Source organism: Haloferax marinisediminis (genome assembly GCF_009674585.1).
In the GTDB taxonomy this organism is placed as follows: Archaea; Halobacteriota; Halobacteria; order Halobacteriales; family Haloferacaceae; genus Haloferax; species Haloferax marinisediminis.
In genome coordinates, this window is record NZ_WKJP01000005.1 from 56,855 (window position 1) to 113,264 (window position 56,410).

The 56,410-nt window shown below is 59.6% G+C and carries 57 protein-coding genes (1 of these 57 only partly in view); 23 read left to right on the top strand and 34 right to left on the bottom strand.

Annotated elements, in window-relative coordinates; genetic code table 11:
- The first annotated feature begins 192 nt into the window (after positions 1-192).
- Positions 193-615, top strand: a complete 423-nt coding sequence (locus tag GJR98_RS16070) for a hypothetical protein (RefSeq protein WP_151139757.1) — start codon at positions 193-195, stop codon at positions 613-615.
- 115 nt (positions 616-730) lie between these two features.
- Here the strand turns inward: GJR98_RS16070 and GJR98_RS16075 are convergent, their stop codons facing one another.
- The 4 genes from GJR98_RS16075 to GJR98_RS16090 all read right to left on the bottom strand — a co-directional run bounded on the left by GJR98_RS16075 (position 731) and on the right by GJR98_RS16090 (position 4,096).
- On the bottom strand, positions 731-1,336 hold the full coding sequence (locus GJR98_RS16075) for a nitrous oxide reductase accessory protein NosL (RefSeq protein WP_151139758.1): 606 nt from the start codon (positions 1,334-1,336) through the stop codon (positions 731-733).
- A 184-nt stretch (positions 1,337-1,520) separates the two neighbouring features.
- On the bottom strand, positions 1,521-2,855 hold the full coding sequence (gene glmM / locus GJR98_RS16080) for a phosphoglucosamine mutase (protein WP_151139759.1): 1,335 nt from the start codon (positions 2,853-2,855) through the stop codon (positions 1,521-1,523).
- 128 nt (positions 2,856-2,983) lie between these two features.
- Positions 2,984-3,298 (bottom strand): HalOD1 output domain-containing protein, encoded by a 315-nt coding sequence (locus GJR98_RS16085; protein ID WP_151139760.1) that lies wholly within the window; start codon positions 3,296-3,298, stop codon positions 2,984-2,986.
- A 159-nt stretch (positions 3,299-3,457) separates the two neighbouring features.
- Positions 3,458-4,096: an NADPH-dependent F420 reductase gene (locus GJR98_RS16090; protein ID WP_151139761.1), complete on the bottom strand. Its 639-nt coding sequence runs from the start codon at positions 4,094-4,096 to the stop codon at positions 3,458-3,460.
- A gap of 280 nt (positions 4,097-4,376) precedes the next feature.
- Here GJR98_RS16090 and GJR98_RS16095 point away from each other — a divergent pair, with 280 nt between their 5' ends.
- Positions 4,377-4,973 carry a hypothetical protein gene (locus GJR98_RS16095; protein WP_151139762.1) on the top strand — a complete coding sequence of 199 codons (597 nt, stop codon included), beginning with the start codon at positions 4,377-4,379 and terminating at the stop codon, positions 4,971-4,973.
- 6 nt (positions 4,974-4,979) lie between these two features.
- Here the strand turns inward: GJR98_RS16095 and GJR98_RS16100 are convergent, their stop codons facing one another.
- The 9 genes from GJR98_RS16100 to GJR98_RS16140 form a co-directional block, all read right to left on the bottom strand.
- Positions 4,980-6,290 (bottom strand): MFS transporter, encoded by a 1,311-nt coding sequence (locus tag GJR98_RS16100; protein WP_151139763.1) that lies wholly within the window; start codon positions 6,288-6,290, stop codon positions 4,980-4,982.
- A 45-nt stretch (positions 6,291-6,335) separates the two neighbouring features.
- Positions 6,336-6,773, bottom strand: coding sequence for a chemotaxis protein CheW (locus tag GJR98_RS16105; protein ID WP_151139764.1), 438 nt, complete (start codon positions 6,771-6,773; stop codon positions 6,336-6,338).
- Positions 6,774-7,820 carry a methyl-accepting chemotaxis protein gene (locus GJR98_RS16110; protein ID WP_151139765.1) on the bottom strand — a complete coding sequence of 349 codons (1,047 nt, stop codon included), beginning with the start codon at positions 7,818-7,820 and terminating at the stop codon, positions 6,774-6,776.
- A 271-nt stretch (positions 7,821-8,091) separates the two neighbouring features.
- Positions 8,092-8,976, bottom strand: coding sequence for a metal ABC transporter permease (locus tag GJR98_RS16115; protein ID WP_151139917.1), 885 nt, complete (start codon positions 8,974-8,976; stop codon positions 8,092-8,094).
- Positions 8,977-9,053: 77 nt separating this feature from the next.
- On the bottom strand, positions 9,054-9,878 hold the full coding sequence (locus tag GJR98_RS16120) for a metal ABC transporter ATP-binding protein (RefSeq protein ID WP_151139766.1): 825 nt from the start codon (positions 9,876-9,878) through the stop codon (positions 9,054-9,056).
- Positions 9,875-10,858 carry a metal ABC transporter substrate-binding protein gene (locus tag GJR98_RS16125; protein WP_151139767.1) on the bottom strand — a complete coding sequence of 328 codons (984 nt, stop codon included), beginning with the start codon at positions 10,856-10,858 and terminating at the stop codon, positions 9,875-9,877. Before GJR98_RS16125 ends, GJR98_RS16120 begins: the two co-directional genes overlap by 4 nt.
- A 149-nt stretch (positions 10,859-11,007) precedes the next feature.
- On the bottom strand, positions 11,008-11,925 hold the full coding sequence (locus tag GJR98_RS16130) for a DMT family transporter (protein ID WP_151139768.1): 918 nt from the start codon (positions 11,923-11,925) through the stop codon (positions 11,008-11,010).
- Between the two features lie 176 nt (positions 11,926-12,101).
- Positions 12,102-13,448, bottom strand: coding sequence for a hypothetical protein (locus GJR98_RS16135; protein WP_151139769.1), 1,347 nt, complete (start codon positions 13,446-13,448; stop codon positions 12,102-12,104).
- 2 nt (positions 13,449-13,450) lie between these two features.
- The gene (locus GJR98_RS16140) at positions 13,451-14,074 is read right to left on the bottom strand and encodes a hypothetical protein (RefSeq protein WP_151139770.1); all 624 of its coding nucleotides are present in this window, start codon (positions 14,072-14,074) and stop codon (positions 13,451-13,453) included.
- Between the two features lie 110 nt (positions 14,075-14,184).
- Here GJR98_RS16140 and GJR98_RS16145 point away from each other — a divergent pair, with 110 nt between their 5' ends.
- Entirely contained in the window at positions 14,185-14,760 is a 576-nt protein-coding gene (locus GJR98_RS16145) for a hypothetical protein (protein ID WP_151139771.1), read from the top strand.
- Between the two features lie 38 nt (positions 14,761-14,798).
- A complete protein-coding gene (locus tag GJR98_RS16150; protein ID WP_151139772.1) occupies positions 14,799-15,257 on the top strand; it encodes a hypothetical protein in 459 nt (152 codons plus the stop codon).
- Between the two features lie 33 nt (positions 15,258-15,290).
- On the opposite strand, the gene GJR98_RS16155 is transcribed toward GJR98_RS16150, so the two are convergent.
- The 5 genes from GJR98_RS16155 to GJR98_RS16175 all read right to left on the bottom strand — a co-directional run bounded on the left by GJR98_RS16155 (position 15,291) and on the right by GJR98_RS16175 (position 21,287).
- Positions 15,291-15,683 (bottom strand): high-potential iron-sulfur protein, encoded by a 393-nt coding sequence (locus GJR98_RS16155; RefSeq protein WP_151139773.1) that lies wholly within the window; start codon positions 15,681-15,683, stop codon positions 15,291-15,293.
- An 81-nt stretch (positions 15,684-15,764) separates the two neighbouring features.
- Positions 15,765-18,386 carry a heavy metal translocating P-type ATPase gene (locus tag GJR98_RS16160; protein WP_151139774.1) on the bottom strand — a complete coding sequence of 874 codons (2,622 nt, stop codon included), beginning with the start codon at positions 18,384-18,386 and terminating at the stop codon, positions 15,765-15,767.
- 98 nt (positions 18,387-18,484) lie between these two features.
- The gene (locus GJR98_RS16165) at positions 18,485-19,882 is read right to left on the bottom strand and encodes a hypothetical protein (protein ID WP_151139775.1); all 1,398 of its coding nucleotides are present in this window, start codon (positions 19,880-19,882) and stop codon (positions 18,485-18,487) included.
- The gene (locus tag GJR98_RS16170) at positions 19,879-20,136 is read right to left on the bottom strand and encodes a DNA-binding protein (protein WP_151139776.1); all 258 of its coding nucleotides are present in this window, start codon (positions 20,134-20,136) and stop codon (positions 19,879-19,881) included. The genes GJR98_RS16165 and GJR98_RS16170 overlap by 4 nt, the downstream gene beginning before the upstream one ends.
- Positions 20,137-20,222: 86 nt before the next feature.
- Complete coding sequence (locus GJR98_RS16175) at positions 20,223-21,287, bottom strand: DUF7350 domain-containing protein (protein WP_151139777.1); 1,065 nt, start codon at positions 21,285-21,287, stop codon at positions 20,223-20,225.
- A gap of 169 nt (positions 21,288-21,456) precedes the next feature.
- Here GJR98_RS16175 and GJR98_RS16180 point away from each other — a divergent pair, with 169 nt between their 5' ends.
- The 4 genes from GJR98_RS16180 (at position 21,457) to GJR98_RS16195 (ending at position 26,011) form a co-directional block, all read left to right on the top strand.
- On the top strand, positions 21,457-23,139 hold the full coding sequence (locus tag GJR98_RS16180) for a PAS domain S-box protein (protein ID WP_151139778.1): 1,683 nt from the start codon (positions 21,457-21,459) through the stop codon (positions 23,137-23,139).
- Positions 23,136-23,999, top strand: coding sequence for an ArsR/SmtB family transcription factor (locus GJR98_RS16185; protein ID WP_151139779.1), 864 nt, complete (start codon positions 23,136-23,138; stop codon positions 23,997-23,999). Before GJR98_RS16180 ends, GJR98_RS16185 begins: the two co-directional genes overlap by 4 nt.
- A gap of 87 nt (positions 24,000-24,086) precedes the next feature.
- Positions 24,087-24,965, top strand: a complete 879-nt coding sequence (locus tag GJR98_RS16190) for a CPBP family intramembrane glutamic endopeptidase (RefSeq protein ID WP_151139780.1) — start codon at positions 24,087-24,089, stop codon at positions 24,963-24,965.
- A gap of 5 nt (positions 24,966-24,970) precedes the next feature.
- Complete coding sequence (locus GJR98_RS16195) at positions 24,971-26,011, top strand: hypothetical protein (RefSeq protein WP_151139781.1); 1,041 nt, start codon at positions 24,971-24,973, stop codon at positions 26,009-26,011.
- Here the strand turns inward: GJR98_RS16195 and GJR98_RS16200 are convergent.
- Both GJR98_RS16200 and GJR98_RS16205 read right to left on the bottom strand, forming a co-directional pair.
- Positions 26,008-26,613 (bottom strand): hypothetical protein, encoded by a 606-nt coding sequence (locus GJR98_RS16200; RefSeq protein WP_151139782.1) that lies wholly within the window; start codon positions 26,611-26,613, stop codon positions 26,008-26,010. The two genes, GJR98_RS16195 and GJR98_RS16200, sit on opposite strands and share 4 nt — an antisense overlap.
- Positions 26,614-26,749: 136 nt before the next feature.
- Positions 26,750-27,169, bottom strand: a complete 420-nt coding sequence (locus GJR98_RS16205; RefSeq protein WP_151139783.1) for a VOC family protein — start codon at positions 27,167-27,169, stop codon at positions 26,750-26,752.
- A 136-nt stretch (positions 27,170-27,305) separates the two neighbouring features.
- Here GJR98_RS16205 and GJR98_RS16210 point away from each other — a divergent pair, with 136 nt between their 5' ends.
- The 8 genes from GJR98_RS16210 to GJR98_RS16245 all read left to right on the top strand — a co-directional run bounded on the left by GJR98_RS16210 (position 27,306) and on the right by GJR98_RS16245 (position 33,894).
- Positions 27,306-27,674, top strand: a complete 369-nt coding sequence (locus GJR98_RS16210) for a hypothetical protein (protein ID WP_151139784.1) — start codon at positions 27,306-27,308, stop codon at positions 27,672-27,674.
- 73 nt (positions 27,675-27,747) lie between these two features.
- Positions 27,748-28,245 carry an SRPBCC domain-containing protein gene (locus GJR98_RS16215; protein WP_151139785.1) on the top strand — a complete coding sequence of 166 codons (498 nt, stop codon included), beginning with the start codon at positions 27,748-27,750 and terminating at the stop codon, positions 28,243-28,245.
- A 312-nt stretch (positions 28,246-28,557) separates the two neighbouring features.
- On the top strand, positions 28,558-29,013 hold the full coding sequence (locus tag GJR98_RS16220; protein WP_151139786.1) for a type IV pilin: 456 nt from the start codon (positions 28,558-28,560) through the stop codon (positions 29,011-29,013).
- Positions 29,014-29,250: 237 nt separating this feature from the next.
- Positions 29,251-29,871 carry a type IV pilin gene (locus tag GJR98_RS18075; protein WP_151139787.1) on the top strand — a complete coding sequence of 207 codons (621 nt, stop codon included), beginning with the start codon at positions 29,251-29,253 and terminating at the stop codon, positions 29,869-29,871.
- Positions 29,872-30,126: 255 nt separating this feature from the next.
- Positions 30,127-30,627 (top strand): type IV pilin, encoded by a 501-nt coding sequence (locus tag GJR98_RS16230; RefSeq protein ID WP_151139788.1) that lies wholly within the window; start codon positions 30,127-30,129, stop codon positions 30,625-30,627.
- A 150-nt stretch (positions 30,628-30,777) separates the two neighbouring features.
- The gene (locus GJR98_RS16235; RefSeq protein WP_151139789.1) at positions 30,778-32,166 is read left to right on the top strand and encodes a M20 family metallopeptidase; all 1,389 of its coding nucleotides are present in this window, start codon (positions 30,778-30,780) and stop codon (positions 32,164-32,166) included.
- Entirely contained in the window at positions 32,163-33,272 is a 1,110-nt protein-coding gene (locus tag GJR98_RS16240) for an aminotransferase class V-fold PLP-dependent enzyme (RefSeq protein ID WP_151139790.1), read from the top strand. Before GJR98_RS16235 ends, GJR98_RS16240 begins: the two co-directional genes overlap by 4 nt.
- Positions 33,273-33,417: 145 nt before the next feature.
- Positions 33,418-33,894, top strand: a complete 477-nt coding sequence (locus tag GJR98_RS16245) for a YbaK/EbsC family protein (protein WP_151139791.1) — start codon at positions 33,418-33,420, stop codon at positions 33,892-33,894.
- Between the two features lie 140 nt (positions 33,895-34,034).
- Here GJR98_RS16245 and GJR98_RS16250 read toward each other — a convergent pair whose 3' ends face one another.
- The 6 genes from GJR98_RS16250 to msrA form a co-directional block, all read right to left on the bottom strand.
- The gene (locus GJR98_RS16250; RefSeq protein ID WP_151139792.1) at positions 34,035-35,246 is read right to left on the bottom strand and encodes a threonine synthase; all 1,212 of its coding nucleotides are present in this window, start codon (positions 35,244-35,246) and stop codon (positions 34,035-34,037) included.
- A gap of 272 nt (positions 35,247-35,518) precedes the next feature.
- Positions 35,519-35,803, bottom strand: a complete 285-nt coding sequence (gene eif1A, locus GJR98_RS16255; protein WP_013035036.1) for a translation initiation factor eIF-1A — start codon at positions 35,801-35,803, stop codon at positions 35,519-35,521.
- Positions 35,804-36,357: 554 nt separating this feature from the next.
- On the bottom strand, positions 36,358-37,608 hold the full coding sequence (locus tag GJR98_RS16260; RefSeq protein ID WP_151139793.1) for an orc1/cdc6 family replication initiation protein: 1,251 nt from the start codon (positions 37,606-37,608) through the stop codon (positions 36,358-36,360).
- 1,136 nt (positions 37,609-38,744) lie between these two features.
- Positions 38,745-39,437, bottom strand: coding sequence for a hypothetical protein (locus GJR98_RS16265; protein WP_151139794.1), 693 nt, complete (start codon positions 39,435-39,437; stop codon positions 38,745-38,747).
- The gene (locus tag GJR98_RS16270) at positions 39,430-40,254 is read right to left on the bottom strand and encodes a ParA family protein (RefSeq protein WP_151139795.1); all 825 of its coding nucleotides are present in this window, start codon (positions 40,252-40,254) and stop codon (positions 39,430-39,432) included. Before GJR98_RS16270 ends, GJR98_RS16265 begins: the two co-directional genes overlap by 8 nt.
- A gap of 888 nt (positions 40,255-41,142) precedes the next feature.
- The gene (msrA, locus tag GJR98_RS16275; protein ID WP_151139796.1) at positions 41,143-41,676 is read right to left on the bottom strand and encodes a peptide-methionine (S)-S-oxide reductase MsrA; all 534 of its coding nucleotides are present in this window, start codon (positions 41,674-41,676) and stop codon (positions 41,143-41,145) included.
- Positions 41,677-41,974: 298 nt separating this feature from the next.
- Here msrA and GJR98_RS16280 point away from each other — a divergent pair, with 298 nt between their 5' ends.
- Positions 41,975-42,379, top strand: coding sequence for a CBS domain-containing protein (locus tag GJR98_RS16280; protein ID WP_151139797.1), 405 nt, complete (start codon positions 41,975-41,977; stop codon positions 42,377-42,379).
- Between the two features lie 80 nt (positions 42,380-42,459).
- Here the strand turns inward: GJR98_RS16280 and GJR98_RS16285 are convergent, their stop codons facing one another.
- Both GJR98_RS16285 and GJR98_RS16290 read right to left on the bottom strand, forming a co-directional pair.
- On the bottom strand, positions 42,460-43,635 hold the full coding sequence (locus tag GJR98_RS16285) for an ABC transporter permease (protein WP_151139798.1): 1,176 nt from the start codon (positions 43,633-43,635) through the stop codon (positions 42,460-42,462).
- Positions 43,632-45,299, bottom strand: coding sequence for a hypothetical protein (locus GJR98_RS16290; RefSeq protein ID WP_151139799.1), 1,668 nt, complete (start codon positions 45,297-45,299; stop codon positions 43,632-43,634). Before GJR98_RS16290 ends, GJR98_RS16285 begins: the two co-directional genes overlap by 4 nt.
- Before the next feature lie 235 nt (positions 45,300-45,534).
- Between GJR98_RS16290 and GJR98_RS16295 the strand changes: the two genes are divergently transcribed.
- The 5 genes from GJR98_RS16295 to GJR98_RS16315 all read left to right on the top strand — a co-directional run bounded on the left by GJR98_RS16295 (position 45,535) and on the right by GJR98_RS16315 (position 49,568).
- Positions 45,535-46,836, top strand: coding sequence for a PQQ-binding-like beta-propeller repeat protein (locus tag GJR98_RS16295; protein ID WP_151139800.1), 1,302 nt, complete (start codon positions 45,535-45,537; stop codon positions 46,834-46,836).
- Positions 46,833-48,074, top strand: a complete 1,242-nt coding sequence (locus GJR98_RS16300; protein ID WP_151139801.1) for an outer membrane protein assembly factor BamB family protein — start codon at positions 46,833-46,835, stop codon at positions 48,072-48,074. The genes GJR98_RS16295 and GJR98_RS16300 overlap by 4 nt, the downstream gene beginning before the upstream one ends.
- A gap of 244 nt (positions 48,075-48,318) precedes the next feature.
- On the top strand, positions 48,319-48,690 hold the full coding sequence (locus tag GJR98_RS16305) for a MarR family transcriptional regulator (protein ID WP_151139802.1): 372 nt from the start codon (positions 48,319-48,321) through the stop codon (positions 48,688-48,690).
- The gene (locus GJR98_RS16310; RefSeq protein ID WP_151139803.1) at positions 48,687-49,040 is read left to right on the top strand and encodes a type II toxin-antitoxin system PemK/MazF family toxin; all 354 of its coding nucleotides are present in this window, start codon (positions 48,687-48,689) and stop codon (positions 49,038-49,040) included. Before GJR98_RS16305 ends, GJR98_RS16310 begins: the two co-directional genes overlap by 4 nt.
- Positions 49,041-49,157: 117 nt before the next feature.
- Complete coding sequence (locus tag GJR98_RS16315) at positions 49,158-49,568, top strand: hypothetical protein (protein ID WP_151139804.1); 411 nt, start codon at positions 49,158-49,160, stop codon at positions 49,566-49,568.
- 132 nt (positions 49,569-49,700) lie between these two features.
- On the opposite strand, the gene surE is transcribed toward GJR98_RS16315, so the two are convergent.
- Both surE and GJR98_RS16325 read right to left on the bottom strand, forming a co-directional pair.
- Positions 49,701-50,576, bottom strand: coding sequence for a 5'/3'-nucleotidase SurE (gene surE / locus GJR98_RS16320; RefSeq protein ID WP_151139805.1), 876 nt, complete (start codon positions 50,574-50,576; stop codon positions 49,701-49,703).
- Between the two features lie 75 nt (positions 50,577-50,651).
- Positions 50,652-51,419 carry a DUF6920 family protein gene (locus tag GJR98_RS16325; protein WP_225316449.1) on the bottom strand — a complete coding sequence of 256 codons (768 nt, stop codon included), beginning with the start codon at positions 51,417-51,419 and terminating at the stop codon, positions 50,652-50,654.
- A gap of 632 nt (positions 51,420-52,051) precedes the next feature.
- On the opposite strand from GJR98_RS16325, the gene GJR98_RS16330 reads away from it, so the two are divergent.
- Positions 52,052-52,351, top strand: a complete 300-nt coding sequence (locus GJR98_RS16330; RefSeq protein ID WP_151139807.1) for a winged helix-turn-helix domain-containing protein — start codon at positions 52,052-52,054, stop codon at positions 52,349-52,351.
- 15 nt (positions 52,352-52,366) lie between these two features.
- On the opposite strand, the gene GJR98_RS16335 is transcribed toward GJR98_RS16330, so the two are convergent.
- The 4 genes from GJR98_RS16335 to GJR98_RS16350 all read right to left on the bottom strand — a co-directional run.
- On the bottom strand, positions 52,367-53,404 hold the full coding sequence (locus GJR98_RS16335) for a GNAT family N-acetyltransferase (protein WP_151139808.1): 1,038 nt from the start codon (positions 53,402-53,404) through the stop codon (positions 52,367-52,369).
- Positions 53,405-53,422: 18 nt separating this feature from the next.
- Positions 53,423-54,568 (bottom strand): lipid II:glycine glycyltransferase FemX, encoded by a 1,146-nt coding sequence (locus tag GJR98_RS16340; protein ID WP_151139809.1) that lies wholly within the window; start codon positions 54,566-54,568, stop codon positions 53,423-53,425.
- A gap of 243 nt (positions 54,569-54,811) precedes the next feature.
- Positions 54,812-56,113: an antibiotic ABC transporter permease gene (locus tag GJR98_RS16345; RefSeq protein WP_151139810.1), complete on the bottom strand. Its 1,302-nt coding sequence runs from the start codon at positions 56,111-56,113 to the stop codon at positions 54,812-54,814.
- A gap of 135 nt (positions 56,114-56,248) precedes the next feature.
- A protein-coding gene (locus GJR98_RS16350) for a polysaccharide deacetylase family protein (RefSeq protein ID WP_225316451.1) crosses the window boundary here: on the bottom strand, positions 56,249-56,410 show its end. It continues 849 nt past the right edge of the window; the window shows 162 of its 1,011 coding nt (coding positions 850-1,011); its start codon lies beyond the right edge, outside the window; the stop codon is at positions 56,249-56,251.

Consider the following 56,410-nt stretch of genomic DNA (forward strand, 5'->3'; position numbering starts at 1 on the left):
TGCAGTCATAAGAAACTGATTAATACTCTACTAATACGCCACTGTACAGCGTTTTAAGCAATTTACGTGGTGTCGCGTTCTATAAGAATTCACGACTGTTGAAAGTCGTATAGTATTAGAATTAGATATTCATACATTCCTACTAATGTAATCATCACAACATTTATGGTCCTCATCCTCAACTCCAGAAATATGGTAAGCGAACGGTCCAACGGGCAGGACCCCGAGAACAACACTGAAAATACGGTCGGCAGGCGTAGATACCTCGCGCTGTTCGGTTCAGTAACTGCTGCGGGTACGCTCGCAGGTGTCTCTGGGGTCGGCTCGGCGACAGAACAGTCCGACGAATCAGCTTCGAACGACGGCGAACACACGCTCGTCGTCGCAGGTACCGGCTCCCTGTCTTCGTTCGAAGTGACCGTCAGCGGCACGATTAGCCCGCTGAACGAGAACGGTGCCCTCAGCACGACGGGAGCAGTCGGACCGGCGGCCGAAGGAACGGTCGGCGACGATTCGCGGAGTTACCGGTTTGCCGGTGACATCACGAACTTCCAGTCGACCGACTCCGTGTCGGTCTACGTCGACGGCGTCCGCATCCCGACCAACTCCTTCTGAGGCAGGCGTTCAGACCGCTGTTTTCTCCCGCCAATTTCAGTGGTGAGACGTACGTCTCCGTCACTGAACCGGCGGTCGTCCCGACGAACAGTCAGTCGGACGGGCAGTCAGTGGTCTACGACCGCATGTATCCGCTGAGCCACTCGCTCGTCACGTCGGCGAATTCGACGGTCGACCCGCCGTGCTCGTCGACGAACGCGTTGGCATCGTCCGTCACCGAGAACGGAATCAGATCCTTTCCCATCCCCCCGTTGACCTCACTGTCGACGACGTAGGTCATCTCGGTGGCGTCACCGAAGGTATCCGCATCCGTGTGTGTCGATATGAACGTCTCTCCGCCATCGGTGGTGAGGGTGTAGTCGACGATGGAGTAGTCGGTGACGTAGATGGCCGTCGCTTCCCACCCCATCTGTTGGTGCTCGAAATAGTAGGGGAACAGCCCCATACTCAGCGTGTGGAACCACGCAGGGTTCGGATGTCCGTCGGGTTCGTGGTCCCGATAGAATATCTGTCCGTTTGGGCCGGCGTGAAGACCGATGACCATGCCTCCCTGGTCGTCTTCTTTTCCGCCGGAGAGGTCGACTGGCGCTGGCTTCGACGCGGTGTCGTCCCCGAGACAGCCAGCGAGTCCCACAGTTGCACCGCAAAAGAGTGCTTTCAGTGCTGTTCTGCGGGTGTATGCGCTGGAAGACCGGCCAGCATCGAGAGGTGCGCCGTGCATCGGTTCGTCTACTCGAACTCAGCCGTCATCGTATTTAAAAAGTGAGAAAGGGAGGGCGCATTAGACTGGCGCTCCAGACGAAGAGACGAAACGAAGCAGAACGGAACAGAACGAGACGGGACAGAACGGAACGAGACGAAGCGAGTGTGACGAAGATGTGAGGAACGCTCGAACGGAGGGGGCGTTAGGCCACGACGCGGGCACCCTCGACGAGGGAACGAGCCTCTTCGAAGAGACGGTCTGATTGCGTCCGGTCTCGCGCCTCTGCCGTGATACGGATGAGCGGTTCGGTCCCACTGGCACGAACGAGGAACCACCCATCGTCGGTATCGACACGGATGCCGTCGATGGTGTCGACGTTGTCGTACTGGGCGTGGATATCGCGGGCGATGCGGTCCATCGCCTGGGTTTTGTTCTCGAACGAGAGGTTGACTCTGCGGGTCGTGTACGCGTCGCCACCCAGTGACGCAACCTGTTCAGAGAGGGGACCGTTACGCTTGAGGAGTTCGGTGAGTTTGAGGGCCGCGTAGTGACCATCGGGAGCGAGCGTTTCGTCGGGCCAAATCCACGCACCCGAGGGTTCACCACCGAAGACGTACCCTGCGTTTTCGACGGTCTCTGCGATGTGAACGTCGCCGACTGGCGTGTAGGTGACACACCCACCAGCCTTCTCGACGACGTCCTGAACGAGGAGACTCGTATCGATTGGGACGGCAACGGACTGACCCGACGAGACTGCATCGCGGGCGAAGAGTGCGAGAAGGTAGTCACCGGGGACGTACTCACCGGTCTCGTCGACGGCGACCAGTCGGTCTGCGTCCCCGTCGTGGGCGAGTCCAACGTCTGCGTCGAGTACCGGGACGGTCTTCCGGAGGGCAGAAAGTGTCGATTCGTTCGGTTCACTCTTTCGAGCGGGGAAGCGGCCATCTTTCTGTCCATCGATCGTATTGACTGTCGCGCCGAGTTCGTAGAGTGCGTCGACAGAGACACGTCCCGTCCCGTTGCCGAGGTCGAACACTACAGACACGTCGTCGAACGAGCCGAACGAGTCGAACGACGAGACGAGGTGGTCGACGTGCTGGGCAGACCCGTCGAGCCACGTTCGTTCCTCTCCAAGTTCGTCCCACGCGGCGAGCGAAACTTCGTTGCGGTTGAGTCGATGGACGATGTCACGGGTCTGTTCTCGGTCGAACGCGCGACCGCTGGGCGTCCAGAGTTTCAGGCCGTTGTCGGACGCCGGATTGTGCGAAGCGGTTATTCCGATGCCTGCGTCAGCACCGAGCCAGCCAACGGCACGGGCAACTGTCGGTGTCGAGACGACTCCGAGACGAACGACGTCTGCACCTGATTCACGAACACCCGCACTCACGGCATCCGCCAAGACGTCGCCACTGAGGCGTGCGTCCTGTCCGACGACGACAGTCCGGGCGTCACACCCGACTGCGCGGCCGATTCGAAGGGCAAGGTCTGCGGTCACGGTTCGGCCGACCGGACCACGGATTCCACTCGTTCCGAACATAGAGAAACTGATGCTGACAGGACGTTTTGGTATACGTCACCTACTGTGAACCACAGACTTTCAGGCAAAACCTACTCGGTGGAGGACTGAGACAGCAGTAGAATATGCCCGGCCAGCAGTGGGACTACTTATTGGAGGGGCTGGGCGTCGTCGAGGGACACAATTTCGAGCGAGCCGAGTGCGTCCAGCGTTACTCGATAACCGGCGTACGAAAATGAGAGGACCGCGTCGTCTGAACATTTGAACACTGTATCTAGGGCATCTGGGTCGATAGTTTGCGCAAGTGGAGGAAGTTGCGTTGGACGGATGTCCTCTATCGCTGCAATACTAAGTACCACATTCGTACTCAGAGGCTCGGAGGTATCCCGGTCGATTCGGTAGACTCCGGTCTCCTCTTCGTACGTTACCCGTGATTCTTTCCATTGCATCGTCTGTGCCATCATGGTGCGTGACATTCCTGTGTCTAATTTCATGGGTCTTAAATCCGTGCTATTTGTGAACAGTAGTGATTCGTGAAAGTCACAGATTCGGATACGTACTGTTTGTGTGGGTGAACAGAGACGCTCCGAAAAACCGCCTCACGTCCGCTACCGCCGGGTTTCTTACCGTCTGGCGAATAGTTCTTGTGTCTTCTCTCTCGCTTTCGCGGTCGATATTTCACGATTGTACAATGCTGCCCCGGGCTCTAGCAACGCACCACCGGACGTGAGGTCGCCCGTATCGACCGGACCGAAGCCCAAATCCCGAATTACGTCGGCGACGACCGCTTTTGCCTCGGTGTCGTCTCCCGCGTGGAAGATGGCGATACGCTCTGATTCGTCCAGTTCTGGGTGGCCGAAATCACGGAGTGTCTCCCAGTAAATCGTGTTGAATGCTTTGACGACGCGCGCGTCTGGAAGTTGCGCAGCGACGACTTCCGACGACGTCTGGTCACCGAGGTCGATGACGTGGAAGTTCTCCGTGTACGGGTTCATCGCGTCGACGACGACTTTCCCATCGAAGAAGTCCGCCGCAGGGAGCGACTCACGTTTCCGGAAAGGAAGCGCGAGGAACACGACCTCCCCGAACCGAACGGCGCGCTCGGGCGTGACAGCGCGGAGATTCGGTTCGAACGCTTCAGAGAGGTCTGCGAGAGAGTCGGACCCACTTCTGTTTGCGATGGCGACCTCGTGTCCTGCCTCGACGAGCAGCTGGGCCAACGTCCCACCAAGACGGCCAGCACCGAGTATCCCAATGTCCATGAACAAATATGAATGTTTGACAAATTGAATCTTGTGCCCATTCTCGGTCGTCGCACACGAGGAGAATACCGCGCGTGCAGTGCCGGAGAAACCGGAAATCAGGCTTTTCCACCGTGATGGCACTCGTGTTGGAGCCGAACAGTAGGGAGTCGTTCACAATCGTCGTGTCACAGGATAGTATCGTTATTCTCAGAATAACCGCCACAGACGTTCACAATTGGCGAACTTTCAGTAAAGCAGGACAATCATAAATTAATATACATGTGAGCGTAGTACGCCTATGAACAGACGCCAATTCATCGGTGGTATCGGCGTGGGCATGGTTCTCACCTCGGGATGTCTCGGCAGTGGTGGCGACACCACCACCCCAGTGCCAGGCGCAAACCAAGACGGACCAGCGGACGGTACTCAGACTCCTGAGCAGTCGTCTGGTGGCCAATCGACGCCTGAGTCGACGCCAGAACCGACGGTCGAACCCGACGTCGAAGAGACACCTGAACCTGCCCCAGAAGACAGAATCGACTTCACGCGCGAAGAAGGGGACCCGGAAGTCGTCGGGACGCTCCTGACGAAGGGGCCAGTTCCCGGTGTCATCGTCTCATCTGACCTGCCGTTCGCCAACGCGTGGCAGAACTACGCAGAAGTCGACGAAGAGAACGGGCAGTACCTGGTGGGCCTCTCGGTCACGTCTGGGTCTTCGATTGGTCGCCTGAGTGTCGTCGGACGGGTGTTCGACGAATCGGGGAGTCTCATCAGCAAAGACACCGACGTGAGCAACAACATCCCGGGTGGCGAGAAAGCCCTCATCCACCTCGCGTTCGATGGGGACGTCACCGAGATGTACCACTTCGAAATCGACCTGACGGCACCGAAATAACAGCTCCTATGCCCCGCCTGCGTAGGCGTCGAACTCTTTTCCACGAATCGCAAAGTATCCGACGCCGACGAGGCCAACCATCGATGCACCGGTGAACGCCAGTGTTGGATCGACCGCGTAAAGCCATCCACCGAGCACTGCACTCGGGATGACGATGGTGTTCCGGACGAGGTAGTACGCACCAGTGACCCTGCCGCCGGCGTTCTGTGCTGCGGGGCCAACGATGAGCGCTTTGTGTGCGGGCAAGCCAGCGAAACGGAGTCCCGAGAAACCGAACAGCGCGACGAGCACCCACTGGTTACTCGGCGCGAGGATGAGCAGGACGGGGAAGACAGCATAGACCAGGAATCCCACCGCGACGACCGGTTTGAGTCCCGTTCGTTCGGCGAGTTTCGAGACGGGGAGTTTCGTCAGGATGGCGACGACCATCTCGACACTCAGGAGGATACCGAAGAAGGCGTCGGGGCGAAGTGAGACGCCAAAACCGGTGAACCCGACTGCGAGAAAGTCGGTGACGACGATGACGAAGAAGACGTACACCATCCCGTTCGCGAACCGGACGAGTGTATCCGCGACGAGAAGCGGACGGAGTGTCTCGGGCAGTGAACGCAGGTCTTCGCGCAGTTGTGAGAGTCCTTCGAACGATTTTCCAAGCGAGTCTTCACTAGCGTCGTAGAGGAAGTGTTGGGCCACCGTCGCGAGGATACCGAACACCGCTGCCACGACGAGGACGTGCTGGAACCCGACGAGGAACGACGACGTCACAGCCAACAACGCCGCCGCGATGAGCGGGCCGAGCAAGAACCCGACACGCCGGAATATCTCGGTGCTCGCGAATCCCATGGCGAGTCGCGACGGTGGGACGCTCTGCTTGACGATGGCGAACGTCGCACCCAGCCCGAACGACTTCCACGCCTGTGTGAGAAAGAGGCCGACGAAGATCCAAATCCACGGTTCGAGTGAGAATCCAGCGACCATCACCGGTGGGACCGATGGGGCGACGAACCAGAGGAGAAATCCGGCAGACGATATCGTGCCGAAGAGGGTGAGCGAGAGGCGCGACCCGAGTCGGTCTGAAATCGCGCCACCGGGGTACGGGTAGAGTGCACCGATGAGATTCCCGACACTCCCATAGAGACCGACGACGGTGGCACCAGTGCCGAGCACACGGAGGTACTCGGGGACGTACCGTCCAGTCATCTGAAAGGAGAGACTGAACGCGAACATCGCAACCGAGAGGACGAGGACGTCGCGTTCGAGGCCGACGAACTGCCGAAACGAGTCGAACGCGTCTACTGCGTCCCGTCGTGCATCCATCGACTTGCTAATTCGACTACGCTGGCAAGAAAGTACTCGACCCGGTTAGCGCTGTGTCGGGGGGGCGACCCACACCACGAGGCCATCGTCAGTTCGAACGATACCGCGGGTCCGTTCGTCACCGAACGGCGCGTCGTCGACGTCGGTTGGGTCGAGGTCGGTCACTCGGTACACTTCGTCGACGAGCCATCCATAGACGTCGTCGTCTTCTTCACCAGTATCGAAGACTATGACCCGTGACGCCGCAGGGTTCGACTCGACACCGAGGAGTCGCGCAGTATCGACGAGCGTGGTCGTCACACCGCGGTAGTCCATCACGCCGACGACGTGGGGCGGTGCGTCGGGGAGCGACCGGGACTGCTGTTGGTCGATAATCTCTGCAACCGAGTCGAGGACGACGCAGTAACGCTCGTCTCCGACCGTGAATTCGAGAACCTGTTTCGGGTCGTCGAACTGCGCGTCCGAGTGGTCTCCGACGGCCATCTACGCCCCCGAGTGTGCGAGTCTGTCGGTGGCCTCGTCGAGGTCGTCTTCCATCGTGTCTACCTCGTCGTCGACGTGGTCGATGAGGAGGCTGACCTCGGAAATCTTCGCCGTCTGCTCTTCGGACGCGGCCGCGACCTGATTGATTTCGCTTGCAACCTCTTCGGCACCTCGAGACGTCTCGTCGACGAGGCTGGCGACCTCTTCCGTGCTGGCAGCCTGCTGGTCGGTTGCACGGGCGACTTCTTCGGCGCCTTCGGCAGCCTCTCCGACAGCAACGTCGATGCTTCGAAGTGCGGACACCGCAGCGTCGACTTCCGAGAGCCCTTCGTTGACCTCTTCGTTCGCCTCCTGAATGTTGTCGACGGTGGTCTTGGTCGTCGACTGGATGTCGTCGACGACCTCCTCGATTTCAGAGACGCTCTCACGCGACTGCTCTGCGAGACTCTTGACCTCGTCGGCGACGACGGCGAACCCCGACCCAGCCTCGCCTGCGCGGGCGGCCTCGATGGACGCGTTGAGCGCGAGCAAGTTGGTCTGGTCGGCAATCTCGTTGATGACCTCTACGACGCTGTCGATCTGGTCCACCTTCTCACGAAGTTCGAGAATCTCTTCGTGAACGTCAGAGGTGGCGTCGTCGACGGTTTCCATCGCTGACGTCGCGCTGTCGGCCGATTCGCGGCCTTCCGAGGCGAGTTCGCGGGCCTGGTCGCTCATCGACTTCGTCTGCTCGGCACTCGACGCAATCTCTTCGACGCTGGCACTCAAATTCGAGACTTCACCGGCCACTTCACGCATGTTCTCGGATTGAACGTTCGCCAGGTCGCTAATCCCCTGTGCACTGATTGCGACGGTTTCAGAAGCGCTCGAAAGTTCGGTGACGGCCGCGTCGATCTCGTCGGTTGCGTCGTCCACGTCGTCCACGTCGCCGAGGACGTCGGTCGCATCTGCTGCTGCCGCACCTGTAACGTGGTTCACTGTGCTCTCGGCGCGACTGCCGAGCTCAGTCGTGTCACGTTCTAGATTCAGTCCGTTGTCACCCGTCATGGTTGGTCGAGGGTGACAACCGACATAAACTCTTTTCCCAGATATCAGAAAAAATAATCACTAAGTGGCGTGAATTGGAATTCGATTGGCCACATACCACACGATGTAGTGAACAATTGTCCACTCCGTTCAGTACGCAGTTCCCGCAGATATTTCGGCGGAACCACCAGACGGATATATAAATTAACTTGCAGAATCAAGGTTCACAGCCGGCGTCTCACGGGAGTGAGCATACCACCTGAATACCAGATACGTTCAGTTTTTCGAGAACCTACGTGACTCGACGACCCATCTGGATGGCAACGAACCCCCCAATCGCAACTAAGACGATAGACCCTCCAGCGGCGAGTCCGTACACGTACGCGAGCGTGACACCAGCGACCCCTGCCACCACACCAGCCAGCACACCGTACAGCAAGAACCGTTTGTAACTCTGGCCGAGTGGTGCCGCGGTGACGACTGGAACGACGAGTAACGCCGCGACGAGGATGACACCCATAATCTGCATCGCACTGACGACGACGAACGCGGTGAGAATCGACAACAGTGTGTTCACGGCCCGGACGTGTACCCGAGAGGCGCGGGCCGCCGTCTCGTCGAACGTGACGTACAACAACGGCCGATAGGCTGCCATCACTGCGACGGCGACCACGAACGCCATCGAAACGAGGAGACCAACGTCGGCACGGGAGACGGTCGCGAGTGAGCCGAATAGGTACTGGTTGATGCCGACGGAGATGCCACCCCCCGTCAGTGAGATGAGGACGCTCCCGAGCGCGAATCCGCCTGTGAGGACCATCGCGAGTGCGGCATCGCTTCGGGCGTCCGTGTACTCGACGAGCACCTGCACGACGAGCGCCGCAATCGTTGCGACGACGAGCGCTCCGACGAGAGGCGGGACTGCCAACGCAAGCGTCGCATCGAGGAAGAGCGCGACTGCGACGCCGGCAAACGCAGTGTGAGCGAGTGTATCGCCGACCATCGAGAGGTCGCGGTAGACCAAGAACGACCCAACGAGCGGGCCGACGATGCCGATGCAGATGACCGACAGATACGCCCGTTGCATGTAGGGGTACGTCAAGAATTCGAGTCCCGTCACGCCCGCGAGCCACGAGAACGACCCATCGACGACCACGGTGAGGAACCAGTCGAACATCCCAGAGAGCACGTTGAGCACGAGCAACGAAGTGAACACGTCACCCCCCGAGACGGCAGTGAACAGCGCAGTGGCAGTCACTGTTGTTCCTCCGTCGACTCAGAAGGAGAGTCATCCGAAGGGGGACCCTCGGTGGGTGCATCGGCTTCACCGTTGTGGTGGTGATGGTGCGTGTGATCCAACACCCGCTGGTTTGTTCCATACGCTGCTGCGAGGGCGTCACTGTCGGCGAAGTCGTCGGCGGCACCGTGGAAGTAGAGACGTTTGTTCAGACAGGCGATGCGGGATGCACGGTCGGTGACGACGCCGATGTCGTGTTCGACCAAGACGATAGTCATCCCCTGTGCGTTCAGTTCACCCAGCAGGTCGTAGAACGACGCACGAGACTCCGAATCCAGTGCTACCGTCGGTTCGTCGAGTGCGAGTAAATCAGCCTCGGCGGCGAGTGCCCGGGCGACGAAGACACGCTGTCGCTGACCGCCCGAGAGCGATCCGACGCGCCGATTTGCGAGGTCAGTGATGCCGACACGGTCGAGCGCGCCATCTACGACGGCGTGGTCGACATCGGAAAACCGACCGAACAGGTTGCGGGGGTACCGCCCCATTCGGACGACTTCTCGGACGGTGATTGGCATGTCTCTCGCAGTGTTCGTCACGTCCTGTGCCACGTACGCGATGCGTTCGCCGTCCGAAAACTCGTGAGCGGGTTCCCCGAACAACTGAACGTCACCGCTGTCGGGGCGCTGAAGACCGAGCATCAAGGTCAACAGCGTGCTCTTTCCCGACCCGTTCGGGCCGACGAGGCCGAGAAATTCACCTTCCTCCACATCGAGCGAAACACCGTCGACGACCGGGAGGTCACCGTAGGAAAAGGCGACGTCGTGGAGTGTCACTGCAGTCATCGCACACCCAGCGCCGTTTGAAGCGACGGGAGATTTACTTCTCGCACGATGTCGATGTAGCCCCACTCTTCGTCGTCCCACTCCGCCGTCAATCCGGGAATCGACGTGAGCGGAAGGACCGATTCGGCAGCCGTCTCGGCGACGAGTTGCTTCGCGGCGCGGTCAGGTTCTAACGGGTCGGCGAGGACGTGGCGGATTCCGTGTTCCTCGATTGCCGCTTGTGCGCGTTCGATATCACGCGGTGAGGGGTCATCGTCGGGCGAAAGCCCGGTGAGCGCGACGACGTCGAAGTCGTACCGCTCTGCGAGGTATCCGAAGGCGTCGTGCCCCGCCACGAGAATCACGTCTCGCTCACGGGATTCGAGGCCCTGTTCGAACGCCGTGTCGAGGTCCGACAGTGCGGTCACGTAGGAGTCTGTGTTCTCGGCGTACGCCTCAGCGTTCGCATCGTCGACCGACTGGAACGCGTCTCGAAGCGTCTTCGTGGCAGTCGCGACACGCTCTGGGTCCATCCAGAAGTGTGGGTCGACCGCGTCGGTTCCGTGTTCCTCGTCTGTCTCGGAGTGTGCCTCGTCGTGGTGTGTGGCATCGAAGGCGTGGAGGTCTACGTCGGCGGCGATGTCGACAGACACGACGTCCGCACCGTCTGCGTCGAGCGAGGCCACGATATCGTCGGCCCACGGTTGAAAGTCGGCCATCCCGTGGACGAAGAGCGTCGATTCGAGGATACGCCCCTGTACGTCCGGTCCGGGTTCCCATCCGTGGCCGTGCTGCCCCAGTGGAACGAGTGTCTCGGCAGTCGCTGTGTCGCCAGCGACGTGGCGTGCAATATCACCGAAGACGAAGAACGACGCGGACGCGAGCACCTCGCCGGAGGCCGTGGTCTGCTGTTGTGTGTCGCCGCCGAGACACCCGGCGAGTGCCGCGGCAGTGGTGCCAGAGACGGCCGCGAGGAACGCGCGTCGTTTCTGTAGTTGCATATTACTAAAAATGTAATTTGGGATAATAAGCACTAGTATTTGGAGACTCTATTTTATTATTCTGTATCTCACGCCGTCGCCCCCGTAGAGTCAGCACTAATCATCTCGTTGGGAGATAACAGAGTCTCAAAGGAGCGTGTCGGTGGGGCTCACCCGGTCGACTGACTGCGGACAGACCCAGCCAACTCGATGAGTGCCCGGCGTTTGATGAGAGCGAACCCGAGGAAGATGGTGACGAACCCAAGCGCCGTGAGCGAGTCGATGAGTTGTCCCAGAAACGCCCAACTCAGCAGCGTCGCCGAGACGGGTTCGAGGTACCCGATGAGATTGATTTGCGTCGGCCCGAACCGCGAGAGCAGTTCGAAGTAGATGAGGAACGCTGCCGCACCGCTGACGACGGCGAGGTACACGAGTGACCCGATGGCAGTCGTCGTCCACTCGATGGATGCCAGAGACTCGTTCGTCGCAACGCCACTGAGGTGGAGCAATCCCGCGCCGAACAGCATCGCCCACGCTTGGAGGGTCCGAGCGGGGATATCCGAGGAGTACGGCCGGGTCAACACGGCACCGAGCGCGAAACACGCCGCGGCGACGAAGACGATGCCGACACCGACGACGTCGCTCGAGAGGAGCGCACTGGTGTCCGGTTGAGCGACGAGTCCGACACCGACGAACCCGAACGCGAGTCCGGCGATACCGAGCGCCGTCAGTCGGTCACCGAGCAGTCCCGCGGCGAACAGCGTCGTGAGAATCGGCCCGAGGCTGATGACGATCGCCGCGACGGCACCCGGAACGTACTGCTGTCCGATGTAGAGGAAGGCGTGGTGGCCACCAATCATCAACCCACCCGCGATACCGACGAGTTTCCAATCAGTTCGTGTCCGTGGTCGCCAGTAGTCGGTCGAGAGCGCGGCATATCCGAGGACGATGAGGCCAGCGAGATAGTATCGAATCGCGGCGAAGTGAAGCGGCGGAAAGAACTCGAGGCCGACTTCGATGGCGACGAACGAACTCCCCCAGAGAGTTGCAAGGAGGAGAAAGAGGCCTGACGCGACCCGTCCGTTCATCGAACGCTCCCCTCGATTGCACGTTCGGAAGACCCATTCGTGAGGGATCGTTCAACGAGTTCGCATTTCCTCAGAGTTGTATCCAGCACGTGAGCGAGTAGTTACCTGACAATCGATATTAGTCGTTTTGTTCGGACTGGGTCGACTGACACCGACTCAGTTTCGACGCCGGTGCGTCAGTCCGCAGACTCACCCAGCGCCGCACGCATTGCGCCGAGAAGCCACGCACTCACATTCGGTGTTTCGCGGGCGGTGTACGCCACGAACGCGTACTGGCCGAGTGCATTCCGTGCCGAGCGATGCGTGTCGTCTTCGAGTGACCGTTCGAGGTAGCGGTCACCCCGGTCGACTCGGTGTGCGACGTCGGTGAGGGCACGCCTCGTCACGTCGGGAGACGAGTGGTCCGAGCGCGCCGATTCGAGCGCTTCGAGCGCCGCGAGTTTCTCATCACGAACCTCGGCGGCAGATTGCAGTGTTCCGTACTCACCCCGTCGGACTGCTACTTTCGCGGCCTCGAAGGCTCGACGACTCCGTTCGGCGACGTGTGCTTCGAGGAGTGCGTTCGCAACTCGGTCACGACGGACTGCTTCTCGGATACCCTCGACGCCGTAATGCAAGTGGATAAACGTCTCCACGAGGAGTTCCGCTGCCGGCGTATCTTCGATTGGTCGGTCGAAGTCGTCGAACAGCTGGCTGGTAGGTCCGTAGTCGTCGGGGTAGTCGTCTCTGCGTGCTTCGACGATATCTGAGAGCGACGAGGCAGTCTCCTCGAACACGTGGCCGAAGTCCTGCGGGTCAGAGAGGGACTGCCGATAGCGGTCGGCGAGGTGGCGGGCACTCTCCAACGACGCACGCGCGGACTCGACGGCGTCGAGCATCTCACCGACTCCGGGGGCACTCCCCCCGTGTCGGACGGGGTCGTCCGCGTTGTCGAGATAGCGCGAGGCCACGGCGAGGAAGTCTTCTATCTCGCCATGCACGACCAGTGCCGGACCGAGGTCGTCTCCGAAGTATCGATGTGCCTGTCTGAACGACTCGACCTCCTCGCGGAGTGAGTCACGTTCCGACACCACCTCGTCCTCAGTTATTTCGCCGACTGCGGCCTCGTAAGTTCCCTTGACCATGGCCGCGTTTCCGCGGGCGTATCGGAGTGACCGCATCTGTTCGAACCGTGTCCGTTCTGTCGAGGCACGGTCGAGGGCTCGAATCGCATCGGCTCGTTCCTCGGCGTATATGTTTCGAACCGCTTCGTTCGGAACCGTCCGGGAACTCATCGACTCGGGGACCGAATCCAGTAACGTTCGCGCGCGAGAGCGACTCGTTTCGAGGAGCGTCGTTTCGATTGGTGCAGGAGTTCGCGCCGGGAACGCCGGAGACCCGAGTCGTTCGACTGCTCGAAGCGCCTCGGCGTCGAGGTCGGGACGGTCGTCTCCGCGAGAGTCGAGTACGCCCGAACACCCGGCGAGAGACGTGATTCCAGCCGTTCCGACGAGAGCAAGCACGTCACGGCGTGTTCGTCGCATCGTCACGCCTCCTCCTCGGCCGTCTTGGTTCGAAGCGATGGCGGGAGCCGACAACTGCGCCCACCTCCGTGCCCCCACCCCATAGCCTCCGAGACCGTGTACGGCAGCCGGACGAGCGAGGCAACGACGTGGCGGTCGTCGACAGAACACTCGACAGCGGCGTCACGAAGGACGCGACAGAATTCGAGGTCGACGATTCTGTCCGGCGTCGATGCGACGTACAGGAGTTCGACGTCGTAACAGCCTCTGACGCGGTGCTGTATGATGACCAACCCCTGCTCGTCGAAGTCAGTCTCGGAGATGAACTGTCGGGCGTCGTCGACACCGTCGAACTCGGCGGCAACCTCGACGGCAGCGCGTTCGTCTTCCGACCCGACGAGGAAGTGAGGCAGCGAGTATCCTCGGTCGTCTTCCCGTTCGGTGTCGCGAAAAATCGGTTGCTCGGAGTTCGACCGGAGTTCGAGGTAGTCGTAGTCTGTGACGAGGGAGTCTGGGCGTGGTCCGTGGGGTGTCTGCGAACTGGAACCGGAACCGGAACTGGTTGCTTCGCCAGCGCAGCCGGCGAGTGCGGCGAAGATAGACGCGCCGCTCGCGTGGAGGAACTGTCTACGTGTTCGCGGGAACATCTGTCGTTTCATCGACTTTTTCGGGACATAATGGTCCTTGTGGTCGACCGAGTGCGGAACACGCAAATCGCGGGACCTTTCCCCGACGACTCCCTCGGTTGGACCGACGAATGCGAGAGGACGAGTTGGCGACCCGTGTCGTCGAACACTTTCGGACGGCCTTCGACGACGTCGACATCCACCTCGAAGAGCCGTACGACCACTACGGGAATCGCGGCGTCGCCGACGTGTACATCCGTGTTCGAACGCCCGAGCCGGTCGATTACCTCATCGAACTCAAAGCCGACGCCGCCATCCGACACGCCACCGGTGCGAACGAGATTCTCCGCCAGTATCGCCGGATGGAGCGCTACTTCTACAAAGACGACGAACACGACATCCGTCCGAAACTCGCACGGAATGGCCCCGGTGTGCACGTCCTCTTGCTGTTCGCACCGACCACACGGTGTGTCGAACACGTCCACGAACACCGCGCCCTCTACGAGTCGGTCGACCCGGACGCCGTCGTCGAGGACGTCACCGCATCGCGCAAAGTGGCCTTCCTGACGAACCTCGACCGGGCGGCCCAGGGCGAACTCGGCTTTCTCTCCGTAAACGGTGAGGTTCCCTTCGATTCGGCGGCGTTCAGGGACGCCATCCCCGCCGACTCCCGACTCGCCGCGGCGCTCGAAGACGCATCTGTCTAGCGGACACGCTCATACACCCCCCGGCCTTAGAGGTGCCCATGGGAACGACTCGGAAGTCTGTTCGAATCCCGCTTGGTGACCTCCGACAACAGGTTGCGGACTCACTCGGGGTGGCGGCGTCACTCGTCGACATCCACGGAATACGAATCGAAGACGGTGCGCTGGAAGTCGATGCAAGTTACCCCGACGGCGAGAGCGTCCCGGTCGTCGAACTGTTCGTCACCGACCCGGACGGAAACACAGAGTCGTACGTCACCGAGTTAGACGGTGCGAAGAACCTCCTCATCGCCGGCGAAGACGTACTGGTCGAACTGGTGGATTACGACGCCGAGCGTGGTGAGGTGTTCGTCTCCGTAAAACATCGCCAAGACGGCGAGATGGTGACCGTCCTCGGGTGTGGTGAACAGTGGGTCATCCCGGTCGAACGCGACGGCGAAGAACGAGCAGTGCGGTGTCGGATTCAGAGTGCTATCGACCCACCCGCAGACGACGACTGACGAGTACCTGAAACTCCGAGTCCCACGAACCTCCTATCCTTCGTATTCGACGTACGAGACGCAGTATCCTTCGGGTGCGATTTCGCCTTCGACGATTGCACACGCACCGAGACCGTCGTCGTTCTTGTCTTCGATGTAGTAACGGCAGTTCGAACACTGTAGCCCCTCTTTTGGCTCGTCTTGATACGCGACTGCCTCCTGTGACGAGAGACTCTCGGGGTTCCGCTGTGTCCCGTCGACTGACGTTGCTGTGGCGTACTCTTCGGGGACACCCCCGAGCGAACCCGATTCCGAAGGTGTCGTCGTCGCCTCGGTCTCGGCCTCACCACCACCACCGCCGCCACCAGTACATCCCGCGAGACCTGCGACGGTCACAGTGCTGGTCAGCCAGATAAATCGCCGTCGCGTCCGCTGTTCGTCTCCCATATCCCGGGGTCGGTCGTGAGCGAATAAATCAGGAGTGCCGTTTCTCGTCAGGTAAGAATCGTGAACCTGTTGACAAGAAGACTACTCGTCGGGGCGAATCCGAGCGAGTCGCATCGCGTTCCCGGTCACACCGAGCGTCATGCCGGCGTCGCCCGCGAGGACGGCGAGCGCGACACTGACGAACCCGAAGGGAACACCCACGGCGAGGAGTGCCTTGACAGCGAGCGACGCCCAGATGTTCTGGCGGATGACGTGGTTCGCCTGGTGCGACAGTTCGTAGAGGTACGGGAGTTTCGAGAGGTCGTCGGCCATGAGTGCGATATCGGCAGTCTCCAGTGCAGTGTCGGTGCCCGCGGCACCCATGGCGATACCGACCGTCGACGTCGCCAGTGCCGGTGCGTCGTTGATGCCGTCGCCAACCATCGCGACCGATTCGTATTCGTCGAGAAGCCCTTCGACGGCGGTGACTTTATCCTCCGGAAGCAGTCCGGCCCGGAAGTCGTCGACACCGACCTGTTGGGCGATGGCGCGGGCAGTGCCCTCGTTGTCGCCAGTGAGCATCACCACGGAGAGACCGAACGACCGAAGTTTCTCGACAGTCGCTTTCGCGTCTGGGCGAATCTCGTCGGCGACGGCGACGATGCCTTCGAGTTCGTCTTCGGTCCCGACGAGGACGACCGTCTTCCCCTCCGCTTGCAGGCGAGGAATCGTGTCTTCGACGAGGTTGAGACAGCCCTGTCTATCACAGAGCGACCGAACGTCGTCTGAGAGCGCATCCGCGGGGTCGGTGACGTGGGTGTGTTCGAGCGCGAAGTCGAGTTCCTCGAACAGTCCGGGTTTCCCAGCGAAGTGTGGGACGCCGTCGAGTTCGGCGCGGACACCTTTGCCGGTGATGCTCTGGAATCCGGAGACCGTTCTATCGGCGACGTCCTTCCCGTCGGCAGCCGAGACGATTGCCTCGCCGATGGGGTGTTCACTCCGTGCTTCGAGGCCACGAGCACACCGGAGAACGTCGTCTTCGGTGTTCCCGTTCAGCGGCAAGACGTCGGTGACGGTGAGTTCACCCTTGGTCAGCGTTCCGGTCTTGTCGATGGCGATGGCTTCGACCGACCCCATCGCCTCGAGATACGTCCCACCCTTGATGAGGACGCCGTTGCGGGCGGCCGAGGTGATACCGGAAACGACCGAGACGGGCGTCGAGATGACGAACGCGCACGGACACGCGAGGACGAGCATCGTGATACCGTAGACGAACCACGTCACCCAGTCCAGTCCGAACACGAGTGGTGGAATCGTGGCGATGGCGATGGCGACAACGACCATGAACGGCGTGTAGTACGACGAAAAGCGCTCGACGAACTGTTCGCGTTCGGTTTTGTTCGCCTGTGCGTCTTCAACCATCGAGACGATACGCGAGAGCGTGTCGTCACCGGCCGCAGAGTCCACACGGACCTCCAGATAGCCTGCTTCGTTGACCGTCCCGGCGTACACCTCGTCGCCAGTGGTCTTGTCGACGGGAACAGACTCACCGGTGATTGGTGCCTGATTGACGGCGCTGTCGCCGTCGAGGACCGTTCCGTCGACGGGTATCTTCTCACCGGGTTTGACGACGACGACGTCGCCGACGACGACTTCTTCGACCGGAACGACAGTCTCGGCGCCGTCGCGCCGAACAGTCGCCTCGTCGGGAGAGAGGTCCATCAGTTCGCGCAGCGAGTTTCGCGTCTGGTCCATCGAGTAGCGTTCGAGAAGTTCAGAGACGCTAAAGAGGAACGCGAGCGTCGCAGCCTCGAAGTAGAGACTCGTCGGCGGAGAGATGAGACTCGCCGTCACGGCGCTGATAATCGCCGCCGACATCAGGAAGTCGATGTCGAGACTGCGGTTCCGTGCGGAATAGTAGCCGTTTCGGAGGATTTCCTGCCCGCCGATTGCGGCAGCAAGGATGTACAGCACCTCGACCAGCGTGAACGAGATACCGAGAATGGAGGCGACGACGAGTTCCAGACCGAGGAGGAACTCGACAGTGATACCCGCCGCGAGGAACCCACCGCTGACCCACGTTTTCATCGCGCGGGTGCTCCGCCAGACGCTCTGCGGTTCGTCGTCAGTGTCTGCGTCGTCGAGTTCGTCGGCGTCGGTTCCAGTCACTTCGTATCCGGCACGTTCGACCGCTTCGACGACCTCCGAAAGGTCCGTGTCGGCGGAGACAGTGACAATCGCCGCTCCTGTCGTCGGCCGCGTGTCGTAGTCGAGGACTCCTGGAACAGTTTCGAGGGCGTTTTCGACCTTTCCCGCACAGGACGGACAGTCCATATCCGGGACTGTGAGCGTGACCGTGCGGACAGTCGGTTCGTCTTCGACGGCGTAGCCCGCGCCCTCGATGCTGGTTCTGATATCGTCGATGGTCGTCCGGTCAGGGTCGTAGTCGACGACGAGACGCCCCGTCGTCACCTGTGGGTCGATGTCGCCGACGCCGTCGAGTCGTCGGACGCTCGACTCGACTTTTCCGGCACAGGACGGACAGTCCATGTCGGGGACGCCGAACTCGGCACGACTGCGAGCAGCGTCGTCACTGGGGACGCGCTGTGGCGGCAAACCCTCCTCGACGTCGACGCCGCAGGTGTCGTCACACCCGCACGCGTCGTCTGGTGGGTCCGTGGTCGTGTCTCTGCCGTCCGAGACACGTCCATCGTGTTCGCTCATACCCGCCAGTAGCAAGCCACCAGTTAATAATCCACCTGTTATAAAGTGGGGCCAAAATAATCTATCTTAACAATATTTTTGCTGTGTTTTAATAACATTCAGAGGAACGGCGGCGGGGCCGTCGGCAACGAGATAAGCCAGAGGCTGAGTATCGTGTAGAGAATCATCACGGCGACGAAGGGGAACTGGCTTCGAATCGCCTGCAGTCGACTCGGGAACGTCCGATACGCCTGTGAGTGGGCGACCCAGACGGCCACCAGATGCCCGAGCAAGACGAACGCGACGTTGAGGCCACCGAACCACGACGGGAGCGTGAGAACGACAGGGTTTGCCGGCGGTGACAGCGGTGTCGTGAGCGCGCCGACCAGCATGGGCGACAGCGACACGAAAAAGCCGAAGTAGTGCGCGAGGTGGTAGCCAGCGGCGATTGCGAGGAGTGATGGGGCGAATCGGACTGCGAGCGCTCGCGAGGTTTCGAACGTCTCGATGCGGCGAACGGTCACTCGCGCCGCGAGAAGGTAGAGACCGAGGAAGAGAGCAAATCCGCCGAGATAGACGACAGCGTAGACGAGAAGTGGTGGAATCCCGGCGTCGACGACTGCGCGGATGACGCCCGCGCCCTGTTCGGTCGTGACGAACCCACTGAAGGTGAGTTCCCAGACGAGGACGACAGCGACGGCGACGTCGGCGATGTCAGTCATCTCGTCGTCGGTGACGAGACGCATTCCCGGCAAACGGAACGAGAGACCGTCGTCGTCCACTCGAATCGGTGCGACCCGGCCGTAGAAGTGAAGGAACACGGAGACCGGGTCAGCCTTCTCGAACCACTCGTCGACGCCGACGGCGACAGCGCCGAGGAGCGTGACCACAGAGTACGCGACGAGCACAGTAGCGAGGACTGCCGGTTGGCGTGTGACGCCCGCGGCAGTTTCGACCCAAACGAGGACGAGAATGCCGACGACAGCAGGCCATCGCCCGAGTGACTCGGGATACGCCAGGAAGCCATTGGGGAGTACGCTCGCGACCGTCCGCCACGGGTTGAGTGCCCGCCACGTATCGACGACGAGGTAGGTGAACATCGTGTACCCCGCGCGAAGACCGGCGAAGACGACGATGATGGCAAAACTGACGGTTGGGACCTGCGGGCCGGTGTAGCCGAGGTACACGAGCAGCGCCAACAGCACGATTCCGAGGAGATGCCCAAGGACGACGAGTCCCCTGCGGAGGCCGTCAGCGAACCCAACGTCTTTCTGCCAACGGTGGACTCGGTCGATGAACCGGCGGTCGGTCACGAAACTCGCCAAGAGCGCAGAGGCACCGACGGTGGCACCACCGGTGGCGAGATATAGCCATCGGGGGACGGAGAGGTTATCCTGTGATGCACCCGCGAGGCCGACGGCGGCGTTGCTCGCAGCGGCCGGGTCCGAGAGAAGTGCGACGAGACTCGTAAGGAGGAGGCCGAAGCCAACTCGTCGGAGCAGTTTCGTGCGAATCATGAGGCAAAGACGATGAACAGGATGAGGAATCCAAAGTACAGGACGACGAGGACGCCGAGGGCGCGGATACGGAACGACTTCAGTTCGCGTTCTTCTTCGTAGTACGCCTCGCGATACGCTTCGACTTCGCTGGCGTCGAGAGCGTCAGGGTGACGAACACCCCGGTGGAGGACCAGCAGTTGCTCGGCCGGATACGCCTCGCCGCACGTCTCGCAGACGTGGCGGTCACGTGTCGCGTCGATGTCCGTGGTCATCCGTTGGTCACTCGAAGGTCAGCAGTGGCGGGTTCTGAACGTTTCTGTTAGTCGCTCCGGCGCTGCACTCATCTTGGTTCGTCTCTTCACAGCTCGAACTGCATCGAGTCGAACGATAGGAACGCAGTCTCGTACCCGTCGTGACGAGCGACCTGTGGGGGGACGTCGACGGCGAGCGTCACGGTATCGTCCGATTCGAGCGAGTCGACGGCGACACCGTAGTGGTATCCCAGTTCAGGGTCGAGCGTGCGGCGGAGTCGCTCGCCGTCGAGGACAGGTGTCCCGTCTCGCTCGACGGTCCCGCGGACGCCCATCATCGGGAGGACGAACTCGTTGTACGGTGTTCGCGCAGAGACGTACAGGTAAGCCCCGTCGGCATCGAATGGAGAGCCGTCGTCGACGACGAACGCGTCGAAGTGTGCGTCACCACTCGTCTGCCTGCCGAGGTGGTCGCCGGGAAGTGCGTCGATTGCCGGGAGCGCGCCAGTTGGCACGTTCATCATCTCCATCGCCGGGACGGCACCGAGCGTTCCTGCCTCGTCTCCGAGACGCTCGAGTTCGACGTCGTAGAGTTCGTCTGTCTCGAACGTGAACTCGAACGTCGCGGTCTCCACCGTCTCGAACTGTCCAGCGAACGACCCCGTCCGGTGGAGCGACGTGCCGCCAACCGTCACTCGGGCCTCGTAGTCTCCCTCGCCGTCGAGGACGTAGTTCGACCCGTAGTGCATCCCCATCTGTTGTGACAACATCGGGTAGGCGACTTCTTCGCTCACGAGCGAGCCGTCGCGGAGGATTTCGATCGTGACACCGGCGTCGAACGGGAGGACCGTCCCCGTCTCGTGGTCCCACACCGATGCCATGAGGTGAACTGAGTCGTCTGCCTCGACGACGGTTTTCTGTAACTCCGGCCCGGCGACCGACCAGAACCGGTGCGGATAGGAGTACGAGAGTGCGACACCGTAGGGGCCGATGGTCGTCATCCCGTACATCTTCATCCCTTCCGTGATGGCCGGGAGGTACACCGCGTCGGGGCGGTTTTCGACGAGCGGCGGGTCACGCCAGGCGGACTGTCGTTCGAATCCACCAAGACAACCTGCGGTCGCTGTGAGTGCGCCGATTCCGAGGGTTTTGAGGGCGTCTCGTCGTCTCATGTGGTGTGTCGCCTCGAGGTACCGCCGTCTAGGCGTTTCATCGACTCTAACGGGTGGGAGGCAATGTCGGTTGCGCTTCAGCACGCCCGTTCGAGAGTCGTATTCGGAATTCTCACCGGATGACACTGCGCACTCTTGTTTATACCGACCAGTACATACCAGATAGTGAATGGACGAGACGCCACTCGATACACACGACGGCCGGGCGATTGCAACCGCGTACGTCGGCTTTGGGGCGGTGGGTATTCTGGGGGGCGAACTCGTCCTCTCGACGCTCTTGGGGACGCCGATGGCGTCGCCGCTCGCGATCGGGAAAGGTCTACTGTTCGTCGTCGTCTCCAGTGTGTTCGTCGGCTTCCTCGTCAATCGGAAGAACCAGCGGATAGCACGCCAGCAAGCGTCCGTTCGGACGTCGCTGACGAAGTTGGAGAACGTCGTGTCGGCCTCGCCGGTTCCGATTATCTCGGTGACTCCCGACAAGCAGGTGACTCGCTGGAACGAGGCGGCTACAGAGACCTTCGGATGGACGCAAGAGGAAGTATTGGGCAAACAACTCCCGGAGGTGACGAGTGACCGACCGGTGAGCGTCGACCAGATTCTCGACCAGACCACCGAAGAAGAAGGCCTCTCGAACCTCGAAGTCGAACTTCGGCGGCGTGATGGGAGCGTCGGCGAGTTCTTACTCTCGACGGCGGTGATTCGTGACGACGACGGGGACGTGGTCGAACTGGTCGGTGTCTTCGTCGATACGACGGCGCAAAAACAGCGAGAGCGCCGACTCAGAGAGTTCGAGATGGCCGTCGAACAGGCAGGTCACGCCATATACCTCACTACGCCGGACGGTAAGATTACCTACGTCAACCCTGCGTTCGAGCACATCACGGGGTACACGCGCGACGAGGCCGTCGGTGAGACACCGGACATCCTCAAATCCGGAGAGATGGACGGTTCGTACTACGAATCGCTGTGGGAGACTGTCGAGTCGGGCGACACGTGGCACGAACGCATCGTCGACCAGCGAAAGAGCGGCGAGTTCTACACGGCGGTCCAGACCATCGCACCGATTCACCAGGGCGACGAGAGTATTGGGTACGTCGCTATCCAGTCCGACATCACCGAGTCAGAGTTGGCGAAACAACGACTCGGCGTCCTGAATCGCATGTTCCGACACAACCTCCGCAACCGGATGAACGTCATCGACGGCTACGCCGAGATGATTCGGACAGACGCAGCAAACGAAGAAACATTGGACAGGGCGAACAATATCGTCACCGCTGCGAACGAACTCGTCGCACTCGCCGAGAAAGCACAGACCGTTGCAGACCTCCTCGAATCCGACGGCAGTACCAGATACGTCGTCGAACTCATCGACGAGGCAGTCACTCGTGCCCAGTCGTACTATCCCGATTCGACCGCGACGGTCGACGTCGAACCGGGGATTTCAGAACTCGTCGACAATCGAGTCGGTGTGGCCGTCAACGAACTCGTGACCAACTCCCTCGAACACGGTGGTGAGACGGTCCACGTCGACGTGTTCCGGAGTCCAAGAAACGACGAGAGACTCGTTATCCGGGTGAGCGACGACGGCCCTGGCCTGCCAAAGGGTGAGTGGGACGCTATCGAACGCGGTCGTGAAACACCGCTCGAACACGGAACGGGGATGGGCCTGTGGTTGGTTCACTGGGTGGTGACGAAGGCAGGCGGGAGCACGCGGTTGGGTACGACACCACTCGGCGGAGCAGCAGTGACACTCGAACTGCCAATCGACGACGGGGACGACGACGCACGCGACGACTCGGCGGGCGTCGAACGAACGCTTAGGGGGACAACCCTCGACTCAACAGACGAATGACCGACGACGGAGCCCCGAACCCTGAATCAGCGTTCGCTGCTCTCGGAAGTGAACTCCGACTGCGTATCCTTCGGGTCATCGAGGCCGCGGAACGTCAGACTGGAAGCAGGCTCACCTTTTCGGAACTCTACGACCGCATCGATATCGAGAGTACCTCACAACTGTCGTATCATCTCGGGCAACTCGATGGCGTGTTCGTCCAGAAATTCGATGGTTCGTACGGATTGACGCAGGCAGGAGAGCGTGTCGTCCGAACGATTCACGCTGGGACGTACACCGAACGACCCACCTTCGAGGCGACGCCGATAGACGGGTCGTGCCCGCACTGTGCTAGCACCGGGTTGGTCGCAGCGTTCGAAGACCCGTTCTTGACCGTGGCGTGCAGTTCCTGTGACGAGACTGTCGCACGATACGACCTTCCACCGGCGCAGGCAGCAGACCGGTCGCCGACTCAAACACTCCAGTCCTGTGACCGCCGTGTGTACCACGAGCTGGGTATGGCCCTCGAAGGGACGTGTCCGACGTGTGGGGGTGTGATGGACGCGTCGAGTCGTCCGCGGGAGTCACCGCGCTCGAACGAGTTCGTCGTCCTCGTCTCCTGTAGGCGTTGTTTCAATCAGGTGTACGCACCCGTCGAACTCTGTGTGTTCTACCACCCTGCACTCGTTGCTGCCTATTGGAAATCGGGGCGGAACGCTATGGACGTCCGTCCGTGGGAGGTGTACTCGCACACGCGTGACTGGTCCGTCGACATTGAGTCCACAGACCCCTTCGAGGCTCACGTCGAGACAGACGTCTCCGAGGACGTGTTTATCGTGAAAGTCACAGACGGGCGCGTACACATCGACGTCGAGCCGTGAGGTAGCTCAAACTTTTTTGAGTTGTGCCTCTGACAATATGTAAATTAGTAGATAAGTTATATCTGTGCCCCCCGCGAATCTCCATGTATGGCCCCCGTTTCCGACTGGATTCAGCGACATCGCATCGCCGCGTTCTTCCTCCTCACGTACGCCATCTCGTGGGGCATCGAAGGTGCCGTGAAACTCGCGGGCATGGAACCCTCGTGGACGACGTGGTTCTTCGAGGGGTTCTTGAGTCCCTTGTCACCCGGCGTCGCCGCCGCGATCGTCCTCACTGTGAGTGGTGAGTCGGTCCGCGAGTGGTTGCGTGACATCCTCAAATTCCGCGTCCACCCCAAGTGGTACGTCCTCGCAATAGCCATCCCGTTCGTCATCACCTACGCATCGGGAATCGCCTCGTGGGCACTCGGTGGTCCTGTCGACTGGAGTTCCTTCGAGTTCGACCCCATCTCTATCGTCATCGGCATCGTCCTCGGAACGCTCCTCGGTGGCGGTCAAGAGGAACTTGGGTGGCGTGGGTTCGCCCAGCCCGAGTTGCAGGAACGCTACGGTGCGTTCCGGGCGGCCGTCGTCATCGGGGTGCTGTGGGGTGGATGGCACCTTCCACAGTTCGTCTTCCCCGGCGGGATGCGTGCTGACTGGCCGCTGGCGCTGACAGCCTCGTACTTCGTCGGAATCGTGGCGTTCTCGATTCTTCTCGCGTGGATCTACAACGGGTCGGGTGGGAGTGCCTTTCTCGCGATGCTCATGCACGGGACGGACAACTCGACGCAGGGCAGGGTTCCACTCGACCTCGACATCGCCCTCACTGGGAACGTCATCAACTGGGACTCACTCGTGTCGATGTACGTCTCGCACGCACTCATCACGTGGGCCATCGTCGCCATCGTCGTCGCGGTCGTCGGAATCCAGTTGTCTGCTGGACGGAGTGGGATTAACAGCGCTGCCGGCCAGGTGGAGGACTGAAAAACGTGGACAACGACCGACAGATGCACGACGGTGATACCCGCCCGTCACCGACAATCGACAGACAGAATCAGGTCGACCGACTCTGGGACCACCTCGAGGCGACCCTCCCCCGATTCGAAGCGCTCCCAGGGGTCGTGGGTGTGACACTCAACGGTGGCATCTCACGCGGGTACGGAGACGAACTGTCCGAAATAGACGTGACGCTCTACCTAACCGACACGGTACACGAAGCGTGGGTAGCTGGACGAGCACCCATCGCCACCGGCATCACCGTCGTAGACGGCCAGTTATACGACATCGCAGTCGAACGAATCGAGGCAGTCGAAGAAGGAACGTGGTCGGAGACGGAACAGTGGGACCGGTCGTACGCGGAAATTCTGTCGGACCCCGATGGCCGACTCGCTGCTACGTTCGACGAACATCTCGGTTCACCACCCGGTTTGGACCATGCTGAGGGACTCCTCTTCGACTGTTGGTGGCACTTCGAACTCGCGACCACCTGTTGGGTTCACCGCCGTGATGCTGTCCAGGCACACTACGTCCTCAGTGGGGCAGTCGAGCCCCTCATCAAATCACTGTTCGCGGTCAACGAGGCGTATCTTCCCCACGAAAAGTGGCTTGTCAACCTTAGTCGCTCCCTCAGTTGGCGCCCGGACGACTGGGAGACACGCCTCCAATCCGCCATCGCGACTGGAGACGGGTCGATGGAAACAGTCCACGAACGACGAGACGTCATCGCGTCGCTCTGGGACGACGTCGACCGCTACGCCCGCAAACAGGCAGACGAAGACGTTCCGGTTCGGTGGATGCAACGGACGTTCTACCGGGCGCTTTCCTCTCTCGTGGAGTCTGAGCAGGTCCCATACGAGAAGTGGGACGCTGCGTTCGGTGGCGGTCTACTCGCGATGGACCCATTCGCGTCAGTCGCCCGTCTAGATGGAGATACTGTCTCTCTGGACGAGACGGCACTGGACGAACTGACTGCCGACGAGCTGTACGACTGGCACTATCAGGTCGTCGAAGCAGTCAGCGACCGAAATTAGTCGTCGCGTTCGATACCCGACATCCGCTCTCGAACGGCCGACAACGCACTCGTCGGGACGTCTGGGAGTTCGTGTGACGCGGTGGACCCGTCAGTCGACGTGATACGGAGTGTTCCAGCGTCGAAGCCGACCGATTCGATACTCTCGTACGCGTACGTGTGCGCGTCGTCGCCGACGGTGTAGTACCGGTGTGCGAGACTCACTGTGGCGTCGTCGTGGACGACGAACGAGTCGTCACCGACGGCGAGCGTCGTCAGGTGGTACTCTCGTGCCGGTTCGACCAAGAAGAGCGTCTGTCCTGCGGTTGAGGTCGACGAGACGACGCTGTCGTCGTCGAAGCCGACGAGGTCGAGGAGGGCAGATTGGGCCTGTTCTGTGCCCGAATCGAGCACTGCTTCGTAGTTGGTATCGACGTACCGGATGCCGAGTGCCGCGAGGGCAACACTGCCGAGGATAATCCCGGCGCCTTCCAGAAGGTCGCCGAACTCGAATATGAAGTACCCTCCGAGGAACAGGCCGCCGGCGACAATCCAGAGCCACTGCCATCCGGCCGCCCACAGCGGTTGAAAGATATCTACGTCGAGTGAGTCTCTACGGCCCACAACCGAGGCCTCCGACGGGTCGTCGAGCAATCATCTGTTTTTTCTTTGGGCTGTCGAGGTATTGGGACTTCCTTTCTGCGGGAGAGACACGCAGCACAGACGCCCTCGTGCTGAGGCCACGCGCACTCAGTCAGACTCAGACGTCGAGCAGTTCGACGAGGTTCCCCTCGGGGTCGCGGAGGAAGGCGATTCGCGTCCCGCTTTCGGTCGTTTGGGGGTCACTGAGCGTCTCGACGTGTGCTGGGAGGTCGTCGAAGATGTCGTCGACGTCGTCGACCGACAGTCCGAGGTGGGTCGCGCCCGGTTGGTCGAGGGTCGCGTCGTGGCGGTGGTCGCCTTCTGGGTCGTACTCGACGAGTTCGATGCGAACGTCGCCACCATCGAGGTGGGCAAAGCGGCCCGTCGAACCCTCGACATCGACCGCTGTCGAAAACGCTTCGCCGGCCACTTCGAACCGGTCGATGACCGACAGTCCGAGGACGTCGCGGTAGAACGCCACTGTCGATTCGAGGTCGCTGACGGTGATACCGACGTGGTGTGCAGTAGGGGGAGTCACAGTTCGTCTGCGAGCACAGACTGCCAAAGTCGCTTCGTTCGATGCAACGAAGCGAGACCGTGTATCCTATACCGTCTCAGCCGTCGATATACGGTACGATGGAATCGACCGGATTGCGGCACACGGAGGTACGAACATGAGCGAGAAACTCGTCGAGTCACTCCCGCCGACGGCCGTTCCCGAGTCGTTCGTACGGGAACTCGAATCACAGGAGGCCGTCCAGCAGGCCATCGCCGTGCGCGGGTACAACCTCGAACGCGATGGCGAGACCATTCGGCAGGCGTATCAGCTCCTCGTGAACGTCCGTGGGAAGTACATCCTCGGGCTCCACCTCACGAACGGTGAGTGGCGCATCGTCTTCGACACACGCGGCCACCCCGAACTCGCACAGGAAGGTGCGCGAGCGGGCTACAAAGCAGTTCACGACGCGCTCTACGAGCGTGCGCCGTCCGACGCCGAAATCGACTTCGAGGCGACGCCAGAGTTCTGGCACGCACCGCAGTAAGCCGAATGCTCACACCTCTTACATAACGCGTCTTCAGCGCGTGTTTATCTCTTTATTCGGCGTCTCTACCGTCATGGACGAACTGACGACTTCCATTGACATCGACGCGCCCGCAGAGACAGTCTGGCAGGTACTCGTCGACTTCGAACGCTATCCCGAGTGGAACGACTACACACGAATCGATGGCGAGGCAGTCGCGGGAACGACCCTCGCTGTCGCACCCGGTCCACAGGCCGGTCGAATGCCCACGTTCAAACCGACAGTCCTCCGCGCCGACGATGGAGAACTTCGATGGCGTGGCCACCTGTTCGTTCGAGGGCTGTTCGACGGTGAACACCGATTCGTCGTCGAAGACCTCGGAGACGGTCGCTCCCGACTGACACAAGCAGAGACGTTCACCGGCATCCTCGTCTGGCCGATCAACCGCCTGTTCGGTGACGACACGGAACGGAACTTCCACGCAGTGAACCAGGCGCTGAAGACTCGCGCAGAGTCGATGCGTACGGCCGAACCCACCGTGGGCGCGACGACGACTGTCGAGAGGTCGGCCGATGAGACCGCGGACGTCTAACCGGACTATCGAGGCGCAGACGAACGGGCGCCACAACACCACCATGTCCGCAGTTAATTGGCGCACGTCGAGCGGGCTTTTCGCATTCTTGTCCGACTATCAACAGCAATTATAACATCGTCTGAAGTGCCGAATTCTGCAGTTATACGGCCGCTAACCGCATCTAAACCAGTAGAATAAACCCGTTATTTTACGTGAAATTAAATATAGACAGAACATATGGATTGCTAACAGGAATCGGCACGAGACGCCGCTCGAAGTCCCGAATGTGGGGGCACGATGTGGGCTCCGAGACCGGTCCTGAATAGAACAATGGATATCAAGAAATTCCTTACAGAATCACGCGCAGTCTCGCCGGTCATCGGCGTCATCCTCATGGTCGCTATCACCGTCATCCTCGCGGCCGTCATCGGTACCTTCGTGCTGGGTCTGGGCGACCAAGTCGGCGACACCGCACCGCAGGCGAGTTTCAGTTTCGACTACGACGACTCAGTTAGCCCGTCCACGGTTACCATCAGCCACGAGAGCGGTGACGCAATCGACGCATCGCTCCTCAAGGTGACGGTCGACGGAGTGGAAGTTACCGACACTAGTACTGGATACGAGTACGACGCTGATGGTGCCTTCGCTGGCAGTGTTGGCGCTGGTTCGAAAGTCGTCATCGAAAAAGCATCCGACGACTGGGACGGCGAAACCATCCGCATCGTCTGGACCGCTGAAAGTGGAAGCTCCTCGGCAACCCTCCAGAAATCCACCGCACCTGCATAAACCGCTGACAAACGCTCGGCCCCCCTCTCTTTCCGTTTTTCGACTCTCGAGCGAGTGCTCTCTTCACAGAGGCACAGAACTCTCGTCACAGTTTCCGATGTGTGTACATGCGTGTCAGCGGGATTTTATTACCTTGGAGAAAGTCAGATTATCTAATAGGTCCCGGACTCACGCGCTACGGCGATTTCGAGTATTTCGCGCTTCACCGCTGTCGGCCGGTTTACCTAGGAGAAACCAATGGATATCAAGAAATTCCTTACAGAATCACGCGCGGTGTCGCCGGTTATCGGCGTCATCCTCATGGTCGCGATTACGGTCATTCTCGCGGCAGTCATCGGAACGTTCGTGCTCGGTCTCGGCGACCAAGTGAACGAAACCGCACCGCAGGCGAGTTTCGACTTCTCGCAAGAGACGTCGACGTTTACTGGTACCGACGGTCCTGATGATGGTACTGACCCTGACGAACCAGACCTGATTACTGTAGAGATTACTCACGCCAGTGGGGATGCAATCGAAGAAGGTAGAATCAGTGTCACCGTGAACGGGCACACTGCCTACGGAATCAGCGAAGTTGCCAGCGATGACGACGATGCTGCGGCCCTCTGGTCGGGAACAGGAACCATCAGCGCTGGCTCGTCGGTCACCGTTGGACTCTACGATGACAAGGGTGACCAGGTGACCGATGGTGGTGCCATTTCCTACGATGTGTCGGCAACCGACCAAGAGAACAAAATCAGTGGACCACGCGACGGCGATGACGGCGCTCACGCTCTCGCCTCGGGCGACATCATCCGCGTCGTCTGGACCTCTGAATCTGGTTCGACGTCGTCGACCCTCGTGAAGTACACCGTCGCGTAATCTCACACTACGAGACCAACTTCTTTGAAAATCGCTCCCTGTCGAGTTACAACGACTCGACGTGGGACGGTGCAACTCCGAATCCTCAGCGTACGGAAGCAGACCAGCGTATGACAACTGAAATATAATTTATAATATGACTTTAAGTATTTCCTAAACGTATAGATATTCGTCAAGAACCGGTCATCCAGCGTCTGAAATAGGGAGTTTCAACTCTCGGAATAGGTCGTCTGTGCAACGGTTCTGGTGATTTCAATGGACATCAAGAAATTCCTCACAGAGTCACGTGCAGTCTCGCCAGTCATCGGCGTCATCCTCATGGTCGCTATCACAGTCATCCTCGCCGCCGTCATCGGGACGTTCGTGTTGGGTCTGGGTGACCAAGTGAGCGAGACCTCGCCGCAGGCGAGCTTTAGCTTCGAGTACACGGACAACGGAGCATCAACAGAAGACACCTTCGTGGTCACTCACGAGTCAGGGACCGCAATCAAGGCTGGTCAACTCAAGCTGGTTTCGAGTGATGAATTCGCGGTGAGCTCTGGAGTAGCCGATGGTTCAGGTGCTGAAGAATACACATTCGATGCGTTCGATGGGATTACAGATGCCAACACCGAAATTAGCGCTGGCACTTCGGTAACAGCGTACAGTACAACCGGTGAGACTGACCTCGGGAACCAAGACTTCCGCATCGTCTGGACTTCCGAGTCCGGTTCGTCGTCTGCGACCCTCCAGAAGTGGAGCGGTCCACGCGCATAACCTCAGAACGTAACCATTAGACGGGCCATCCCGTCCTTCCAACCCCATTTTCGAAGCACTACCACACGTTCGAGCCACAGCCATTCTGCAGTATTGCACAAATAGAGCAAACTTATCCGGTGGCGAGTCGTACGACTCGGTAGAGAACCCATGTCGACACCCGACACCACTCCAGCGGTTACGTACCTACGTGGGCATCGCGAGGAGATTGCTGACCTCGCGCTCACGCTCGTCGGCCACGACACACAGAACCCGCCGGGAGACACGCGGGACGTCGTCGCGTGGGTCGAATCGTTCTTTTCGGAACTCGGCATCGAGACCGAGCGCGTCGTCTCCAACCCCGAGAAACCAAACCTCATCGCGACACTTCCCGGGTCGTCAGAGCGGACGTTGCTCCTCGAAGGCCATCTGGATACGGTCCCGTTCGAAGTCGCCGAGCAAGACTCGGCGGCCCGCCAGACGCAGTCTGACGACGCCGACCAGTGGACGTACGACCCACTCGGTGAGCGTGACGGCGACCGAATCTACGGCCGTGGAGCGACCGACATGAAAGGGGCCGTGGCCGCGATGCTCGCGGTAGCGAAGGCGTACGTCGAGACTGACACCATCCCGGAATCGACCATCGTCTTCGCGTTTGTGAGCGACGAAGAAGTCGCAGGGAAAGCAGGTCTCCCGACACTCCTCGACCAGCGGACACTCACTGCAGACGCGTGCGTCATCGGAGAGACGACGTGTGAAGATGGCCGGCACTCGGTAGCGGTGGCAGACCGTGGAAGCATCTGGTTGACTCTCCGCGCGTCCGGGAAATCCGCCCACGGCTCGCGTCCGATGCTCGGGACGAACGCGATTCGTAGTCTGTGGGCTGCCATCGAGGACGTCGAGTCGACGCTCTCCGAACTGCAGTTCGACTTCGACCCCGTCGTGCAAGCCATCGTCGACGAGTCAGTCGAGTATTACGAACCCACGTTCGGTGCGCCGTCAGCACGTGAGCTGTTCGACCGGCCGTCGGTCAACCTCGGCGTCATCTCGGGAGGTGACCGAGTGAACGTGGTCCCGGACGTCGCCGAAGCGAAACTCGACATTCGTCTGACCGCAGGTGTCGATAGCCGGTGCGTTCTCGACACGATTCAGGACGTCGTTTCGGACCACGAAGCGGTCGAAATCGATGACGTGAGTTGGTCCATCGGAACGTACGAGGACCCGGATGGTCCACTGGCGAACGCTGTCGCTGCTGTCGGAAGTGAAGTCACCGGTGACCGAGTGTACCGTCGGAGCGCGACCGGTGGCGGCGATGCAAAGCGGTTGCGGAACACCGGTATCCCGACTGTCGAGTTCGGTCTGGGAACGAATACGGCACACGCCGTCGACGAGTTCACCACGCTCGATGCCCTCGCCGGAAACGCCGAGGTGTACGCCCGACTCCCCGGCGAACTCGCGCGCAAACTCGACACCGGAACGGGAGCCTCCGGTTCCACAGGTATGAGTATGCTAAACACTATTATCCCATGCAGTTACCAGCTACCTGATGATACCCAATGACTCCTGACGACCTCCGTGCGTCCATCCCCGCACTCGACGATGTCGTCTACCTGAACACCGGCGCACACGGTCCCAGTCCACAGCGCGTCGTCGAGCGAGCGACGCAGTTCCTCGAACACCACGAGTACGTCTCTCCCTCACAGGAAGGCCCATATCCGACAGCTTTCGACGCCTACGAAGACGTACGTGAGGATGTCGCCGCGTTCGTTGGCGCAGAGACCGACGAAATCGCGCTCACCCAGAGTACCCAAGACGGCATCAATCGAATCGCGACGGCCCTCGATTGGTCACCGGGTGACGTCGTCGTCAGAACCGACCTCGAACACCCCGCAGGCATCCTGCCGTGGCGAAATCTCGAACGTCAGGGGGTCGAAGTCCGTGTCGTCGAAAGCGAGGCGGGGCGGCTGGATATCGACCAATACACCGAGGCTGTCCAGGGTGCCGACCTCGTCTGTTTCAGCGCCGTGACGTGGAACTTCGGGACGCGACTCCCCGTTCGTAAACTGACCGACATCGCGCGCGATGCTGGAGCAATTTCGCTCGTCGATGCCGTCCAAGCGATCGGTCAGTTCCCCGTCGATGTCCACGAGTGGGGAGCTGACATCGTCGCCAGCGCCGGCCACAAGTGGCTTCTCGGACCCTGGGGGTCGGGGTATCTTTACGTCCGGCGAGAGGTGGCGGAGTCCCTCCAACCGCACGGCGTCGGCTATCGAGGCGTGAAAGAACCGACCGGCGACAGCATGGAGTTCGAACCCGGTGCCAAGCGCTTCGAAATTGGGACGACGAGTCCAGCACCGCACGTCGCACTTCGTGAGGCCATAGAAATCGCCGAAGAGGTAGGTCTCGAACAGACCGAGCAACGGATTTCTCGAATCGCGACACAGTTCGCCGATGCCGTTCCCGACGAGAGGCTCGTCAGTCCTCGCACTCCCGAATCCGGGTTAGTTTCGTTCACCGTCGACGACCCGGAATCGACCGTCGAGCAACTCAAATCGGATGGCATCGTCATCCGAAGCCTCCCAGAACCAAATGTGGTTCGCGCGTCGTTCCACGCGTTCAACGACGAATCAGACGTCGAATCCCTGCTGGACGGGCTGGACTGGTGATGGTAAACTACTGACGTGACTCGTCGGCCAACGGCAGACGGTGAACTGTTCACTGGAATCGGTGACCACCGGTGCTCACAACGTGTGTTGGCCAAGACGACCGCATCCGCGAACGTTCTTATTGGAAGCCGCAGAACCCGTGGGTATGCATCCCACGGCGCAGACGTTCGCTGACCAGATTCAGGAAGACTACGACTTCGAGGCGGTCGTTCAGGAGTTTCCCGAGGGAACGAAGACGGCAGCCGACGCCGCGGCGGCAATTGGATGTGACGTCGCCCAAATCGTCAAGAGCATCGTGATGCGCGTCGGCGACGAGACGGTCATCGTCCTCACGAGCGGAGCGAACCGGGTCGACGAAACCAAGTTGGCGGCCGAATTCGACGTCGACGCGGACTCGGTCCGGAGTGCGAATGCGTCAGAAGTAAAAGACGCCACGGGATGGAGCATCGGCGGCGTTCCGCCGACCTGCCACACGACAGACTGTCCTGTCCTCGCGGACCCGACGTTCGACTCTTTCGGCGAGATCTGGGCCGCAGCGGGGACGCCAGAGACGGTGTTTCGACTCACCCCAGATGACTTGCAGATGCTGTCGAATCCCCGCGTCGTCGACGTGTTCGAGTGAGTGCTGGGGGTTGCGTCAGACACCACCATGTCCGCTGTTCTGCCCCCCTGTAATTACGGACACGCGGACCACGTAGTCCGAGCACCTCGGTCAGAGTGCACACCCATACCCGACGTATCAGTGAGCCCCACGTCGACGACTCAGTCGTCGGTACTGGTGAACCCCGTCAGATAGTCCTCGAGGTTGGCCAGTTCGACGTGGTCAGTCGACGGTGACCTGGTCCCGGATGCCGAGGCCTCTTTCAGGCCAGTTCCAGTCAGAACGGCGGTGACGTGGTCATCCGAGTCGATGTCGCCGCGTTCGACCAGTTGCTGGATTCCCGCAAGCGCCGTCGCCGACGACGGCTCGACGGTGATGCCAGCGTCGACTGCCAAGGCACGTTGGGCCGTGCGAATCGCGTCGTCGTCGACAGCGACGACTGCGCCACCAGTCTCACGTGCGGCCCGGAGTGCACGGGTTCCGCTCGGTGGGTCGGGGTTTGCAATCGAGTAGGCGATGGTCTCGCCACCGACGACACGGGTTACTTCGTCAGCGTCCGCTTCGAATGCGTCGGCGATGGGTGAACAAGCCGCGGCCTGAACGAAGTAGAGCGCCGGAATACGGTCTATCGCACCCGCCTCGGACAGTTCTCGAAGCGCTTTCCACGCTCCGCTGGCGTGGCCGCCACTGCTGACCGGCATCACGAGTGCGTCGGGCGTGTCCGGAGCGAACGCCTCGCAGATTTCGAGTGCCGTGGTCTTTTGCCCCTCGACACGGAGGGGGACGTCGGAGTTGAGAAAGACGATTCCGTGGTCAGGCCCGCGCTCGAGCGTCTGTTCGTAGAGTCGGCCATAGTCTCCAGCGACCGTCACAGAAGTGGGGTCGAACTGGTCGATGACGTCCAATCGCTCGGGTGGGATGTCGTCAGGGACCAACACGAGACAAGGCAGGTCCGCCGCGGCAGCGAAGGCAGCAGTGCTCATCGCCATATTTCCGTGTGAGACGGTTCCGACCGCCGACACGTCGCCTGCGAGACCCCTAGCGACGGCGGCGATACCGAGCGCACTTCCACGGTCTTTGAAGCTCCCTGTGGGATGTTCGCCTTCGAGTTTGAGGTGGACGTTGGTTCCGGCGACGGCATCGATGGATGCGTCGGAGACCATCGGTGTTCCTCCTGCTGCGGCCGAGAGACCGGCTGGTCGAGAAACTGGTAAGAGCGACTCGTAGCGCCACATCCCCGGTTCGTCGGAGACGTCGTCCCAGTCGAACGTTCCAGGGTCGGTGTCGAGCCACAGCGGTTCGCCACAATCACACCGGGCGGCCGGTGCTGTCGTCCGCGCACCACAGTCGTAACAGACGCGTGTGTGAGTCATCCGGTAGTGTCCGACCTACGCCCAGTCTGGCGAAAGTTGTTCGGGTCGATAGACACAGTCGAGTTTGTTCCCTCTTTGGAACAAAAACGGATTCACTGCAGGCAGAGATGGTCACTGAAGGCAGAGACGGAACGTTACGACAGACCGCATGTGAGAGAACAAAAAGCGGTCGTGCGCAATCAGAAGTCGGGGTACGGGTGTCGTCTAGAGTAGTAACTGGTTCGACGACCGCACGTCACAAACGTCTAACATCCCTTTCGGGAGAAGACAGTCTATTGGATGTGGCCTTCGCGTCGGAGCTGGTCCGCGTCTTCGCCAGTGTAGCGCCATTCGATGTTGGCTTTCTCGTCCTGCCAGTCCCACGGTTCCACGAGGACGACGTCGCCCTCGTTGATCCAGGTGCGGTACTTCATGCGGCCGGGGATTCGGCCCATTCGGTTCTTACCGTCTTCGCAGCGGATTCGTACGTGGTTACCACCGTTGTGCTCAGTGACGACCGCGAACAGCTCGTTATCGTTGGGCATTCGAAGATTTCGGCGCCCTTGATTTTCGCTCACGTACGTATTCAGAGGCCAAGACGGATAACTCATAGGATGTACAAGTTACCACGGCACACGTGAGGACATCACACGAGCATTTCCGAGGGTACGTACACCACGATGTCCGCAGTAATTCGGAATCCGACCGCCCGTCTGATGAACCAAATATGACGATATACTCTAGAGAATCTGGATTCACGGTTCGGAGGATGTACACCGAGGTGCTGAATTCGAAGCGTAACTTGTCTGAGGAAGGTTCCTACTCGACTGGTCCAACCCAACACCACTGTGTCCGCTGTTCTCGCATCTCCGCCACCGTACTCTAGTCTTTTCCGGTCACTTCTGGACTCGAATCGAAGAGATTACTCCGGACATAGTGGTGTTGGAACTGAAGCCGTCGAGAGAGATCCCATCGACGACGAAGCGAGTCACTAGGGTGAAATACTGAACTCGATGTGAATGATTTGCGGGTGTGTCGCACCTCGACTCGCGAAGAGCATTCGGTTCGTACACCAGTATGTCCGCAGTAATCGACCGATTTAAACCTCGTACAGGAGACTCAGTCGTCTGCGCTACTGTTCGACGAAGTCGTCGAGTGTACTCGCTCTGTCCGAGTCGAGGTACGGTTCGACAGTCTCGTGGACCCCGACGAGGTCGATCGTGTCGCGCATCGCCGAAACGATGAGACCGACGTCCATGTCGAGGGCATACTCACGGTACGTTCCCCCGCGTCGACCTTCGTTGCGCTCGGTGACCGAGACGATACCGAGCATCGCGAGTTCACTCAAGTGGTCACGCATCCGACGAGGGACGAGTGGGTCACGGTTCGCGAGTTCAGCGAATCGCGTATACCGGGGTCGGACGTCGCGAGACCGAATCGGCGTCTCGCCCTCTAACTCGAGAGTCAACAGCGAATACAGTACGAGATGACCATGCTCGGTGAGGCCGTTGATTCCTTCTTTGATTCGCCCACGTTCGAGCGCTCGTCGGCCTCGTTTGACGTGTTCTTCGGTGATACAATCAGTGTCGTCGTCGCGCGCGAGGTCACCCGCCTTCATCAAGAGGTCGATGGATTGTCGCGCGTCACCAGCGTCTTTCGCACCGTAGGCCGCACAGAGTGGAATTACCTCGTCGGACAGCACGCTCTCTCGGAACGCCACTTCGGCACGTTGTTCGAGAATCGCCTGTAGATTCTTCGCGTTGTACGCGGGGAAGTGAATCTCTTGTTCACACAGCGAGCTTTTGACTTTCGGCGAGAGGTCGTCCCGGAACGAAAAGTCGTTCGAGATGCCGATGAGACCGACTTTTGCCTCTGACAAGTTTCCATTCGCGCGTGCGCGCGGGAGTTGATAGAGAATACTGTCGTCGTTGACGTGGTCGATCTCGTCGAGGACGACGATAATAGACCCGCCGCACTTGTCGAGTTCTTGCCACAGCATCTCGTAGACCGACCCAAGGGGGTATCCCGTGGTGCTAATCTGGTTGGATTCCGACCTGAACTCGTTGACGAGACGGGTCGCAATCTGGTACGAGCTCGTGAGTCCATCACAGTTCAAGAAGATGACGGTGAGGTGGATGTCGTCGTACCGACTTGCATCCTCGCGGAGGTGACTGAGTAAGTAACGCGACGCTGCTGTCTTCCCGACGCCAGTTTTCCCGTACAGGAAGATGTTGTTTGGCTGTTCACCGTTGATTACCGGTTGAAGAGCCGCCTGAAACGTCCGAAGTTCCTCGTCACGCCCCACGAGTTCCTCGGGCTGGTAATCCTCACGGAGGGCATCCCGGTCCCGATAGATTTCGGTATCTCGCTCGAAGAGGGGCATATCTCAGTATTCGGCCACTTCTCTGATAAAACCACCGCGTCCGCAGTGTCCGCTGTTCCACGATTTTATATAGTCTGGCTCGGACACACCCCCTCCACTTTGTCCGCTGTTCTCGTAATCGAAGGTCTCCGGTGAAACATGTGTGAGTATAGAGTAGAAGAAAGATTTATCTTAATACGGATTAAACCAAATCCGTAATAGAAATATATCAGACGGTAAGTAGACTAGTAGTATCTATTTTCCCACAACTCCCGGGTGTATTTTACATCAATCGACTCAACTCTGGAAGGGGGTTTCCCTTTCACCCCGAGAACAGCGGACATAGTGGTGTGAGTGTTCACAGAATCCGACCGTTCTCTCGTCTCACTGACCGACAGTATTTGCCGTCCTCACACACATCGCCGTCATTACCCGCGGAACCGTCCGAGAACAGCGGACATGGTGGTGTCCTCGGTACCGAGTCACGAGCAAGTTGAACCCAATTACCATAGTAGACCACGTCGTCTCGCCATCTCTTCGTGAACTGTTGCGGACTTGACGATGTTCTCCGGGTTCCTAACCTCCGCTGTCCGGACTGTCTTGCCTCTATTCGACGAGCCCGCGAACTTCGAGTAATCCTTCGTCTCCCAGACGATCACTCGAGTATACACGTTGCACGCTCTCGGATTCAGTTGCCTGTCTGACTACGCTCTTCTCGTTGTACTATCGAGGGAGAGTGACTACATTCTCACCCCGCCAAATTCCTACCGCTGAACAGAGGCACAGCCAATTACTCCGGACGTGGTGGTGTTCGAGTTCTCACTCTTCTCGGTGCACTCGTACCTCGTTCCATGGACGGTCGTCCTCGAGCACCCCAGCACAGTCCACCGATTTACGTGGAACCAACACCACGATGTCCGCTGTTTGTGCCTTCACCTTTGTCCAGTCGGCTGAACGACACGTGGCTTCTCCGACGACAACTGTACTACTGCACCCAGTCACAACTGAGTCGCAGCAATTGATCACAGAAACTGAACCCAGACAACTGAACCGAAGCAATCCTACCGAGGTTCCCTCACACTAGAACGTCGATGGCAACCACAGTCGTGACGTTGCTTGCTCAGTTCCGCACTGAAACCGAATCCTCGAACCCGTGATTACTCGTCTCGCGTTCGAACGATCTCGTCGGCAACTTCGTCAGGGTACGACGCCGCGATTCGGACGAGTGCATCGTGAAACTCACGCCCAGTCATATTTCGAATGTCGAACTCTCGACGGAGCAACGACTCGACTTCGAACTCGGCGTCGTCCATCCGGTCGAGTGTCTCGGTTCGGATGTAGATACTCTTCGCAGTTGTCGCCTCGAACTCGAACGCAGGGGCGCTTTTGTCGTCCTCCGAACGCTCTCCATCGTCTGCTGAGGTACTTTCGAGTTCTTCTGAACCCGCTTTCGCGCCGGCTGGACCCTCCTCGCCGTCCGATGTCTCCTCGACTGATTTTCCTACTGACTCGTCGTCTCGTGATTCCGTTTTCGTTTCCGTTTTCGTTTCCGACTCTGACTCTGACGCTTCGGCATCGGTCGTCGATTCGTCGGCGTCCGAACGGTGTGCTGCCTCGACATCGGCGGCCGTCGACGTGTCTTTACTCGTCTCACCGGCATCGGTTTCGTCGTTCTGCGCCGCTGCACTCGTAGCTCCCTCCGTCTCGGCACTACGTTCCCTTCCGTTTTGTTCGGGGTCGAGTTCGCGACTCTCCGAACCTTCGGTCTCGTTACTCTCGTCTTCTGTTCCGTCGTTTCCGTCGGACTCCATCGCTTCGCCCAGGCCGGCGAATCGATTTTCCTTAGGCATCTTCCGGGCCTCCCCGCTCGACGACGGCAGCAAGTTCGTCTAATCGGTCGAGCATGTCGTTCGATGGGTCGTACTCACGCAGTGTTTTCCCGTCGCGCCACGCTCGGCTGAACGCGATTCGGTGACGAATTCCTGGACCTTTGGACTCTGGGTCGTCGAACAGTTCCGACCGGGCGAACTGTGGGATGTACTTTTCGAACGGAGACTCCTCGAGGTCTCGGATGATTCGGCGCTCTTCGTTGTTGCCGGTGAGGTCGTTCGGGACGATGGCCAGTATCTCGAGGTCGACTTCACGACGAATCGGTCCGATCTGTTGTTCAAACATCCGCTCGAACCCACTCACACTGGGTTCACTCATGAGGAGCGGAACCACCACGTTTCCAGTTCCGATGAGTGCCGCGTCGGAAAGCGGTCCGAGACTCGGGGGGGAGTCGATGACGATGTAGTCGTACTCGTCCTCCAAGAGTGGGTCGACGATTCGGCGTCGAACCCAGAGGACACCGAACGTCGAGTTCCGAACACGGTCTTCGATGTCGTCGAGGTCGACGTGGGCGGGCAACACGTCGAAACTCTCTCGCGCGTGAATCGTCTCGCGAACGTCGACCGGGTCGTCGTCTGTCAGGACGTCACCGATGTTCGGGTCGGCCGACTCGTATGCGTCTTTCAACCCGACGCCTTCGGTTGCGTTTCCTTGCTGGTCGAGGTCGACGAGCAGGACATCATTGTCTCTGGCAGCGAGGGCGTCTGCGAGATTGATCGCGACCGTCGTCTTTCCGACACCTCCTTTTTGCAAGGAGACGCTTACTGCTCGTGACATCTACCGGCCCTCCTCGACGATAGAAATTCCACAATTTGTACAATGTGTGGGCTGTACTCGCTGTTTAGACACTCCGGACTTCGCTCGAATTGTGGACTGTATGGGCATGCGGGCGCTCGAAATCACCTTCCGCCTACTCATACATAATGCTATCCACGACTTTTAGACAGTCAACACAGTCTTGACTGTTTAAAATCTCTACAAATTGTACAATTTGTATAATTTCTACAAATTGTGAAGCTTGTTAGCTGTGTACGATGTCCGAGCACTCCGGAATTCTCTCGCAGTGTCCACATGGTGAACTGCTTCGACGGTGCCAGAATCGCAAACGGTGCGGACTGTCCACTGTTGACCGTCTTCGGTCGAGCTCGTTTCTAGTCGAGATTCTGTGAGAGCCTTGCCACTGCTCTCCATTTTCACACAGTGAGCGAACTGCTGACAGTGCAAACACTCCATACATTGTACAAATTCTAAACATTGCAAAATTTGTGAGATTTTCACACTGTCTACGAACTCCACACTCTCTCCGCATTGTCGAATTCGTAAAATGCCCACACTCTCGAATTCCTGACTTTCACGAGATATTACGTGAAGATACTGCGGACAATGTGGTGTTGTTTGTGCCTGTCCAAACCTCGAGGTCGGGGAACCACGAATCCTCGTGAGTTCAACTGACCGACATCGGTTTAGGACGTATCACGGCGTTTCCAACGTGGTTTTTGGAAGCGCAAAGTGTGTACAAATTCTACAAATTCTAAAATTTCTACAAGCTCCACAACTTTCGCGCTGTTCACACTATCTACAATTCTTCGAACTCCCGAAAATCCACTCTTGGTCGCTCGGTGCGAAAACGACACGGACAGAGGACCAATCGAACGGTACTGTCTCTCAGTTGGCGAGTTTGTCCGCGAACTTCTCGCGAACTTTTTCGATTTTTGGACTCGCGTGGAACCGACAGTATGCGTCGTTCGGGTTCTTCTCGAAGTAGTCCTGGTGGTACGTTTCGGCTTCGTAGAAGGTTTCGAGCGGTTCTAACTCCGTCACGACGTCGTCGTCGTACGACTCGTCTAGCGCCTCGATGTAGGCCGCCGCTTGGCGTTGCTGGTCGTCGTCGTGGTAGAGCACGATCGAGCGGTACTGGGTCCCGACGTCCGGGCCTTGACGATTGAGTTGCGTCGGGTCGTGGACGGCGAAGAACACCTCCAACAACTCGTCGTATCCGACGACGGCTGGGTCGTACTCGACCTGGATGACTTCGGCGTGTCCGGTGTTCCCCGAGCAAACTTGCTCGTACGTTGGGTTTTCGACGGACCCACCTGCGTATCCCGAGGTGACGCTGCTGATGCCGTCGAGTTCTTTGAACGCTGCTTCGATACACCAGAAACACCCACCACCGAACGTTGCGGACTTCGAGGCTACCATAACTAGGGTTACGTCGCGGACAAATTAAGCCCCGCGGCGGAGGCAGTCCCCTCTGGGTCTGTCTCGCCCCGGTTACACCGTGTCTACTCAGTCGGATTCTCTTCGTCGAGTCTGTTCAGTATGCTACCCTTCGTGCCGTGTCTGTTCATAGCCACATCTCGTGTCTGTTCAGACACACTCACGCAGAGCCGTGTGTGCGATCATCCCGATTGGGTGTCCGAATTTACGACCTTCAATAGAACTCTTCACCAATGTGGATGATGCTAACATTTATACACTGTCTCTGTGACCAATAATTATGGAAGATATATTTGTTGCGAGACTCATGTCCACGAATCTTCACACGGTCACGGCCGACACGCTGGTGGAGGACGCAGCACAGTTGATGTTGGAGAACAACATCAGTTCGGTCATCGTTGTCGACGAGGACAACCATCTCGACGGCATTCTGACGACGACCGACTTCGTTCGAATCGTCGCGAAGAGCCAGCCGAAAGCACAGACAACGGTCGAGCGCTACATGACGACCGACGTCATCACCGCAGATGCACAGGACCCAATCACCGACGTCGCTGAGTCGATGACCAAACACGGGTTCCACCACATGCCTGTCGTCGACGACGACGAGGGTGTCATCGGTATGATCACCACGTCAGACCTCGCTTCGTACCTTTCACAGGCAGGCCAACTGACCACGAAGTAACGCCGTCGTGCCGACCCACTTCGAACGTGTGTGTCGAACTACTTCGAACGTGTGAACTGAACAGCACGCGACTGCACTTTTCATTTGAGGCGTAACGCCTCGACCGGTCGTTCGTTCGCCGCCCGCCACGCAGGGTAGAGGCCGCTTGCCAAACTGATGACCACGCCGAACAGCACGGCAAAGAGCAGGTATCCCGCCGTTCTGAGATTGACGACGACAGGAAGCGTCACTTCGGGGACGGCGAGGTACAATCCGAGTGCGACGAGGCCACTGATGACGGCGCCGATGACACCACCGACGAACCCGAGTAACCCCGCTTCGACGAGAATCGTGCGGAGCACGTCCTCTCGCTGAATCCCGACGGCTCTGAGGACGCCAATCTCACCTCGGCGTTCGGAGACGCTCATCAACATCACGTTCAGGATGCTCACCCCGGCGACGATGAGCGAGACGGCACCGATGGCGATGAGAAAGGCGTTCAACAACCCGAAGAACTGGTCGATTCGCTCGACGATACGCGACAGTTCGAGGACGCTGACGCGCTCTTCACGAGCGTTCACTGATTCCCGAATTGCGTCGGCTGCGGCCCCTGCTTCGCTCCCTGATTCTGCGCGGACGATGACCTGTGTGTACGACTCGTCGGCGAACGCCGTCCGCGGAATCAAGACCGCACCGTCTGGTTGCAGGAGGTTGAACCCGTCCGACTCGGCGAGGATGGCGATGACGCGGTACTCCCGACCCTCGATCGTAATCGTCCGGCCGACGTCGACGTCGAGTTCGGCGGCGACACTACTCCCGACGATGGCACCGCGGCGGTGTCGCTCAGGCAGTTCACCCGCACCTGCGACGAAGAGGTCTCCCGGGCGCTCGACGGCGTACAGTGCCGCGAACGTCCGCGACTCTCCCCGTTCGACTAACGCACCACCGGTGACGACCGGGATTACCGTCGCGTCGTTCCCGGCGGCCCGTGTGATAGTGGTCACGTCGCGGTCGGTCAGTCGTTCGATACCTGCGTCGGCGTTCGGTGAGACGATAATCTGGTCACCGAGTCCGCCGAGCGCGTCTGCGGCGGTGAGTTGGATGACGCTCCCGAGGATTCCGAGCGTCGCGATGGCGAACACACCGATGATGATGCCCAGAATGGCGAGTGTCGACCGAAGACCGTTTCGAGCCAGATTCCGGCGTGCGAGGTAGACCGAGGCGGTCACTCCGTCGGCGGTCATCCCGACTTTCCCGAGCGAGTCGCTGATACTCATCTCGAATCGCGTCGGATGCGTATCGCTGCCGCGACAGGGAGGGCGACGAGCGTCACGAGGGCGATGACGACGACGCTTCTCGTGGTTGGGTCGACGTTCGAGAGCAGTCTTCCGGGGTCGATACCTCCGTTCGATTCGCCCGCAGCACCTGCTGCAGCTGCCGAACTGGCACCACCGCCGGCAACGCTCCCGACTGTGAACCCACCCGACTGGCCATCGTCGGGCAGGTCGAACACCGCCTCACGAACGACTTCTGCGCCGTCGACAGTGTACCGAACCGTGACAGTCACGTCCGTGGCGTCGTCTGTGACGGTGCCGGTGAGTTCGAACGGGGCGAAGTCGCTCGGGGTGATGCGCCCGACGAAGTAGTCACGTTGTGGGTACGCCGGTGCGACGGTGTCTGTCTCCACGAGCTCGACGACGACGCCCTCGGCATCACCGCGTCCCTGATTTGCGACGTTGCCGAGGACTCTGAGTTCACCGTCGACGACGGTCACGTCCAGGTCGGTGAAGACGAGGTCAGCAACCGCGGGTCGGTAGTCGATGGTCGTCGATGTTTCACCGGACTGAACGCCGGTGCGGTACGTGGCACGAAGCGTCAGTGGACCGGACTCACGGACCTCCGAGAGGTCGAGGGTCGCCGTTCCGGACTCTCCCGGCTGAATCGGTCCCGGAACCGACAGCCGTGGAAGTGCTGCAGTTGGTCCAATTGGTTCGACGACCACGTCGGTAACCGGTGCCGACCCGAAGTTGGTGACCACGACGTCGAAACTGGTCGCCGATTCTCCCGTCTCGTCGTCGGCACCGTCTGTCACGCCGCCACCCAGTGCGGCACCTGCACCTCCACCACCGGCGAGCAGTGACACGATATCCGGCGCGGCAGCCGCGTCGTCGCCTTCTTGAACGGGTCTGAGTGTAAGTTGGACGTCGTCTCCGAATTCAGAAACTCGCACTGGAACGTCGAGGTTCAGCGTGCGTTCAGTCCCCGACGCTGTGGTGTAGTCGACCCCTAGTTCGACCGTCGTCTCACCTGCTTCTCCGGGGACGACTGTCAGGTTTCGAATCTCGGTCGCGCCTGCCGGGAGAGTCGCGACCGAGGCGGTTCCGACTGGCGTCTCTCCTTCGAATCCAGGCACCGAGACGACGATATTTCGCATGTCTGCAGTCGTCGGATTCGACAGTGAGACCTCGATACGAGTCTCGGCATCGACGACGGCGTCGTCGATTCGCACGTCGACGAGCGGCGGTGCGTCTTCGACGGCAATCGGAACCGGTCGTTCGATGCGGACGGTGTCTCCGTCTTCGTCGGTCCCAGTGACGGTAAGTGCAAGTCTCCGAGGACCGGACGTCTCGAACGTCAACGCGAGCGGAACGGTCACCGAGTCGCCCGGTGAAAGTCCGCCGAGTCGTCGTGCACGGACGCGACTGTCGTCGACCGGGTCCGTGAGTTCGACTTCCTCGATTTCGGCGGCCGAGGGACTCCCAACCGAGTTGGCGATTGTGACGGTGACGACGACCTGTTCACCGACGACGGGCGTGGTCGGCGTCACCGTCGCATCGCTCACAGTGATTCGGGCGTCAGGGACCGCGGTCACGGAGCCGACGCTCGTGAGGAGGAGCATCGTGACGGCGGCGAGGGTGAGGGCTGTCCCGCGGAGACTCATCGGAAGATGTTGGTGTCCGAGACGGTTAGCGATACCGCCGATATACTGTGGTGAGTCGGTTGAAAATTGGCATTGTCGAAACTGCAAATTGGTGATTGGTTTCGGAGGCCGTGCTGAATACAAGGTGTGAGTCAGCCACTCCAGATTTAACCGCTCTGTCAAACTCTGAGGATTTCAACGAAATCTATCGGGGTAATCACAAAGCGCATATGTCGGTACTCTAGAGTTTGCGTGAATGAATCGTCGTGCCCTCCTCAGCACGATTGCCACTGGTGGAACCGTGGCTCTCACTGGCTGTAACACGACAGGACAGTCCTGTGGTCCCCCCACGAACACGTTCAGCAGGACACGCGACCGCTGGCCGACCCCTGGGTATGGCCCGACGAACACATCCTATGCCCCTGCTGGGCCGTCGAACGGAGAGATTCAGTGGCGGACCGACCGCGACGATGTCGAGGGGCCGCGGCTAAACGGTTGGTTCAGTACTCCCATCGTTGCCGATGAAACGGTGTACGTCGCAACTCGAGAAATCGATGCGCACGACCTAGAATATCCTGGCTACCTCACCGCCCTCGACGATGAGACTGGTGAGTTGCAATGGGGAGTCGAACTTCTATCTTTGGCAGGTGGTGATCCAACACTCGCAGGAGACACCATCTTCGTTGGCGACCAAGGGGGGACACTCCACGCTATTTCGACCGACGGCGAGCGTCGGTGGACGCAAACTCTGGGCGCGGCGGTTCGAACACCGACCGTCATCGGCGACTACATCTACGTTCTCGACGCGTCTGCGACTCTGTACGCCTTCACCCTCGACGGGGAGCAGTGTTGGGAGTACAGCCAGTCTGACTTCTGGAATGGTATCCTCGGCGGGGGGAGTTCGTTCGCGGCCAACAGTGCACCGGCTGTGGATGAATCCCGTGTGTACGTGACGGTCAAAGAAGACTCAAACGACAAACGAACCGGTCGCGTAAGAACCGCCCACGTACAGGCGTTCGACCACGAGGGAAACGAGGAGTGGAGCTTCAGTTTCCCCACTGGATACAAGCCACCGAACACGCCCGCTGTCGTCGACGGCACCGTTCTCGTGACTGGTGGTGACCGAATCTTCGCCCTCGATGCGACGACGGGCGAGCAGCAGTGGCGATTCGTCGTCGGCCACCGGCACACCGGTGCACCCGCAACCGACGGAGAGCGCGTCTACGTCGGCGCGAAGAACTTCTATGCACTCGACCTCGGAGATGGCAGCGAGCAGTGGCGCGTCGTCAACTACGGCGTCAGCGACGCTCTCGGATGGACAAAAAGCATCCCGTTCATGGGGCGCGCTGCGGTGACCGATGACGCTGTCTACCTCCGGGCGGGTGCGTTTGACCCCTCTGACGGAAGCCGACTGTGGGGAACCCTCGCTGAGGAAACGGTGCTCGAGTCGAACTATTCGACACGGCACTATTCCCGGCACTCGATGACGCCACTCTCGGTGACCGCCGACGCGTTGTATCTCGCTCATCAGGTTCTGGGGGTGACGAAGGTCGCATGAACCGCCGTCGATTCCTCCGAACAGTTGGTGCGGGTGGCATGGTTGGATTGAACGCCGGGCTCGCTGGTTGTAGCCAATTCTCGGGTGGCGGCTCGAACGAGGAAGATACGGGCCGGGCAGAAGCATGCAAACCATACGAGCCGACGGTCACGGGACAGTCTGGCTGGCGAACAGTTAGGGGCGACCCCGCTGGGACAGGTGTCGTCCCGGCGAGTGAGGCACCCGAGCCACCATTATCGCTCGACTGGACGTTCACGCTCGGTGGAATGGCTGGAGCGATACAGCCTGTCGCTACCACCGACCGGGTCTATGCACACGAGTACGATTCCATGCTGTACGCAGTCGATGCTGAATCTGGGGAGGAGGTGTGGGGGAGACGCGTCGACAGACCACGTGGGTCGCTGGCCATTGCTGATGATGTGGTTGTCGCTCTTGCTGACTCTACAGTCCTCGGACTCGACCCAGAGACGGGCGAGACGCGGTGGACCGGCCCCGAGACCCACACTGAAACATTCCACGGCAGTCCGGTCATCGTCGACGAGACGGTCTACGTCCCGACCGAACTGTCGCTGCTCGCGCTCGACCTCGCTGACGGGTCGGTCAGGTGGCAGCACACGACGGGCGAAGAGACAATTGCAACGCCAGCTATCGTCGGTAATACGGTCTACTACGGCGACCACGACACATACGTCTACGCAGTTGATGCGGCAACCGGTGAGGAACGCTGGCGCGTCAAGACGAACGCGCACATCGACTGCAACGTCTCGGTCGGTGACGGCGTTGTCTTTGCTGGCAGCAAGGAGGGAATCATTCGAGCACTCGATGCAGGGTCCGGGGAACACATCTGGACGCACGACCTCGGAGCCGAACCGAACGCCATCGCGACTGATGGCTCCCACGTGTACGCACATACCCGTGGCCAACTTCACGCGCTCGAAACCTCAAGCGGTGCATCGTGCTGGTCGACAGCGTACGGGGATACCAGAGGGATCGGTGTGGCCGTCGGTGGCGGTCGCGTGTACGTCCCGCTCACCGAAGCGGGATTCACCGAACCGCGGTCGGAGTACGGCACCCGCCCGGGCGTGCTCGATGCGGCGACCGGCGAGACGCTCGCCCAGACACAGGGAGAGTTCGAGTCGGACTACGCAAGATTTTACAAGGGTTCGGCAGTCACCGACGGCGCAGTGTACGCCTCTGGCGTCGGTGAGGGCGGTATCACGCTGGCTCGATTCAGCTGAGACGTTCTTGGCTCGTGCCATCCGATAGCCCGTTATTCCCCTTATTCGTGAACGCAATCGGGGAGGTTTTACTGGACGTGCTGAATACAGGGCGCGAGTGTCGCAGACATGCTTCTCGAATCCACGGGACATGTCTCTGTATTTTAGGCTTCGTCAGATCAGTCACAAGAACTCGAAACGAGCGTATTTTCATGACTTTCACTAGCTACACTCTTATCATTAGAGACTCTACCTTCAACCAACGATGTCGATAGACAGGGAAACCTTCGAGAACACAAACGAGGAGGAACTCACAGACCTGTCCGTCCCGGATCAAGTCCTCGGGTTCCTCGTTGCTCACGACGATCGGGCATTTGAGGCTCGTGAGATTGCAGCACAAACAGACCTTGACGAGGGTGCGGTGAGTACTGCACTGACGCGCTTGAAGCAACGCGAACTCGTTGAACACAAGGCGACGTACTGGGCCGCGACGACCGACGAGGAACGACTTCAATCGTATAGTGGATACGAGCGAGCGACAGCACTCTTCAACGAACGACTGGGAACCGAGAACAAGGATGAGTGGCGGGAGCACGCACCGAAAAAAGACCATCCAAGTCTGAGGGACGAGGAGTGACGGACGAAGAGAAACCGCCAACGTACGAACCCGGAGATGTTGTCTACGGTGACGACCCGTTCAAAGGTGACGAGAACGCGCGTCCGTGGCTCGTCATCTCGAATCATGAAGGACAACCATTCCATGGCGACCAGTACATTTCGGTAACGTTGACGACGAAGACGTGGCACGAGGAGTTTATCGAGATTCCTGACACGGGTTGGGTTCGTGGTGGAACTCCCGACGAGAGCTGTATCGTCCCGTGGGGCGCCCAGTCACTCGGAAGCGGGGACATCGACTACTGGCAAGGGACGCTCAACGACGCACTTGTCGAGGACGCAATTCAGTCGTTGATTGACTATCTCAATTAGCACTTATCCGATAACGGTGACACGGTGTGGTAAATAGAGAGCGCATATCTTTCAGACTCACCCGTCCCGTAATGTATTCGTCAGAAAACATATTGTTAGGGTTATCTTACATATTCTATGACGGTCTCCGGCCAACGATATGTGACACAGAAAATTGAATCAATTTCTCGACGAACCATGATTTCACTACTTTCGGGAATGGTGCCACTATTGTCTGGGTGCGTGCAGACAACGACGGGTCACCTCAACGGCATGGAAGTGACCACGCTCCCCCCAGACGCGACAGTTGTCACAGCATCTGATGGCCGGATTGCGGACGTGGAAGCGATACAATCCGTGGTACGGCAGGCGACTGAGCGAGATGGAGAGATTGTGACCGTTGAAATAAGCGGGAGAGAAGCGGACAGGGCAATCGACCAACTCGAAAAACTCCCGTATTACGACAGTAACTCTTCGAACTACCGTTCTGGCTGGTACATCGAGTATCAAAACCAGGTGGTGGTCGTTGAATATGCGGTGCAAGACTAACCCTCTCTATTCAGCACGCTGTTTCTGTCACTTTCCAATGGTTTGAACAGAGCCAGAAATCGTGTGGACTCAGTCGACCGGTTGGGGACCTTCTCCGGCACTTTCCCTGCTACGGTCCGCCTCCTACGACTCTTATTCGATTTGTTCGGAGAGACTCTCGACGACGCTCGCGAGTTTTGGGTCCTCGGTATGGCCGTGGTGAACCGCGAGCGGCGAGACACTCACTTCGCCGTCGACCATCGCGCGGCGGTCGCTGCCGACGGGATACCGTTCTCTGTGTTCGTCTCTGGGGGGAAACGGATTCTCGTACCCGACAGTTCCCGGCCACGACACGTCGCGGAGGCGGACGAGCATCTCGTCGTCGTTGAGCGTGTCTTCTCGGTCACCGTCTCCGAGCAGATTCGTGTCGTCGTGGTGGTCCACCTGTTGGTCGTAGTCCGCGAGCGGTCGAGTCACTCGCATTCGGGGGGACGGAACGTCGATTGGTGCGTTGATGTTCAGCAGGTCGACGTCGTCGAAGATTCCGGCACCGTAGACGCGCTCTGTGACCGCGCGAGCGACGCGTGCAGGACGGGAGAAGTCGTACTCTTCCGGGGGGTGACAGAAGAAGTCTCGTGCGTGATAACTCGAAACTGCGATTGCGGGCGTGCCGAGAAACGCGGACTCGATTCCCGCCCCGACCGTTCCGGACCGCCCGACGACGTAGTTGCCTGCGTTTGGCCCGTCGTTGATGCCGGAGAGGGCGATGTCGAAGTCTGTCTCGAGGCCGCGGAGGCCGTAGGCGACGCAGTCTGCTGGGGTTCCTTCGAGGGCGTACCCCCACGGGTGGTCGCGGCGGACGGCGAGTTCGTTGCGGGCCCGCCCGACACCGCTTTGATTCTCTGCGGGTGCCACGACGGTCACGTCACCGATGGCGGTGAGTTCTTCGCGGAGTGCAGCGATTCCGGGGGAGTCGATACCGTCGTCGTTAGTGAGGAGGATACGAAGCGGGGATGCGGAGTCGCTCATCTACGTCGCAGGTCCCGGTGGTGGGTGGTAGACCTTCCGGAATTACCCATCGAGACTGGGAGTACAGGTCAGACATCACGGGGTGTACTCGATATCGTCGATGGCTGCCCGCCAGTACGGTCGGTCTCCATCGGGTAGATTCCACTCGACTTCACCGGCACCGGGGATGCGCAGTCCATCGACGTCGTGGTAGTCGAAGAAGTACCCTGTCCACGGGTGTAACTCGTACGACCCGTCGTCGGTCTCGTACCACCGTTCGGCCGTGACGCGCGTAATTTCGTCGTTCTCGTCGAAGTGAAACACGACGGAGGCGCTCGTTTCTCGATGGGTGAGGGTCGCGCGGGCGGAGTGAGCATCAAGTGCCTCCCATTCGACACCCTGTCCCGGAAGGAACGCCGTGGGGAACCAGACCATCTCTGCGAGGTGGCGTGCGAGTTCGCCTTCGTCGAGTTCCCGGGTGGACTCCGCGTTCGCCAGCGGGATGAGCGAGAACAGTTTCGCGGTGAGGACTCCCGTGCCGTCGACGTAGGCATCGACGACACGAATCGGTACGTGCGGGAGGAACTCGATGCGGGCGTCCCAGACGAATCCCGGTGGGCCGACGGTGTACTGTTGTGTCGCTTCGAGCGGTTTCCACGGCGCAGTCGAATCGCCCAGTCGGAACGCGCCGGTTTGATGCAGTCGTGCTGTGCGCACGTAGGGCCGGCCGTCTGTGATGACGTGGTCGAGGTAGCGTTGGACGGGTGCGGGAAGCCCTTCGAAGTCGTCGGCAGTGACGGTATCGGTTTGATTGGACTCCGGAACCGCATCTGCTTCGAGTCTCTCTACGAGTCGAGTACTCACACCTCCAGCCCGTACTCGACTGACAGCGAGCAGTGCAACACCACCGAGGACCACAACCCCGGCCACTCCTAGTAGACGATTGAGTGACATGTATTGTGCTACGTCTGTCACCGATATGAGTCTCGCTACGACGCTCGGTTCTCGAACGTGTGATGAGTGGGGTCAGACGGAGAACGATGCAAAAATCTGTGAGCGACCGTGAGAACAGTGATTCACGACCCCGTGAACAGAAAGCCACGACACCGTATACAGAAAGTTACGTCACCGAGAGTCTCGACTCGACCCGTGTCCGAACCAGTGTCGATACGCTCAAACCATCGGCCACAGATGAATCGAACACTGACACTCTCGACTCCACCGATTTTCTGTATCCGAATTTATTCGTTCGACACTGACGTTCACGAGTTCGTGAATATACTTGCAACGATGAATTTATGTAATTAAGTTCGAATTAACGAACGAATGAGCTCCAAACTAGTGTCGCTGGCAATTCAGGCTTCCGCCACTGTAGCCGTTAATATCCTGTTAATCGGTTCAAAACGGGCTGGTTCGCCGGTGAGACACTACTCCGGAGTCGACCAGACACTGAGTGGTGCGACGAGTCACGGACGTCGACCAGGAGTGAGTGCCGCATGAGTTCTGCGAGTGCGATGGCTGACGACGTCCCGTGGGACGACGTCGGGTTCATCATCAGTTCACGGTACCGGGTCGACGTTCTGGAGCGCCTCGACGAGAGTCCCGCAACACCCACGCAGATTGCAGCTGATTCCAGTCACCCAGTCGCGCACGTCTCTCGTGCACTCCAGGAACTCCGAGAGCGCTCACTCGTCGAACTACTCGTTCCCGAACAGCGAAAGAAGGGGCGTGTCTACGGCATCACGGACGACGCCGAAGGCATCTGGCGAGTCATCGACAGCCAACAGATGGCGTAACTGAGTCGTTCTCCGCTACTTCGTCGGAATGCGTTCGCCGTTCTTATTCAACAGTTGGTACGTCCGCTTGGCGAGATTCATCCCGACACCCGTTGACTCGACGGTGTAGTACGGAACCAACGACCCCCCGTACTTCGACTTGTAGTTGCAGAGTCGTTCGGTGTTCGCACCGACGAGGTCGTATTTAGTGACCGAGGCGAGGTCGTCGTCCTCTGCGATGTCTTCGAGAATCGTCCAGTGGAGGAGATTGTTGACACTGACTCCTTCGTACACACCGCGTGCGCCGCCAAGCCAGAAGTACCCGACATCGTCAGAGAAGGGGACGATGATGCCGCTGAGGTACTCGCCGTCTGGGTCACGAGCGACGTAGACGCGACATCGGTCGTCGAGATTTCGAACGAGTGTTTCGACGAACTCCCACGGCATGCCGAACGGTTCGTCCTGTTCGTCGTATCGGGAGACGACGTCTTCGTACACGCTTTTCGCCCCCTCGATTCCTTCTCTGGTGACGGTAACGTCGAGGTCTTGGGTCTGCCGAATCTCCCGACGGAGGCTTCGACTGAACTGGCTCTGGACATCGTCGAGCGACTGTGTGGACTGGTCGATTCGGTACGTGAACGACGGCTTGATTGCGAACCCGGACCACTCGAACGGCCGCGGGTCGAGATACGACGGCGAACAGAGGATACGGACGAAGGTCCGGTTCGACCTGACGCCCAGTTCGTCCATCACGAGGTCGGCGAACTCCCTGTTTACCGATTCGTAGGCGCTCTGTTTCGGACTGTTCGGCATCAGTATCGGGCCGATGTAGGGAATCGCCATCGACGGCGGGGGTGAGACGATGACGCGACCGAGTGGGTTCTTTCGTTCGAAGGTCGGTAACAGCGCGACCGGTTCCTGTCCTTTGAATGCACCGAGGAGGCGCATCTCCCCGTCGTAATGTTGGTCGATGGCGTCGAGCACCGCGGGCGTTTGGAATACTTCGATACCTGACGAGGGGAGCGCGTCGCCCCATTCGTCGAGGCTCATCTGTTCGAGACGTAGTTGTGACATCTGTGAGTGGTGTGGAGGTTACTGTTCGCCCGAGACGGTGTCTCCGGGGAGTGATTCGCTTCGATACGTGGTCGTTATCATCGGGACGATTCCCGAGACGAGTCTGGCTGGCATACTCGACCGATTCGAACCGGCCAGTGCCGAGATTCCCGACCCGATGCTACTCTTGTACAAGTGTGCGGCTGCGCGGATGGGGAGTGGCCCGTGTTCGATCTGATAGAACGTGACCAGTTCGGGGTTGTACTTCCCTTTGTACCGATTGAGGCGGCGATTGTTCGCGCCGACGAGGTCGTATCGGACCCGCCCGGCGTCCTTCGCGTCGCACATTATCCGCCAGTCGAGGAGGTCGTTGACGTCGACTCGGTAGTCGCCTTTTGGACGCGCACCGCCTAGCCATCGGTAGGTCGTCTTTCCGTAGTTCAAGACGATGATGCCGCTGACGAACTCGCCGTCTGTTTTGAACACGTACGGTTGTACCTGCCCGTCCGGGAGTTCGTCGTACAGGCCGCGAACGAACGCCGACGGGATGTCGAACGCCAAATCCTGTTCGTCGTATCTGTCTTCGACGAGTGCGAGTATCGCTTCGAGGTCTTCTCTCCCGCCGATCGAGATGTTCGACGCGACGTCTTCCCCATCACGGATGTTCCGTCGCGCACTTCTGCTGAACGACAACAGCAGGTCTTCTTCGCTGCGGTCTAAGTCGACGTTGTAGGTGTACTTCGGCGTCACCGTACACCCACCCCACTGGAAGATTCGCATGTCGGTGTAGTAGTCACCGACCCGAACGTGGGTGTACGTCGGGTCGATATTATTGTTCACCCAGTTGGTGCAGCCTTCGATAAACTGGTTCCGACGCCGTTCGAGCTTGCGCTGCTTGATACCCGACCCGCCCAGCAAGACGGGCCCGAGGTAGGGGACCCCGAGGTTTGGCGGTGGGGAAAACGCCGTCTTGACGGGTCCTTTCCGGATTTCGAACACCGGATACAGCCCGATTGCTTGCTCGTTTTTGAACCCGACGAGTGGGTGAAGCGTCGAGTTCGAATGCTTGGCCTGTAGTTCGAGGGCACGATACTGGTGGAAGATACTCGCGTCACCCGACCGCTCGACGTATCGGTCCCACTCGTCACGCCGACTCCTGTCGAACGCTTCGATTTCGATTGTCATGGTTGTGATGTGGAATGTGTGTCTTGGATCGGTGCGGGCGTTGGGCACCCGACGAGGACGCGTCCAACACTGGACCGAGGTTCCCGCTGGTTGGCGACCACCGTCGCATCGGCGGCGACACGGTGGCCCAATTGGGACGTGCCCAAGCATATCATCTTAGAAGACATTCTCGATTTGTGTTGACGTGTGGGTGTAGATTTGTTATGAAGCAACTATACTGAAAACAGGACAATCGAGCGCTGTTCAGGCAGTCTCTGTCGTCGCTCGAAGGGAGTCTATACCGTACCCGTGGCTGGGTTCGCCGGAGATTCTCGTGGCCAGGTACTCGGCGATCGCGTACGCCATCCACGCCTGTGCCCAGCGCATCAGTGTCATGCGCTTGGTGTAGAACCGCTGTTTTCGGAAGTAGAAGCGACCTTCCTCGGGCACGTACATGTTCTTCAACGCCCAGTCGATGGCACGCTCTGCTCGGTCGTACTGGCCGGCGTAGGTGAAGACGAGGATTCCCTGTGCGGTGGCGTGGATGTCTCTCGGATACGCGTTCTCTTCGTCGAAGTTCGGGGCACCGTCCTCGTCGAACAACTCGCGGGCGTGGAAGTCCAAGCCGAGTTCGATTTCGTCGTCGTATCGGCCGCTTCCGACCAGTTGTTCGTACCGAAGTAGACTCTCGATGATGAACCCGTTGTGGTGGTTGTCCATCGAGAGGTGCGAGCTCGTCGGCGGTTCACGGTAGTACCACCCGCCGCGTTCGGTCTGTTTCGACGCGACGTAGTCGAACACTGCCTCGGCACGTTCGAGCAACTCCTCGTCACCGAACTGTCCGTAGAGTTCGACGAAATATCGTGCCCCGATGGCCAACGCGTTGAGGGTGTAACTGTCCTTCGGGTGACCTATGTAGTAGTCCATCACTGCGCCACCGTCTTTCGGTCGGTAGTCCAGGTCTTCGACGGCGAGGTCGAACGCAGTCTTCGCGATATCTGGGTAGTTCGGGTCGAACTCTTCGCCAGCGAGCAGCGCTTTCACGCCGTACGACGTCGACACGAGATTCGGCGAGTTCGGAATCGTGTGCCGAGGGCCACTGCGACCCGACGGATGCTGGATTCTGTGTCGGTGACTCCCACCGAAACCACTGAACCCAGTGACCTGATTGTCGACGAGCCACTCCGTCAGCGATTCGGCGTCGTTGTGGTACAGTTCGGATGATTCGCGCCCGTCGAACCAGTCACCTAATTGTGCACGTGTCCGGTTGGCCATGGCGAACAGCGCGATTCCTTTGAAGTTGCGTCGCTGCTCGACGCGGAAGAGTGGTCGCACGTTCACTGGACATCGCTTGATGAACTCTTGGACGGCGAGGTTGAACCACAAATTGTCGAAGGGTATCGAGTGCAACACCCGACTGCTCAATCCGTCTCCGTAGTCCCACCCCGTGTAGTCTCGTTCCCGTGCGTACGCGAGAACGTCGTCGAGGACGTCGACGTACTGCTGGAGCCGTTCGATATCGACGTCGGGTTCGGTGTGATGCTGTTTCGGTAGTTGTTGATTCATGATGGAGAGAAATACTGTGATTGCTGATTGTCGGCTATCCGGATGGTGGCCTGCAGGAGGCTTTGTTATACAGCGAATATCGCTTCCCAGCGCCACGAGCGCCGCCCTCGAAACCGGCCGACTCGCCCACGATGGTCAGTTCGTAAACGACCGCTTCGACGACTCGTCAGACTCGCCACGCTCCGGCCGCATCCGATAGCCCGTCTCACGTGTCGTCGGTCCGTTTGGTCTGCTGGACGGCGGACTCTCGGTCTCGCGTGCCGAAACAATCGCGGTCTCGTCTCGCCCTGCTGGCAT

Excerpts from the sequence above, each read along its gene's own strand:
- GJR98_RS16130 (WP_151139768.1), bottom strand. The coding sequence starts at position 11,925 with ATGAACGGACGGGTCGCGTCAGGCCTCTTTCTCCTCCTTGCAACTCTC.
- GJR98_RS16160 (WP_151139774.1), bottom strand. The coding sequence starts at position 18,386 with ATGAGCGAACACGATGGACGTGTCTCGGACGGCAGAGACACGACCACG.
- GJR98_RS16115 (WP_151139917.1), bottom strand. The coding sequence starts at position 8,976 with ATGTTCGACTGGTTCCTCACCGTGGTCGTCGATGGGTCGTTCTCGTGG.
- GJR98_RS16125 (WP_151139767.1), bottom strand. The coding sequence starts at position 10,858 with ATGCAACTACAGAAACGACGCGCGTTCCTCGCGGCCGTCTCTGGCACC.
- GJR98_RS16235 (WP_151139789.1), top strand. The coding sequence starts at position 30,778 with ATGTCGACACCCGACACCACTCCAGCGGTTACGTACCTACGTGGGCAT.
- GJR98_RS16290 (WP_151139799.1), bottom strand. The coding sequence starts at position 45,299 with ATGAGTCTCCGCGGGACAGCCCTCACCCTCGCCGCCGTCACGATGCTC.
- GJR98_RS18075 (WP_151139787.1), top strand. The coding sequence starts at position 29,251 with ATGGATATCAAGAAATTCCTTACAGAATCACGCGCGGTGTCGCCGGTT.
- GJR98_RS16285 (WP_151139798.1), bottom strand. The coding sequence starts at position 43,635 with ATGAGTATCAGCGACTCGCTCGGGAAAGTCGGGATGACCGCCGACGGA.
- GJR98_RS16140 (WP_151139770.1), bottom strand. The coding sequence starts at position 14,074 with ATGTTCCCGCGAACACGTAGACAGTTCCTCCACGCGAGCGGCGCGTCT.
- GJR98_RS16295 (WP_151139800.1), top strand. The coding sequence starts at position 45,535 with ATGAATCGTCGTGCCCTCCTCAGCACGATTGCCACTGGTGGAACCGTG.
- GJR98_RS16210 (WP_151139784.1), top strand. The coding sequence starts at position 27,306 with ATGAGCGAGAAACTCGTCGAGTCACTCCCGCCGACGGCCGTTCCCGAG.
- GJR98_RS16335 (WP_151139808.1), bottom strand. The coding sequence starts at position 53,404 with ATGTCACAACTACGTCTCGAACAGATGAGCCTCGACGAATGGGGCGAC.
- GJR98_RS16240 (WP_151139790.1), top strand. The coding sequence starts at position 32,163 with ATGACTCCTGACGACCTCCGTGCGTCCATCCCCGCACTCGACGATGTC.
- GJR98_RS16095 (WP_151139762.1), top strand. The coding sequence starts at position 4,377 with ATGAACAGACGCCAATTCATCGGTGGTATCGGCGTGGGCATGGTTCTC.
- GJR98_RS16230 (WP_151139788.1), top strand. The coding sequence starts at position 30,127 with ATGGACATCAAGAAATTCCTCACAGAGTCACGTGCAGTCTCGCCAGTC.
- GJR98_RS16265 (WP_151139794.1), bottom strand. The coding sequence starts at position 39,437 with ATGCCTAAGGAAAATCGATTCGCCGGCCTGGGCGAAGCGATGGAGTCC.
- GJR98_RS16070 (WP_151139757.1), top strand. The coding sequence starts at position 193 with ATGGTAAGCGAACGGTCCAACGGGCAGGACCCCGAGAACAACACTGAA.
- surE (WP_151139805.1), bottom strand. The coding sequence starts at position 50,576 with ATGAGCGACTCCGCATCCCCGCTTCGTATCCTCCTCACTAACGACGAC.
- glmM (WP_151139759.1), bottom strand. The coding sequence starts at position 2,855 with ATGTTCGGAACGAGTGGAATCCGTGGTCCGGTCGGCCGAACCGTGACC.
- GJR98_RS16165 (WP_151139775.1), bottom strand. The coding sequence starts at position 19,882 with ATGATTCGCACGAAACTGCTCCGACGAGTTGGCTTCGGCCTCCTCCTT.
- GJR98_RS16315 (WP_151139804.1), top strand. The coding sequence starts at position 49,158 with ATGACGGTCTCCGGCCAACGATATGTGACACAGAAAATTGAATCAATT.
- GJR98_RS16120 (WP_151139766.1), bottom strand. The coding sequence starts at position 9,878 with ATGACTGCAGTGACACTCCACGACGTCGCCTTTTCCTACGGTGACCTC.
- GJR98_RS16175 (WP_151139777.1), bottom strand. The coding sequence starts at position 21,287 with ATGAGACGACGAGACGCCCTCAAAACCCTCGGAATCGGCGCACTCACA.
- GJR98_RS16250 (WP_151139792.1), bottom strand. The coding sequence starts at position 35,246 with ATGACTCACACACGCGTCTGTTACGACTGTGGTGCGCGGACGACAGCA.
- GJR98_RS16100 (WP_151139763.1), bottom strand. The coding sequence starts at position 6,290 with ATGGATGCACGACGGGACGCAGTAGACGCGTTCGACTCGTTTCGGCAG.
- GJR98_RS16345 (WP_151139810.1), bottom strand. The coding sequence starts at position 56,113 with ATGAATCAACAACTACCGAAACAGCATCACACCGAACCCGACGTCGAT.
- GJR98_RS16305 (WP_151139802.1), top strand. The coding sequence starts at position 48,319 with ATGTCGATAGACAGGGAAACCTTCGAGAACACAAACGAGGAGGAACTC.
- GJR98_RS16090 (WP_151139761.1), bottom strand. The coding sequence starts at position 4,096 with ATGGACATTGGGATACTCGGTGCTGGCCGTCTTGGTGGGACGTTGGCC.
- GJR98_RS16105 (WP_151139764.1), bottom strand. The coding sequence starts at position 6,773 with ATGGCCGTCGGAGACCACTCGGACGCGCAGTTCGACGACCCGAAACAG.
- GJR98_RS16085 (WP_151139760.1), bottom strand. The coding sequence starts at position 3,298 with ATGATGGCACAGACGATGCAATGGAAAGAATCACGGGTAACGTACGAA.
- GJR98_RS16170 (WP_151139776.1), bottom strand. The coding sequence starts at position 20,136 with ATGACCACGGACATCGACGCGACACGTGACCGCCACGTCTGCGAGACG.
- GJR98_RS16245 (WP_151139791.1), top strand. The coding sequence starts at position 33,418 with ATGCATCCCACGGCGCAGACGTTCGCTGACCAGATTCAGGAAGACTAC.
- GJR98_RS16260 (WP_151139793.1), bottom strand. The coding sequence starts at position 37,608 with ATGCCCCTCTTCGAGCGAGATACCGAAATCTATCGGGACCGGGATGCC.
- GJR98_RS16215 (WP_151139785.1), top strand. The coding sequence starts at position 27,748 with ATGGACGAACTGACGACTTCCATTGACATCGACGCGCCCGCAGAGACA.
- GJR98_RS16075 (WP_151139758.1), bottom strand. The coding sequence starts at position 1,336 with ATGCACGGCGCACCTCTCGATGCTGGCCGGTCTTCCAGCGCATACACC.
- GJR98_RS16185 (WP_151139779.1), top strand. The coding sequence starts at position 23,136 with ATGACCGACGACGGAGCCCCGAACCCTGAATCAGCGTTCGCTGCTCTC.
- GJR98_RS16330 (WP_151139807.1), top strand. The coding sequence starts at position 52,052 with ATGAGTTCTGCGAGTGCGATGGCTGACGACGTCCCGTGGGACGACGTC.
- GJR98_RS16155 (WP_151139773.1), bottom strand. The coding sequence starts at position 15,683 with ATGGGAGACGAACAGCGGACGCGACGGCGATTTATCTGGCTGACCAGC.
- GJR98_RS16145 (WP_151139771.1), top strand. The coding sequence starts at position 14,185 with ATGCGAGAGGACGAGTTGGCGACCCGTGTCGTCGAACACTTTCGGACG.
- GJR98_RS16270 (WP_151139795.1), bottom strand. The coding sequence starts at position 40,254 with ATGTCACGAGCAGTAAGCGTCTCCTTGCAAAAAGGAGGTGTCGGAAAG.
- GJR98_RS16135 (WP_151139769.1), bottom strand. The coding sequence starts at position 13,448 with ATGCGACGAACACGCCGTGACGTGCTTGCTCTCGTCGGAACGGCTGGA.
- GJR98_RS16300 (WP_151139801.1), top strand. The coding sequence starts at position 46,833 with ATGAACCGCCGTCGATTCCTCCGAACAGTTGGTGCGGGTGGCATGGTT.
- msrA (WP_151139796.1), bottom strand. The coding sequence starts at position 41,676 with ATGGTAGCCTCGAAGTCCGCAACGTTCGGTGGTGGGTGTTTCTGGTGT.
- GJR98_RS16340 (WP_151139809.1), bottom strand. The coding sequence starts at position 54,568 with ATGACAATCGAAATCGAAGCGTTCGACAGGAGTCGGCGTGACGAGTGG.
- GJR98_RS16150 (WP_151139772.1), top strand. The coding sequence starts at position 14,799 with ATGGGAACGACTCGGAAGTCTGTTCGAATCCCGCTTGGTGACCTCCGA.
- GJR98_RS16280 (WP_151139797.1), top strand. The coding sequence starts at position 41,975 with ATGGAAGATATATTTGTTGCGAGACTCATGTCCACGAATCTTCACACG.
- GJR98_RS16220 (WP_151139786.1), top strand. The coding sequence starts at position 28,558 with ATGGATATCAAGAAATTCCTTACAGAATCACGCGCAGTCTCGCCGGTC.
- GJR98_RS16110 (WP_151139765.1), bottom strand. The coding sequence starts at position 7,820 with ATGACGGGTGACAACGGACTGAATCTAGAACGTGACACGACTGAGCTC.
- GJR98_RS16190 (WP_151139780.1), top strand. The coding sequence starts at position 24,087 with ATGGCCCCCGTTTCCGACTGGATTCAGCGACATCGCATCGCCGCGTTC.
- GJR98_RS16180 (WP_151139778.1), top strand. The coding sequence starts at position 21,457 with ATGGACGAGACGCCACTCGATACACACGACGGCCGGGCGATTGCAACC.